General features: G+C 42.6%; 41 protein-coding genes (2 of these 41 running past the window's edge). 19 read left to right on the top strand and 22 right to left on the bottom strand.

Annotation, left to right across the window (positions count from 1 at the left end):
• The 4 genes from AACU32_RS33945 to AACU32_RS33930 form a co-directional block, all read left to right on the top strand.
• On the top strand, positions 1-408 hold the end of the coding sequence (locus tag AACU32_RS33945; protein ID WP_096606481.1) for a DUF2817 domain-containing protein. Its footprint begins 672 nt before the window's first position; the window shows 408 of its 1,080 coding nt (coding positions 673-1,080); its start codon lies off the left edge, out of view; the stop codon is at positions 406-408.
• 166 nt (positions 409-574) lie between these two features.
• Entirely contained in the window at positions 575-1,033 is a 459-nt protein-coding gene (gene rplI, locus AACU32_RS33940) for a 50S ribosomal protein L9 (RefSeq protein WP_096606479.1), read from the top strand.
• A gap of 239 nt (positions 1,034-1,272) precedes the next feature.
• Positions 1,273-3,975 carry a replicative DNA helicase gene (locus tag AACU32_RS33935; RefSeq protein WP_096606477.1) on the top strand — a complete coding sequence of 901 codons (2,703 nt, stop codon included), beginning with the start codon at positions 1,273-1,275 and terminating at the stop codon, positions 3,973-3,975.
• 553 nt (positions 3,976-4,528) lie between these two features.
• Positions 4,529-4,771, top strand: a complete 243-nt coding sequence (locus AACU32_RS33930; RefSeq protein ID WP_339378512.1) for a hypothetical protein — start codon at positions 4,529-4,531, stop codon at positions 4,769-4,771.
• A 329-nt stretch (positions 4,772-5,100) separates the two neighbouring features.
• Here the strand turns inward: AACU32_RS33930 and AACU32_RS33925 are convergent, their stop codons facing one another.
• Positions 5,101-8,541: an NB-ARC domain-containing protein gene (locus AACU32_RS33925; protein WP_096606473.1), complete on the bottom strand. Its 3,441-nt coding sequence runs from the start codon at positions 8,539-8,541 to the stop codon at positions 5,101-5,103.
• Between the two features lie 173 nt (positions 8,542-8,714).
• Positions 8,715-11,195 carry a phosphoenolpyruvate--protein phosphotransferase gene (gene ptsP / locus AACU32_RS33920; RefSeq protein ID WP_096606471.1) on the bottom strand — a complete coding sequence of 827 codons (2,481 nt, stop codon included), beginning with the start codon at positions 11,193-11,195 and terminating at the stop codon, positions 8,715-8,717.
• A 235-nt stretch (positions 11,196-11,430) separates the two neighbouring features.
• On the opposite strand from ptsP, the gene AACU32_RS33915 reads away from it, so the two are divergent.
• The gene (locus AACU32_RS33915) at positions 11,431-15,570 is read left to right on the top strand and encodes a HEAT repeat domain-containing protein (RefSeq protein ID WP_096606469.1); all 4,140 of its coding nucleotides are present in this window, start codon (positions 11,431-11,433) and stop codon (positions 15,568-15,570) included.
• A 7-nt stretch (positions 15,571-15,577) separates the two neighbouring features.
• A complete protein-coding gene (locus AACU32_RS33910; protein ID WP_096606467.1) occupies positions 15,578-16,534 on the top strand; it encodes a hypothetical protein in 957 nt (318 codons plus the stop codon).
• Between the two features lie 118 nt (positions 16,535-16,652).
• On the opposite strand, the gene AACU32_RS33905 is transcribed toward AACU32_RS33910, so the two are convergent.
• Both AACU32_RS33905 and AACU32_RS33900 read right to left on the bottom strand, forming a co-directional pair.
• The gene (locus AACU32_RS33905) at positions 16,653-16,781 is read right to left on the bottom strand and encodes a hypothetical protein (RefSeq protein WP_339378511.1); all 129 of its coding nucleotides are present in this window, start codon (positions 16,779-16,781) and stop codon (positions 16,653-16,655) included.
• Entirely contained in the window at positions 16,782-18,005 is a 1,224-nt protein-coding gene (locus tag AACU32_RS33900; RefSeq protein ID WP_096606465.1) for a serine hydrolase, read from the bottom strand.
• Between the two features lie 296 nt (positions 18,006-18,301).
• Here AACU32_RS33900 and msrB point away from each other — a divergent pair, with 296 nt between their 5' ends.
• Positions 18,302-18,826, top strand: a complete 525-nt coding sequence (gene msrB, locus AACU32_RS33895; protein ID WP_339378510.1) for a peptide-methionine (R)-S-oxide reductase MsrB — start codon at positions 18,302-18,304, stop codon at positions 18,824-18,826.
• Positions 18,827-18,842: 16 nt separating this feature from the next.
• On the opposite strand, the gene AACU32_RS33890 is transcribed toward msrB, so the two are convergent.
• The 8 genes from AACU32_RS33890 to AACU32_RS33855 all read right to left on the bottom strand — a co-directional run bounded on the left by AACU32_RS33890 (position 18,843) and on the right by AACU32_RS33855 (position 27,423).
• On the bottom strand, positions 18,843-19,574 hold the full coding sequence (locus AACU32_RS33890) for a phosphoribosyltransferase (RefSeq protein ID WP_096606461.1): 732 nt from the start codon (positions 19,572-19,574) through the stop codon (positions 18,843-18,845).
• A 680-nt stretch (positions 19,575-20,254) separates the two neighbouring features.
• On the bottom strand, positions 20,255-22,210 hold the full coding sequence (locus AACU32_RS33885; RefSeq protein WP_096606459.1) for a choice-of-anchor Q domain-containing protein: 1,956 nt from the start codon (positions 22,208-22,210) through the stop codon (positions 20,255-20,257).
• Between the two features lie 723 nt (positions 22,211-22,933).
• Positions 22,934-23,827 (bottom strand): ABC transporter ATP-binding protein, encoded by an 894-nt coding sequence (locus tag AACU32_RS33880; protein ID WP_096606457.1) that lies wholly within the window; start codon positions 23,825-23,827, stop codon positions 22,934-22,936.
• Positions 23,828-23,913: 86 nt separating this feature from the next.
• Positions 23,914-24,894: a DUF4351 domain-containing protein gene (locus AACU32_RS33875; protein ID WP_096606455.1), complete on the bottom strand. Its 981-nt coding sequence runs from the start codon at positions 24,892-24,894 to the stop codon at positions 23,914-23,916.
• Between the two features lie 55 nt (positions 24,895-24,949).
• A complete protein-coding gene (locus AACU32_RS33870; RefSeq protein ID WP_096606453.1) occupies positions 24,950-25,723 on the bottom strand; it encodes an ABC transporter permease in 774 nt (257 codons plus the stop codon).
• A gap of 22 nt (positions 25,724-25,745) precedes the next feature.
• Positions 25,746-26,228: a nucleotide exchange factor GrpE gene (locus AACU32_RS33865; RefSeq protein WP_096606451.1), complete on the bottom strand. Its 483-nt coding sequence runs from the start codon at positions 26,226-26,228 to the stop codon at positions 25,746-25,748.
• 136 nt (positions 26,229-26,364) lie between these two features.
• The gene (locus AACU32_RS33860; RefSeq protein ID WP_339378509.1) at positions 26,365-26,577 is read right to left on the bottom strand and encodes a hypothetical protein; all 213 of its coding nucleotides are present in this window, start codon (positions 26,575-26,577) and stop codon (positions 26,365-26,367) included.
• Positions 26,578-26,820: 243 nt separating this feature from the next.
• Entirely contained in the window at positions 26,821-27,423 is a 603-nt protein-coding gene (locus AACU32_RS33855) for a TetR/AcrR family transcriptional regulator (RefSeq protein WP_096606449.1), read from the bottom strand.
• A gap of 304 nt (positions 27,424-27,727) precedes the next feature.
• On the opposite strand from AACU32_RS33855, the gene AACU32_RS33850 reads away from it, so the two are divergent.
• Positions 27,728-29,668 carry an FAD-dependent oxidoreductase gene (locus AACU32_RS33850; protein WP_096606447.1) on the top strand — a complete coding sequence of 647 codons (1,941 nt, stop codon included), beginning with the start codon at positions 27,728-27,730 and terminating at the stop codon, positions 29,666-29,668.
• A gap of 178 nt (positions 29,669-29,846) precedes the next feature.
• Here AACU32_RS33850 and AACU32_RS33845 read toward each other — a convergent pair whose 3' ends face one another.
• A complete protein-coding gene (locus AACU32_RS33845) occupies positions 29,847-30,167 on the bottom strand; it encodes a DMT family transporter (protein ID WP_096606445.1) in 321 nt (106 codons plus the stop codon).
• 256 nt (positions 30,168-30,423) lie between these two features.
• On the opposite strand from AACU32_RS33845, the gene AACU32_RS33840 reads away from it, so the two are divergent.
• The 3 genes from AACU32_RS33840 (at position 30,424) to AACU32_RS33830 (ending at position 32,657) form a co-directional block, all read left to right on the top strand.
• Positions 30,424-30,639, top strand: coding sequence for a hypothetical protein (locus tag AACU32_RS33840; protein WP_339378508.1), 216 nt, complete (start codon positions 30,424-30,426; stop codon positions 30,637-30,639).
• Positions 30,640-30,834: 195 nt separating this feature from the next.
• Positions 30,835-31,422 (top strand): Crp/Fnr family transcriptional regulator, encoded by a 588-nt coding sequence (locus tag AACU32_RS33835; RefSeq protein ID WP_096606443.1) that lies wholly within the window; start codon positions 30,835-30,837, stop codon positions 31,420-31,422.
• Positions 31,423-31,910: 488 nt separating this feature from the next.
• Positions 31,911-32,657 (top strand): DUF561 domain-containing protein, encoded by a 747-nt coding sequence (locus AACU32_RS33830; RefSeq protein ID WP_096606441.1) that lies wholly within the window; start codon positions 31,911-31,913, stop codon positions 32,655-32,657.
• Between the two features lie 168 nt (positions 32,658-32,825).
• Here AACU32_RS33830 and AACU32_RS33825 read toward each other — a convergent pair whose 3' ends face one another.
• A complete protein-coding gene (locus AACU32_RS33825; RefSeq protein WP_096606439.1) occupies positions 32,826-33,971 on the bottom strand; it encodes a DegT/DnrJ/EryC1/StrS family aminotransferase in 1,146 nt (381 codons plus the stop codon).
• A gap of 232 nt (positions 33,972-34,203) precedes the next feature.
• On the opposite strand from AACU32_RS33825, the gene AACU32_RS33820 reads away from it, so the two are divergent.
• The 3 genes from AACU32_RS33820 (at position 34,204) to AACU32_RS33810 (ending at position 39,902) form a co-directional block, all read left to right on the top strand.
• The gene (locus AACU32_RS33820; protein WP_096606437.1) at positions 34,204-34,980 is read left to right on the top strand and encodes an ABC transporter permease; all 777 of its coding nucleotides are present in this window, start codon (positions 34,204-34,206) and stop codon (positions 34,978-34,980) included.
• Between the two features lie 180 nt (positions 34,981-35,160).
• A complete protein-coding gene (locus AACU32_RS33815; RefSeq protein WP_096606435.1) occupies positions 35,161-38,829 on the top strand; it encodes a tetratricopeptide repeat protein in 3,669 nt (1,222 codons plus the stop codon).
• Between the two features lie 635 nt (positions 38,830-39,464).
• On the top strand, positions 39,465-39,902 hold the full coding sequence (locus tag AACU32_RS33810; RefSeq protein WP_096606431.1) for a hypothetical protein: 438 nt from the start codon (positions 39,465-39,467) through the stop codon (positions 39,900-39,902).
• A 216-nt stretch (positions 39,903-40,118) separates the two neighbouring features.
• On the opposite strand, the gene AACU32_RS33805 is transcribed toward AACU32_RS33810, so the two are convergent.
• The 7 genes from AACU32_RS33805 to urtA all read right to left on the bottom strand — a co-directional run bounded on the left by AACU32_RS33805 (position 40,119) and on the right by urtA (position 46,889).
• On the bottom strand, positions 40,119-40,757 hold the full coding sequence (locus AACU32_RS33805) for a histidine phosphatase family protein (RefSeq protein ID WP_096606429.1): 639 nt from the start codon (positions 40,755-40,757) through the stop codon (positions 40,119-40,121).
• A 201-nt stretch (positions 40,758-40,958) separates the two neighbouring features.
• Complete coding sequence (locus tag AACU32_RS33800) at positions 40,959-41,339, bottom strand: hypothetical protein (protein WP_096608300.1); 381 nt, start codon at positions 41,337-41,339, stop codon at positions 40,959-40,961.
• Positions 41,340-41,582: 243 nt separating this feature from the next.
• Positions 41,583-42,281 carry an urea ABC transporter ATP-binding subunit UrtE gene (gene urtE, locus AACU32_RS33795; RefSeq protein WP_096606427.1) on the bottom strand — a complete coding sequence of 233 codons (699 nt, stop codon included), beginning with the start codon at positions 42,279-42,281 and terminating at the stop codon, positions 41,583-41,585.
• A 140-nt stretch (positions 42,282-42,421) separates the two neighbouring features.
• Positions 42,422-43,168, bottom strand: coding sequence for an urea ABC transporter ATP-binding protein UrtD (urtD, locus tag AACU32_RS33790; protein ID WP_096606425.1), 747 nt, complete (start codon positions 43,166-43,168; stop codon positions 42,422-42,424).
• Positions 43,143-44,264 carry an urea ABC transporter permease subunit UrtC gene (gene urtC / locus AACU32_RS33785; protein ID WP_096606423.1) on the bottom strand — a complete coding sequence of 374 codons (1,122 nt, stop codon included), beginning with the start codon at positions 44,262-44,264 and terminating at the stop codon, positions 43,143-43,145. The genes urtD and urtC overlap by 26 nt, the downstream gene beginning before the upstream one ends.
• Positions 44,265-44,294: 30 nt before the next feature.
• Positions 44,295-45,455, bottom strand: a complete 1,161-nt coding sequence (gene urtB, locus AACU32_RS33780) for an urea ABC transporter permease subunit UrtB (protein WP_096606421.1) — start codon at positions 45,453-45,455, stop codon at positions 44,295-44,297.
• A gap of 111 nt (positions 45,456-45,566) precedes the next feature.
• Positions 45,567-46,889 carry an urea ABC transporter substrate-binding protein gene (gene urtA / locus AACU32_RS33775; protein WP_096606419.1) on the bottom strand — a complete coding sequence of 441 codons (1,323 nt, stop codon included), beginning with the start codon at positions 46,887-46,889 and terminating at the stop codon, positions 45,567-45,569.
• Between the two features lie 752 nt (positions 46,890-47,641).
• Between urtA and AACU32_RS33770 the strand changes: the two genes are divergently transcribed.
• From AACU32_RS33770 to AACU32_RS33750, 5 genes are all read left to right on the top strand, one after another.
• The gene (locus AACU32_RS33770) at positions 47,642-49,051 is read left to right on the top strand and encodes a carotenoid oxygenase family protein (RefSeq protein WP_445223203.1); all 1,410 of its coding nucleotides are present in this window, start codon (positions 47,642-47,644) and stop codon (positions 49,049-49,051) included.
• 540 nt (positions 49,052-49,591) lie between these two features.
• Entirely contained in the window at positions 49,592-49,810 is a 219-nt protein-coding gene (locus tag AACU32_RS33765) for an RRXRR domain-containing protein (RefSeq protein WP_096606417.1), read from the top strand.
• 182 nt (positions 49,811-49,992) lie between these two features.
• On the top strand, positions 49,993-50,754 hold the full coding sequence (locus AACU32_RS33760; protein ID WP_096606415.1) for a class II aldolase/adducin family protein: 762 nt from the start codon (positions 49,993-49,995) through the stop codon (positions 50,752-50,754).
• A 113-nt stretch (positions 50,755-50,867) separates the two neighbouring features.
• Positions 50,868-51,656: an SDR family oxidoreductase gene (locus AACU32_RS33755; RefSeq protein ID WP_096606413.1), complete on the top strand. Its 789-nt coding sequence runs from the start codon at positions 50,868-50,870 to the stop codon at positions 51,654-51,656.
• Between the two features lie 1,192 nt (positions 51,657-52,848).
• On the top strand, positions 52,849-56,970 hold the full coding sequence (locus tag AACU32_RS33750; RefSeq protein WP_339378507.1) for a beta strand repeat-containing protein: 4,122 nt from the start codon (positions 52,849-52,851) through the stop codon (positions 56,968-56,970).
• 112 nt (positions 56,971-57,082) lie between these two features.
• Here AACU32_RS33750 and AACU32_RS33745 read toward each other — a convergent pair whose 3' ends face one another.
• Positions 57,083-57,671, bottom strand: partial view of a DUF1838 domain-containing protein gene (locus AACU32_RS33745; RefSeq protein WP_096606409.1) — the 3' portion only. Its footprint extends 218 nt past the window's final position; the window shows 589 of its 807 coding nt (coding positions 219-807); the start codon falls outside the window, past its right edge; its stop codon occupies positions 57,083-57,085.

Below are 57,671 nucleotides of genomic sequence, written 5' to 3'. Positions count from 1 at the left end.
GGATTGGGTAAAAAAGCAACTTATAAACTTTTCATTGATGATCCGCCGGAATCAAAGTCTCACCAGTGGCTAACGGAGAAATTTGGCGCAGATTATGTAGAAGCTGATCAAACCAGGAAGGTGACTTACAAATTTCGCGGGGGGTTGGGGACTTGGTGTCAGGCGAAATTTCCCCAATCTAATTATAGGTATCTGACCGCCGAATTTGGCACTTATCCAGTTATTCAGGTAGTTGAAGCATTGCGAGCAGAAAACCGTGCCCATTTTTTTGCCCCAGCAAATCACCCATCAAAAGAATGGACAAGCCAGCGATTAAAGGAGGTTTTTGTACCTGCAGATAAGAGTTGGCGATCGCGGTGTGTCTCTCAAGGACTGGATTTAGTAGGTCAGGCGATCGCAGCATTTTAAGCCAATACAATATTTTTGGCAAATAGTAGTTGCGATCGCACCCTACCATTCGCTAGGATCTTTAAGCTTTGGGGTATAAGCCAAGCCACTTGGGATACAGCTACACATCTGTGAGCTATCCGGCTGCCACCCAAGTTAATGAGATTCTACAGGAAAACGAAAAACAATGGCGAAACGCGTACAGTTAGTTTTAACTCAGGATGTTAATAAACTGGGTAAATTAGGCGATTTAGTGGATGTAGCACCGGGCTATGCTCGTAATTATTTAATTCCTCAAAAAATGGCAACTCATGCTACTCCTGGTATTCTCAGACAAGTAGAACGCCGTCGCGAACAAGAACGTCAACGGCAATTAGAATTGAGACAACAAGCTTTGGAACAAAAAGCAGCTCTGGAACAAGTTGGCAGCTTGAGAATTGCCAAGCAAGTTGGTGAAAACGAAGCTATTTTCGGTACTGTTACCAGCCAAGATGTTGCTGATGCAATTCAAGCAGCGACAAATCAAGAAATTGATCGTCGTGGTATTACCCTCCCGGATATTAACCACCTTGGTACTTACAAAGCTGACATTAAGCTGCATTCGGAAGTAAGCGCCCAAGTCACTATTGAAGTTGTGGCTAGCTAAGAAAATAATTCGTAGTTCGTAATTCGTAATTCGTAATTTCTATTAATTGAGGATGTGGGTAAGTGAATTTATTAATGGAACAAGAAAAATGTTTTTCCTTGTTTCCAGTTACTAAATTCATCTGCGGACTAATTACGAATTACGAATTAATAATTACGAATTATATAGTTAGTGTGAGACGACAGATTTTAGATTATAAGGGTAGATAGCTCAACCTCGATCGCAATTGAAAATCGCTTATGGCTGAACAACTAAGTTTTCAAGGCGATGGTAGCGATGCCTACGGCAACCCCTCCGGGCAACGCCTCCCACCCCAAAATATTGAGGCGGAAGAAGCGATTTTGGGGGGAATTTTGCTCGATCCAGAAGCGATTACGCGAGTTAGCGATCGCTTAGTTGCCGGAGCTTTTTACATTAGCGCCCACAAAGAAATTTATCAAGCAGCGCTACAACTCCACGCCCAAGGTAAACCGACAGATTTGCTTTCAGTTACTAGTTGGTTGGCTGATAATGATATGCTGAACCGCATTGGCGGGAGAAATAAATTAGCCACCATTGTAGATCGTACAGTTTCAGCCGTAAACATTGACTCTTTAGCAATGTTGGTAATGGATAAATTCCTGCGGCGACAGTTAATTAAAGCTGGGAATGAAATTGTGCATCTTGGATATGAAACTGATAAAGAATTACCAATTGTTTTAGATCAGGCGGAACAGAAAGTTTTTGGTGTCACTCAAGACCGTCCCCAATCAGGTTTAGTTCACATTTCTGATACGCTGATTAATAATTTTCAGGATATTGAAGAGCGAAATCAAGGTATTGCTTTACCGGGAATTCCTTGTGGATTTTATGATTTAGATGCTATTACCAGTGGCTTTCAGCGTTCTGATTTGATTATTGTTGCTGCTAGGCCTGCAATGGGAAAGACAAGCTTTTCGATGAATATTGCCCAATATATTGCCAATTCCGAAAGTATTAGCCGGCATGGTGACATTGTCGAGATGAAGAAATTACCAGTTGCAATTTTCAGTTTAGAAATGTCTAAAGAACAACTGGTGCAACGTCTATTAGCTAGCGAAGCCGGAATTGAAAGCGGTTATCTGCGCAGTGGAAGGCTGAGTCAAGCACAGTGGGAACCTTTAAGCCGTGCTATTGGTATGCTTTCTGAGATGCCAATTTTTATTGATGATACGCCGAATATTACCGTGACGCAAATGCGTAGTCAGGCGCGGCGATTGCAAGCGGAACAAGGTAGGGAACTGGGTTTAATTGTGATAGATTACTTGCAATTAATGGAAGGAGCAGGTGATAACCGGGTACAAGAATTATCGAAAATTACACGTTCTTTGAAAGGTTTAGCGCGGGAATTATCGGTTCCCGTTATTGCTTTATCGCAGTTAAGTCGCGGTGTGGAAGCACGTACTAATAAGCGTCCAATGTTGTCGGATTTGAGAGAATCGGGATGCTTAACTGGCGATAGTTTGGTGAAGTTAGCAGACACTGGCTTACAAGTACCAATTCGTGATTTAGTAGGCAAATCGGGCTTTGCAGTTTTGGCATTAAATGAAGATACAATGCAATTAGAAAAGGCGATTGTTAGTCATGCCTTTTCTACAGGTGTGAAGCCTGTATTTACCTTAACGACTCGATTGGGGCGAAAAATTCGTGCCACAGCTAATCACAAGTTTTTAACTATTAATGGTTGGTGTAGGCTAGATGAACTAAGTCCTAGACAACATTTATGTTTACCCAGGTATCTACCTATTACTGGGAAACAAACCATGACTTATGCTGAGGTTGCATTATTAGGGCATTTAATTGGTGACGGTTGTACATTGCCACGTCATGCCATACAGTACACGACTAGGGAGATAGATTTAGCCGAGAATGTTGCTTTCTTAGCAAAAGAAGTTTTTGGAGATGCAATTATTCCTAGAATTTCACCTGAACGTGGTTGGTATCAAGTTTACTTGTCCGCAGCACAACATCTAACTCATAGTGTGAGAAATCCAGTAGCGAAATGGTTAGAATCGCTTGGTGTTTTTGGGTTAAGATCTTACGAAAAATTTGTACCTCAAGACTTATTCTCACAACCAGAAGAGTTAATAGGTTGTTTTCTTAGACATATTTGGAGTACAGATGGATCTATAAAGTTGGTTGCAGGTAAAAGATTAAGACCGATTGCGTATTATGCAAGCAGTAGCTACAGATTAGCTGTTGATGTACAAACACTTTTATTACGTCTTGGTATTAATGCAACACTCAAGATAGTTCCTCAAGAGGGCAAAGGTAGAAACCAGTATCATGTAAAAATAACTGGTAAACCTGACCTGGAATTATTTATCAAAAAGGTGGGAGCAGTAGGAGAATATAAGCTAAGTTCACTCAAAGAAATTGTTGATTACTTGCAAAACTGCATTCACAATACTAATAGAGATATAATCCCTAAAGATGTTTGGAAAATACACGTTGTACCTGCAATGCAAGCTGTCGGCGTGACAACGAGAGCATTACATTCCGACATTGGCACATCCTATTGTGGCTCTGCGCTTTACAAAGCAAATTTGAGTCGAGAAAGAGCTTTAAAAGTTGCTAACGTTGTTCAATCTAGTGAATTGCTTGCTCTTGCCAAAAGTGATGTTTATTGGGATGAAATAGTTTCAATTGAATATAACGGCGAGGAAGAAGTGTTTGACCTTACTGTTCCTGGCTTGCATAATTTCATTGCCAACAATATCATAGTTCACAATTCAATTGAACAAGATGCGGATTTAGTAATTATGTTGTACCGCGATGATTACTATAATAATGACACTCCCGATCGCGGTATTGCAGAAGTGATAGTGGCTAAACACCGCAACGGGCCTACGGGTACAGTTAAACTTTTATTCGATCCGCAATTCACGAAGTTTAAAAATTTAGCTCGACCGAGTAATTATTAAAATTGCTAAGTAGGTAGACATAATTAAATTTAAGATGTCATTGCGTTCGTGCAGCGTCTGGCAGAGAGGAACGAAGCAATCGCAAAGACTGGGATTGCTTCGTCGTTTCTCCTCGCAATGACAGAACATAGATCTACTTCTTATTCACTATTGGATGCGATCGCGGCTGACATTGTGTGGTTAATAATGTTTACATTCTTACTTTGCTTACCCGATATATCGCCCGCAGGCTGGAAGCCTGGGGCTAACACTACAAAGCCCACCTTCGTGGGCTGAATTTCTTAGCCCACGAAGGTAGGCTTTGTTCGATTAGCCGCACCCGGAGGTGACGGCGGGATTTCGGGATCAGCGCGGGATCTCACCCCTGATTCGCTAACAGCATTCTCCTTTGAGGCTGAAGGTTGAGCCTTTAAGTAGTTAAACAAAATTAATTACACAATGTCATTGCGAATGGAGCGTTAGCGCAGCGTTAGCGACGAAGGAGCGTCAGCGGAATGAAGCAATCGCAAGGGCTGGGATTGCTTCGCTTCGCTCGCAATGACTGTAATTAATTTTGCGTGGTTACTTAAGCTTGAACATTGCACCTTTAAGCCTGAACGTTGCAGCTTTGAGGCTGAAGGTTGAACCTTTAAACCTGAACGTTGCGGCTTTGATGCGGAAAATTGCGGCTTTTATCTTGAACGTTGCAGCTTTGATGCGGAAAATTGCGGCTTTTATCCTCAACGTTGCGGCTTTGAGGCTGAAAGCTATAGAAATGAGCATGAACAATTGTGCTGATATCACGACAGATGAGTGATTTATCAAAATTCATCGTCAGTGGAACGAAACCAAGGGAGTAAATTGCTAGATTAGCACAGTGTTTTGCTTGGAGAATCCCAAAAAATAAATGATTCGCCCAGTAGTAGCAGAGCATGGATAAGATATTTGTCTCACCGAAAGTCTTTGGATGCCGTGCTACTACAATTTGGGTATGTTTTTAATTGGATATTTCTTGGCTGGCAATCACAATTATCTAACCCGACTCGATATTATCCCCATTCTCCACAAGTGGCTACCGATACAACCCCCGCAAACCAACCCATATCCGACTTTCTTAATTACGAATTACGAATTACGAATTACGAATTACTCTTTTGTGCTATGCAAGCGCAAAAAATGCACCCGTCCTGATGCATCCCCAGCAACAACTTTTACTCCGTCAGATGCAATAGCACAGCAATATATTGAACTTTCCCCTGTGAAACTGGCAATTACTTCCCCAGTTTGCCAATTCCAGACTTTGAGGATTCTGTCATCGGAACCAGAAATCGCGTATAAGCCATCAGCACTCAGGGCGATCGCTCTTACCACGTCACTATGATCTTTGAGAGTCCGCATTAGTTCACCAGTTTGCCAATTCCGGACTTTGAGGGTGCTCTCATGGGAAACAGAAATCGCGTATAAGCCATCAGCACTCAGGGCGATCGCATTTACCGCGCGACTATGACCTACTAGAGTCCGCAGTAGTTCACCAGTTTGCCAATTCCAGACTTTGAGGGTGTAGTCATCGGAACCAGAAATCGCGTATAAGCCATCAGCACTCAGGGCGATCGCATTTACCGAGTTACTATGACCTTCGAGGGTACGCAGTTGTTGTCCGGTTTGCCAATCCCAGACTTTGAGGGTGTTGTCATGGGAAGCAGAAATCGCGTATTTGTCATCTGCACTCAGGGCGATCGCATTTACCGAGTCACTATGACCTTCGAGGGTACGCAGTTGTTGTCCGGTTTGCCAATCCCAGACTTTAAGGGTGCTGTCAGAGGAAGCAGAAATCGCGTATTTGTCATCTGCACTCAGGGCGATCGCATTTACCGCGCGACTATGACCTACTAGAGTCCGCAGTTGTTGTCCGGTTTGCCAATTCCAGACTTTGAGGGTGTAGTCATCGGCAGCAGAAATCACGTACTTACCATCTTTTGTGAGGGCGACTGCTTTTACCGGGTAACTATGACCTACTAGGGTACGCAGTTGTTCTCCAGTTTGCCAATCCCAGACTTTGAGGGTTCTGTCACCGGAAGCAGAAATCGCGTATTTGCCATCTGCACTCAGGGCGATCGCTCTTACCAAGTAACTATGACCTACTAGAGTCCGCAGTAGTTCTCCAGTTTGCCAATTCCAGACTTTGAGGGTGCTCTCATGGGAACCAGAAATCGCGTATTTGCCATCTGCACTCAGGGCGATCGCATTTACCGCGCGACTATGACCTACTAGAGTCCGCAGTAGTTCTCCAGTTTGCCAATTCCAGACTTTGAGGGTGCTGTCATGGGAACCAGAAATCGCGTATTTGCCATCAGCACTCAGGGCGATCGCATTTACCGAGTCACTATGACCTTCGAGGGTACGCAGTTGTTGTCCGGTTTGCCAATCCCAGACTTTGAGGGTGCTGTCATGGGAAGCAGAAATCGCGTATAAGCCATCAGCACTCAGGGCGATCGCTCTTACCGAGTCACTATGATCTACTAGAGTCCGCAGTAGTTCACCAGTTTGCCAATTCCAGACTTTGAGGGTGTAGTCATCGGAACCAGAAATCGCGTATAAGCCATCAGCACTCAGGGCGATCGCTCTTACTGAGTAACTATGACCTACTAGAGTCCGCAGTAGTTCTCCAGTTTGCCAATTCCAGACTTTGAGGGTGTAGTCCTCGGCAGCAGAAATCACGTACTTACCATCTCTTGTGAGGGCGACTGCTTTTACCGGGTAACTATGACCTACTAGGGTACGCAGTAGTTCACCAGTTTGCCAATTCCAGACTTTGAGGGTGTTGTCACCGGAACCAGAAATCGCGTATAAGCCATCAGCACTCAGGGAGATCGCATTTACTGAGGAACTATGACCTACCAAGGTACGTACTAAGGGACCGCCAGGAGGAGTTAAACTTGCTATTTGCGGAAGCAAGCCACAAATTTTGCATTGGTGCGCTTGGGTTAACAATCTCTGAATTTCTTCTCTTGCAAAACCCAGCAACCGCCCTAATAATTGCCCCGCCAATTGCTGTTTATCTTGATTTAAAATATGTGCCGACAGTTGCAATGCACCTTGAATTAACTGTAAATTCTCATCCTCCGGCAAAAAATCATAATCTGCTATCAAAGCATTAATATTAATGTTCTCCAACTTCGCTTGTAACCAGCGAAAATCACACAGCAGTTGTTCTAATTCTCTTTCCCTTCCCCCAGCCAGCAAGTGATAGGCTAAATTCTCCCAGATATAGCCGTCATTTTCTAAACTATGCCAACCTTGGGGGTATTTTTCGCTGTAGGCGTTTAAAAGCTGGGCGTGTAATGCTGGTAAATTTGACACTGCACCCCGCAAGTAAAGGTATTGTAAGTCATGCAGTTCTATTTGTCGTTGAGGCGCTTCCCCTGTAGTGCGGAGTAAGGCTTTGCGCGCTAGAGTCGTCAGTAATTTACGAGCATTACGTTCAGTTAATCTGTTGCTATACGTCCAAATTTTGACAATAGCGGCTTCCGGTACAGGTGTATCTTCTGGGAAAACTGCTAGTTGCAAATAGTTTTGTGCTGCTTGTTCTGGCAGTGCTTCAATGCTAATCTTAATTGATTTCAAGATGCTGCCATGAGGATGTTCAAAAAACTCTAAATCAGCTTCCCTTAATGCTTCTAACAAATCTGACCACGGTGTACCATCCCTTACCATTGCACCATTGAGGGATAGCGCCAATGGCAAATACCCACATTGCTTTGCTACCTCTTGTGCTGTTGTCGGTAACTCCTCTAAAGGTTGATTTACCCAATCTGCCAAAAGTGCTAACGCCTGTTGTTCACCTAAAACCCCAAGCTGATATTCTTCCCCTCCCAATCCCGTCACTATCGCTGCATCACGGGTGGTAATTAACATTTGACAGCGTTCCCCCAACACATCAAACGCCGTCGCATCATCCAAACACCAAGTATCATCCAAAATCAGCAAGCAAGTTTTCTCGGCAAACAACTCCCGTAACCGCGCTTTCGCCAATCCCACCTCAGTAAAAGCCGCTTGCAAGTCGCCCAACGCCGAAGCAATATAAGATTGCCAAGTTAAAATTTGGGGCGTTTGTCCAACTGTTATCCAAAATACCCCATCAGGAAACGCCTTTCTAACTTCTTCATCCCGCGCTAAGGCTGTAGCTAAGACTGTTTTACCAATTCCGCCCATTCCTTGCACACCAACGCGGCGACTTTTCCCTGTAATTGCCACAGGTTGTTTTGTTTGTGATAATACTTTCTGTTTTAAGGGTGCAAGTTCTTGTTCACGGGGTAAAAAGTGCGGCGGTAATTCTGGAACGTTGGTAAGATTGCCTGAATTCGTTTTAGAAAGAGCTTGCTCGATTTTATATAATTCCTGCTCCAAGCGTTTGAGTTCTGTTTCCTCAGCTTGGATTTGTTGTTGTAACTTAAACTGAACATCAGGACTATTCTCAATTGCTAAAGCCTGACGCAACCGCTTTAACTTCTCAGTTCTCAGATCCCACTCGGCTTGAAGGTTATCTCGCTGTTGTGCCAATCGCTGTTGTTGGTTGATATTCGTCATTGCCGGGGTTGAGAAGCGCTGGTATTAAGTATACATGGTAGGGAAAGGGGGGAACGGGGAAGAGGGGAAAGGGGGTTTTTCTTTGCGTCTTTGCGTCTACCCTGCGGGAACGACTCCGTCGTATGCGTGAGAAAAAATAAACCGCAGAGGACGCGAAGGACGCAGAGTGGGAGTTATGCGGTGAGTTGTCTGACTTGTTCGGCGGAATCTAGTTGTAATGCGGAAGCGGCGATCGCCTGACTTTGATTTAGACTTGACTGGGCGATCGCTTGTTTTAATATGGGGATGGCTTGGGGATTGACGCTTAATTCATCTAGTCCCAATCCTAATAAAATCTCTGTAGCTGCTGAATCTGCTGCCAGTTCACCACATAATCCTACCCAAATTCCCGCTTCATGACCGGCTTTCACTGTTCGCTGAATCATCCGCAATACAGCAGGATGCAATGCGTCTGTTAAATTGGCGACGCGGGGATTATTGCGATCGCCTGCCATGACATACTGACTTAAGTCGTTGGTGCCAATACTAAAAAAGTCTACCTCTGTTGCTAATTGATCGGCGATCGCTACGGCTGACGGTACTTCGATCATGATGCCGAGTTTGATTTTGGCATCAAAGGAAATATTGGCTTGGCTAAGTTCCCGTTGCACTTCATTTAATATAACTTTAGCTGCCCTTACTTCAGTCACAGTAGCAATCATCGGCAGCATAATTTTAATATTATGTCCGGTACTGGCTCGCAAAATTGCCCGCAGCTGTGTTTTAAATAAATCGGGATGTTCCAAACAGAAGCGAATTCCCCGACAGCCTAAGAAGGGGTTAGTTTCCGGTATGCCTTTAATATAAGGCAGTGGTTTATCACCACCGACATCTAAAGTCCGAATAATTAATGGCTGTTGATCTAAAACTTGGGCGATCGCTTGGTATACTGCTAATTGCTCCTCTTCCGTGGGAGCACTTGTCCTACCTATATACAGGAACTCTGTACGTAGTAGTCCTACTCCTTCAGCACCGCTAGCCAAGGCTACTTGAACATCAGCTATGCTACCGATGTTGGCAAATACATTTACTTGTCTACCATCGCGGGTAATTGCTGGTTGATGTGCTTTGGCTAGTGCTTCTTGTTGAGCTGTTTCCCATGCTTGACGTTTGGCTTCTAATATACTCAAAATATCGGCTTGTGGTTGTACCCAAGCTTTGCCACTCTCTCCATCGAGTGCCATGATTGTCCCATCTTCGAGATACAATATCCCCTCATCTATGCCCAAAACTGCGGGAATTCCTAATGTCCGGGCAATTATTGCACTGTGAGATGTGGCACTACCAGATGTCGTACAAATACCTAAAACTTTACTAGGATCTAAGCCAATGGTGTCTGAGGGTGTTAAGTCACTGGCTACTAAAATACCAGGTTGAGTTAGTTCTAAGGAATTCCCTGATGTGCCTGTTAGCAAGCGCAGTACCCGCTGTCCCACATCCACAACATCCTCAACTCGTTCTTGTAAGTAAGTATCTTCTAATCTGTGGTAGCTAGCAGCGACTTCATCAACAACAGTTTGCCAAGCGGCTTCAGCGTTGAGATGATGTTGATAAATGCGATCGCGTGCCGCTTCTAACAGTACCGGATCTTCTAAAAATAGCAGATGGGCGACAAAAATCGCCGCTTCTGTATCTCCTATTTGAATCGAGGCTTGGGAAAATAAAGTCTGAATTTGCTGTTGGGCGGTGGTAATTGCTGTTTGTAACCGTTGCCACTCTGATTCTACATCTTCTACGTGGTATTCCGGAGCCGCAACCGTCGGCGATTGATAGTGAACTAGAGGTGCGATCGCGACTCCTGGGGAAGCTGGTATTCCTGAAAGTTCGCCAGCCGTAGCTGGACTAACTTCTGCTTCGCCAACTGTTGGTGAATCTAAAGTACCATCATCTTCGCCAAAGTTATTGCTAATTAATACTTCCAAGGCGGCTAACGCTGCATCAGCATCAGCGCCAGTGGCAGTAATTGCTAATTCGTGTCCTTGACGTACCCCTAAAGTTGCGACTTGGTTAATGCTGTCACCCCTAACGGCATCCGTTCCTCTAGTAACATTTCTTACCCTAATTTGCGCTTGAAATTGAGCGGCGGTGGTGACAAATTGCGCCGCCGGTCGGGCGTGTAAACCCAAGCGATTGTTGACAGTGAGACGAATTTCTTTGCTGGGAAATTCAGCATGAGTTATGGGGACAACTGATACAGGGCTGGTGTCTATTCCTAAAAAGGTGAATTTTGCTGCCAAAGATGACTGTGCTTCAGCCATAACTTGCTGAATATTATGACCTGCGGCGACGGCTACCACAGATGCGATCGCACCTTCAACCAGAGGTGCGGGACACAAATGGACTTTGGCCTTTTGTTCCGGTGAGAGGAAATCCAGCGCCATTTCTGCACTCATCACAGCGCTACCCAGATCCATTAACACCAGCACACCATCATCGCTAAAAATAGAAGCGATCGCCTCATAAACCTGTATGGGATCTGTACCCAAGGGATTTTCAGGATCGTCAATCCCAGCTGCGATCGCCAGAGGGACTTTACCCTGAACCATTTGCGCCGCTAGTTCCTGTACACCAAGGGCGAGTTGTTTACTGTGAGAAACAATGACTATTCCGATCACAGCTGTACCTTCAACTATATTGAGAAGCTTTTGCTGAGCCAGTTAACCTTTACATTCTTCCATTTTCTCCCAAGAAAATCAGCCTTGATTTTCAAATTGCAACTTTACTATGGCAAAGTCGTATTCTGTTGCCAATGTGACAGTTGTGGGAATTATGAAGTTAGGCATAAAAACTTTGACTGTAGTTTACCAACAGCCATTTTTATAGTATAAATGTACTATTAACTTGGATTTTATGGTGATGCAACCTCTCCAACCAGTTAGCCTATCAAATTTACAAGCATTTTTGGATACACCAGCGCAGTTATTAGGGCAATCGGTGGAATTGCAATTAGCGATCGCTAGTTTTCCGGATACACCGCGATCGCTCCTAGAAGTTCTAGTTAATAACCCTGATGAGCAGGTAGCAGAAGCCGCCCGCTTACACGTAAATTGGGGAGGAGAAATCACAGAAAATTGGCAACAAGCGATAGATGTTATATTACAACAACGGCAACTAGGACAAAATGATCGCCTCGCTGTAGAATTGCTGAAACTGGGAACTGTACCACCATGCTTTTTTAGCGAATGGGTTCCAGCAGAACGGCTGATTCCGGGGTTGCGTAATCCCCATATGCCGTTAAAGTATCGCTTACAATTACTAGAACGCTTGGCGCTGGAACCGACTTTAGAACCGCGATTGCAAGTTGCAGAATCACCAGAAACACCGTTAGCAGTATTACAGCAGTTGGCAGGTGATTTAGAATTACCTATTAGGTTAGCGGTAAAATTTAATCCTAGTTGTCCACCATCATTAATTGAACTGGTAGAAGGACAACATACTGTTGCATCTGATTGGAATACCGATGCAGAACAGCTAGCGATGTTATCACAAAGTCGTTGGGCTTGGATTCGCTTGGCTGTAGCGCAAAATCCCTCAGCGACAGCAGAAACGCTGAAAGAGTTGGCTAGGGATGGGGTGTACAAAATTCAGTTAGCGGTGGCGAAGAACCCAGAGACACCTGCACCTGTGTTGGCTGTGCTGGCTCAACATCAAGATAAAGCAATACAAGCGATCGTAGCAGATCATAGAAATGCTTCTGAAGAGATATTACATCAACTATTTCCCACTCAGCAGCAACTTTTGCAAAGACGGCAAAATTTACCAACTAGTATTTTAGAAAGATTTTTTAATGAAGAGGCAGCAGATAAAGCAATTTGGCAAAATTCTCAACTGCGGTATTTGTTTTTGAAACAACCGAATACACCAACTAGGATTTTAGCTGAGTTCGCGAATGTTAATTTAGAAGAATTGAGAGCCGAGATACTTACTAAAAGTAATTCTTCACCAATTATCAAAACTTTAGAAACATGGATTCAAGATGAGACAAGATTTTTAGCTGATGTTGCCAAACATCCCCAAGTTTCAGTGGAAATTTTACAACATTTGACACAATATCCTAATCCATATATACAGCTAGCTGTTGCTCAAAATTCCCAAACACCTGAAGCCTTGCAAGATATGCTATTACAACAATTAGCAGTAGGCTCAAATGTAAATATTCGGATTGAATTAGCAAGCAATCCCCAAACTCCTGTGGCAATTTTAGAAAAGCTGGCAGGTGCATCATCTTCGCTCAATACTATGATGGAGATGTTGCGGCAAATTGCCCCTGATGCGACACCATCGCTGCTTAACCGGATCAAAACATTTATCGATAACCGTCAGTCACCAGAATTAATTATTTTCTGGCTGCAACAGGGTGAAGAATTCCGCAACTCTATCTTAAAAGAATGGGATGATTTAGTCGAGTCGCTGAATGAATCAGAGAGGCAAACACTAACATACTTAGCTAGGCAGAAATCATCAATTAAATGGGAAGGTAGATATACAGCCCAAAGACGCGATCGCCCAGGCAGAAAATCAGTACCTAGCGATCCTAAAGCAGCAGCAAATTATCAGCTGCTAGATGGTCTATTGCATTTATTGAATAGCTCGTACAACAGCGATCGCAGTAATCTAGAAGTTGTGGCAGCATTATTAGGTAATCCCTCTACACCAGCAAATTTAAGAGAGCGGTTGTGGCAAGAATGCCAAAAAAATCCTGACGAATTGGGACGCTATTTAGAAGATGCGGAACTGCGTATGGCACTAGCTCTTAATCCCAGCTTACCTGAAGCCGAGCGCAATCAATATTTACAACAATTAATTGCAACAAGCAATGATTTACGCGATAAATTAGCCAGAAATCCCGCTACACCTGAATATCTTCTCAGACGCATTGCAGATGAACGCAAAGAGTATTTATGGAGAAAGTTGGCAGAAAATCCCAGTACTCCTACTGATTTATTAATGCGATTTCTCGATGAAGAAGTTGAGAAGACAGTTTATAGTCAGGAAACTATGTTTGACATAGTTATTGCTAATCCCAGCTTAGCTGTTTTAGAATGCTATCGATTATTGCTAGGTAAAGAAGAAGCTCAAGAAATTACCAACGCTCATCAATTAATGGCGCGTCGTGTTGATAGTCCATATGCATTGGCGCAGGTTCTAGAAAAAGGCGATCAAAAAGCTCGCATAACAGCCGTTCAAAGCAATAAAACCCCGATTTCTGTATTGAAAAAACTAGCAAAAGATCCAGATGAAAATGTGCGTAAAGCTGTCATGGGTAATTCCAATCTACCTTTAAATATGTTGATAGAATTTACTCAAGATGTAAGCGATAAGGTACGTTTGAATTTAGCTTATATATTGCGTAATCGCAGTACAAATCGCTATCGTCCACAAGAGGTTCCTGTAGTACTTCTCGAACGGCTTGCTAGAGACGAAAATAAAGATGTAAGATTAGCAGTTGCAGAAAATCTCCAATGTTCTCAAACTCTCCTTGAGCAACTTGCACAAGATGCAAGTGCAGAAGTCAGAATTAAAGTAGCTAAAAATCCCAATACGCCTGCTTCTGTATTAGAGCAACTTGCACAAGATGCAAATGCAGATGTGAGATTTGCTGTAGCGAGAAATCCCAACACACCTCCTGACATATTAGAGATATTTGACACATCACCGCCTCCAGATGCACCACGTCATGCGCTAGCAGGGCTTAATCAAGTTATTGCTGACAGATATAGAGAACTGTTCTATGATGCTTTTGCGGAAAATCCTCATACTCCTGCTAGTTTGTTAGCTCGAATTGCTCGACAAAAACCCCGCGAAATCGATAAATATGTGGCTAAGGTGGCTAAACATCGCAATACTCCCGCCAGCGCTTTAGAACATCTAGCCAAAACGGGTGATGCAATTACTCGCTCTAATGTTGCGGAAAACCCGAATACACCTGTCTCGGTTTTGGAACAACTGATCACTGATGAGTATAGCCTCGTTCTGTGGGCGATCGCGCGCCGTGCTGATACTCCAACCCAACTCTTAGAAAGACTGCTATTGAGATTTACAGATCCCAATAACCAAGACTACCAACAAATCAGTTACGCAATTAGCGCTCGCCGTGAACTTCCCCCCAACCTGTTAGAACTGCTAATGCAGAGTAACCTGCAACAGGTTTATGAGAGAATAGCTACGCAAGCAAATCTTCCGCCAGCAATCATCGAACGGCTAATGGCGATGTCAAATGAGTCAGTGTTAATTAACTTAGCCCATAATCAAAGCCTGAGTGGCGAATTTTTAACCCGACTAGCTGAAAATCCCAATCCTAATGTTTGTAGTGCGATCGTTAATCATCCCAACATCACTCCTGAGATTTGGATACAACTTGCTAACCATACAGAAGTTAGCGTGCGTCAGGTAATTGCTGGTTATTCCCATACTCCTGTGAATATTCTCGAAATCTTAGCCAGGGATTTAAATAAAGATGTTCGTGCAAAGGTTGCAAAGAATCCCAACTTGCCTGTAAAGATTTTAGAACAATTGGCAGAAGATGAAGACCCATCTGTTCGTGTCGTCACTGCTTCTCATCCCGATCTACATGAAACAATTCTTGTACAACTAGCAAGCGATGAAAAAGTTGAAGTTCGCCGCGCAGTTGCTCAACATCCCAACACCCCTGCTGCTATCAAAGAAACCCTCCGCGATTTGGTTATACAACCCACTACCCGCCAAACTAGTCCCACTTTACGCGCACTCAGCCGCATCTACAACCCCAGCAGCGATGACATCACAACCATACTGGCAGAATATGCGAATTCCGAAAACGCCTTTGTGCGCTTGGTAAGTCTACTCCACCCCCTAACTCCGCCTGAAGTCTTGACACAAGCAGCACAATCTGCGTCTTGGCTGGAACGCTATGCAGTTGCAGATAACCCCGCCACTCCCAGAGAATTACGCCAGCAACTTACTCACGATAGTAATCGAATTGTCAAAGTAGTAGCGATCGCAAATTTGTAAATCATCTATGAACTTAGAAACCGAAAGAATTTTAGGTACTCTGGAAATCCTGACTGAGCAAAACCTCAGATTCCGCCTACCAAATAATGAAACTTCCTCTCTAGTCCCGTTCATTTGGGATGTCAAGGAAAAAGGTGAGTTTAGTTTACTCAATCTTGGGCGTGAAGAAGGATGGATAACTCTCACGGATATTGATGTTGCTGTAAGAAATTGGCAAGCATTAGAACGTCGCGGTTATTTAAATCCAGATGATGATCCAAGTGATTATGAAGATGAGGATGAAGATTTTATCACTCTTGAATTAGCTGATGAAAGGGCAAAGATATATGAGGAATTAGCTGATGCTATCCAAGAAAACCTCCATAATATAGAGGTTTTTAAATTTAGTCGAATTCCTATGTATTCATTTTATGTTGTCTTAGGACAAAACCAAGAAAATAATTGGTTTTGTTTTTCTCAAACTGTTGCCAGAGAAACCAAATTAGAAGACGAAATAAAATGCTCTGATTTACCTGATTTAACAACGCAGCCATCATTGAATGATGGTACTGCTAAATTGAAAGATAAATTTCAGCAAATCATCAATCAATTACCACCGATTAGTATTTATGGTTATTATGGTGGTGGCTATGATTATCGATTCAATCATTATTTAGTCCAAGGAATAGCTAACTCTAAAGAAAAAGCATTGTTAATTGCTTTACCTCTAGCAGGAATGCTTGATATTGCTCGGTTTCATAAATTTGATCCAGAAGCTTTATCTTGGATATGGGACAAAGATGAAATTGCTGAATTTTACCCCAGATATCAAAAAATAAATAAATTTTTAATACAAAATATTTCTGATATCAAGATGATTAGATGTAGCTTTTGGAACCGGGAATGTATATATATTGTTGGTGAAATAAATGCTGGAGATATAGCTGGTATTTATATCGAAAGTGATTTTGATTATAATCCTTAAACCCGCCCACACTGATACCGATTTAATCATTGCATGTTATGGACGGTTGGAAAGTGCGGGGAGACCCCGCCCCGACAAATATATCTATAAAATTGTGACTCTTGAATTCTGAGTTTTGTTAACTAATTTTTAGAGCGATCGCACTCTCTACACTATCAGCTTTTGGGATATCGAAGTTGGACAAACCCCAGCAGGCGATTGGATTGATGTCCGTTCCACCAGTGAATTTGAATATAATCCTTAGCATCTAATCTTTTAAACCTGCGATCGCACTACTATAGAGTGTCATAAACCGAGATTGTTCTAAAGGCGCATCATGATTCCAGGTAGCAGTAACACAATATTGCTTCCCATTCTTAGCTTTTAGCCAAGTTGTTAAATTTAGCACCCCTGATTCCGATCCACCTTTAAATGCTACTCGTTCCCAATCTTCAGCATTGACAACCCCAGGATTGATACTCATTAAAGGTAAATCAGCAACTTGCTTCATCAAAGTACAAAGTTCTTGAGTAGTAAAAAACCACTCAATATCTAAAGCTACTGGTTTTCCAGTAAATTCACTGACGTCAGGTAAGGATTGTTGAGCTAGGGATTGTAAAATTTCGCGTTTTTGCTGTAAATTACTATTGCGATAGGGTTTTAGTAACTCTTGGTTTTTAGCACTTTTAAGCACAAATAACTCACGGGTAGTGAGTAAGGGAACGTTGCGAGGTGTAATAGATTCTATCGCCTGCCGTCCAATGATATTGATTAAGCTATCGGTGGCGGTATTGTCACTTTGGGAAATCATCAAAGCAGCTAATGTCTGCAAAGTTAAAACTGAGCCATCCGGCCAGGTTTGTAAAATCCCAAACGGTAGACTTTTCCATTCTGATTTTAATTCAAAAACATCCCCCCACGATCGCTCACCGGAAGCAATTTGTGATTTCAGAGCTTGGAGAACTGCCAATTTAAACGCCGAACCCACAGCTAGAGGGGTATTTGCATTCAATGCGGCTCGTTCTGATTTGCCTTCGAGAACTAGAAAGCTGACCTGACCCGGTAAAGTTTTAAATTCTGCGATCGCTTCCTCTAAACTCTTGGACTTAGGCACAGGCGGTTGAAACAATAGCATGGCAATTTTACCATTGGCATCCAGCGCAATTTGCGTGGGCACAGAACCCCGCGCAAACACAGATATGTAATTTTTTCCTTGCGCTTCTACTTTCTGATAATCTCCGAGTTCTTGTTTTAAACTAGAAATTATTTGTTGTATCTGGAAGATAGGCACATGAGCCAAAAACTCAGAACTAAACCAATCAGCTTGTACTGGTTCGGTAGTTAAGAGTCTTTCTAAAGCAGCTTTCGGCATAACAGATTTTTTGGGTAATTGTACTTTGACAATTGGTAATAACGGTTGCTTTGCTTGTTCGGTAAATACGCCATTTGGGGCGGGTAAACTGGCTGTTAATAATACAGTTTCTAATAACATATATATACAACTAAAGCTGTGTGTATGCTTGAATTCTAGTTCACGCTGTCATTGGTTATTGGTCATTGGTTAAAAAAGTCTCAAATGTGGACTTTGCACTACTGACTCTGGACTATGGACTGTTGACAACCCTAACCTTTATCTCTTGTCCCAGTTGCGTAAGTCCTATAATTCTTAGAGGATTTTCATCTTGCTATCAGGGCTAATTCAGCGCGATCGCTCATAATGGCTACCAAGTTAAAAATCTTCACCCATAAGGGAGACAAGGAAGACAACTGACAAATGACCAATGACAAATGACCAATGACCAATGCTCAATGACACACCACACTCGGCGATATTTTTTAGAAGCTAGTACAGTAATACTTGGAACAGCATTTTTATCACAATATTTCACCAGGAAATCAGAAGTTATGACAGCTGCAAAAAATGAATTTGAAATCACCAAAACTGAAGAAGAATGGCGCAAAGCATTGACACCAGAACAGTTTCATGTATTGCGGAAGCATGGCACTGAACGCGCTGGTACTAGTCCTCTGGATAAGCAATATGGTCAAGGAACATATATATGTGCTGGGTGTGATTTACCGCTATTTACCTCAGACACTAAATTCAACAGTGGTACAGGCTGGCCGAGTTTTTACGCCCCGATTGAAGGTGCGATCGCCACAACGGTAGATAAGTCGTTTTTTATGACGAGGGTTGAAGTCCATTGTCATCGTTGTGGTGGACATCTAGGTCATGTCTTTAACGACGGCCCTGCACCTACTGGTAAGCGCTACTGCATGAATGGTGTGGCTTTAAAGTTTGTTGCTAGCTAAGCAATCACTCAAATCCCTAATTAAGACCATCAGCTGCAAACAGCTGATGGTGCGTCTTTGTATCAGTCACAATTCCTGATTCAGCAACCCCCAAAGTAGTGATTAGCTGTGACTGCTTAGCAAGTAGATGGCGCACTTCATCATCGGTAGTTTGGGAGAAATCTTCATACCAGACTCCTACTGCATACATCCGCTCTGGAATTTTTAGACACACTACCTCGTCTACGAGTTCACTGAGTTGTTCACAAATTTCTGGGGGTGCGACTGGAACTGCAACAACAATCCGGTAGGGCTGTTGCTGTTTTAATAAAGTAATAGCAGCACGCATAGTTGAGCCAGTAGCAATACCGTCATCAACTAAGATAATAGTGTGATTTGTGACATTTAACGGCGGGCGATCACCACGATAAGCGCGATCGCGGCGCTGCAATTCCTGCGATTCATCAGCTGTTACTTGGTTAATTGTCTGCTTAGAGATAGCTAACGAACTGATGACATCGGAATTCAAGACGCGAATACCTCCCGATGTGATAGCACCCATTGCTAATTCTTGATGACCTGGTACGCCAATTTTTCTGACTAAACAAATATCTAATGGTGCATCTAGCGCTTTTGCCACTTCATATGCGACTGGTACACCACCACGAGGCAAACCTAAAACCAACAAATCTTTACAGTCAGCATAGGCTGTCAGTTCTCGGGCTAAAAACTTACCAGCTTCAGTGCGGGTACGGAACTTGATAGACATAATTTTACCTCCATCAGGTGAGAGCGACGCATCGCTTAATTCTGTGGAACATACAGAAGGCCGCCGGATCTACTCTCTTTGCTTGATTGCGTAGCCATAGCCGTTAGCAATCAGGCTGCCAATTTTTCTGGTAATTACTGCGCAGTAATTGTAATTATCTATCAAATTCTGGAAATATATATCCTGCTGTAGGCTGTTAAATACTACCTGAATTACCAGTACCCTATTTGCCGATTACACACAGAGAAACTTGTGAGTATTTACGACACCTTGCTGATGACTTTGAAAAGAAAGTTAATGAATGCTCTCAACTTTATTTTCTCTATTTATTCTTATATTACAAGAACTAGTTCAAGGTAGCTTGAAAATGGGGTCTAGGGACTAGGGAGACGCAGAGAATATGATTTTCCTGCCCTCGTTGTGTGATTTATTACATGAACGTCTAGCTTAAAAATAGGGGTTAGGGACTAGGGGAACCAGGGTTAGAGAAGAGAGATTTTCATGTTTGGTTGTGGGTTTTTCCCATGAGGGGCTAACTTGAAAATGAGGTATGAGGTAAAACCGTTCACTAAGCTGGGATGCGATATGTCGTAGGGGCACGGCACCAGTAAGATTATTGTATATACCAGAAGATTTTTGGTGCCGTGCCCCTACAATCCGTGTTAACTCCAAGCCGATAACTAAAGCAGGAAATTTTTCTCAGTCAGATTACTGCTGGCGAAGTTTTGAATTGTCAAAAATGGCTGAAATTGATTAGGAGTGAGGTTACCATTAGAGTTAATGCTAACAACTGTATTAGAACCAACCTGCTGTTTTTTGATATAAGCCTGGAATGGATTAGAACTAACAAAGTTAGCACCATCAATAATTTTGCGCAGGTCAATCACATCTTTGCTACCTTCAAAATATTTGATTTGATCGCCTTTGTCTGAAACCCTTTCATAGACAAAGCGATCCTTACCTCCTACACCACACAAGAAATCGGCTCCTTGACCACCGATCAACACATCGTCCCCTTCACCACCGTTCATCATATCGACGCTATTACCGCCTCTAAGGGTGTCGTTACCATCACCGCCCATGATGATGTTGTTATTAGAAGTGCCTGTGATGCTGTCGTTATTTCTACTACCACGTATGAGATTTGGCCCAGACATGCTTGTGTTAGCAGCAGCACCTGATATCTGAACAGAGGATATCTCGAAAGCGCCAACATCTGGTTTGCCATCTCGCTCCATCCCTCGTGCGTCAATTGTCGGGATACCACTACCTGTCCTACCACTATTGATGGCGGGGCTACCTGCTAAAAGAGGATGCACTAAATCACCACCAATTGTTTGTAATGCACCTAGAAGCGGATCGACTATCCGACTACCCGCTACAACTCTGCCAGCGCGTGAGGAAGCGGAAAATTCTATGTTCCCCCCTCCATCCTGTAATTGATACCCAACTTGTGCTTCTCTGGGACTACCTGATGTATTGTTCGCCACGATTGAGTTGGTGAGCTTTACAGGTGCTGTCGGACTACCAATCCAAACGGCTCCACAAGCTCGTCCAGCAGAGTTATTGACGATGGTGGAATTAATAATATTGACGGGGGCAGATTTGTCGGTATTGATAAACATTGCCCCACCAGTATCTTTAATCACCGTATTCCCAGAAAAGGTGCTATTGATGATATTCTTCTCGTTGCCACCATCTAACCATAAAGCACCGCCTTGTTTCTCGGCTGTGTTATTGGCAAAGGTGACGTTGCGAATTGTCAGAGCGCCATTACCTCGCAACGCACCCCCGCGAGCAATTCCTTTATCGCTCAAATTAGCTTTGTTCCCAACAACGATACTGTTTTCCAACAGAATCTTGTCTTGTCCGTAACCATAGAGAAAGAGCGCGCCGCCTTCGCCTTTGGTTTGATTTCCTTCAAATCGACTACCACGAATGGTGATTAAAGCGCCGACAGTTGAACCAGGTCCGATTGGGTTAGCGCCATCGCAAAATATTCCGCCGCCACCTTCGCCTACTGAACTGTTATTGCGGAAGACTGAGTTTTCTACAGTCAAACCACTTAGTAAAGTATAAATTGCTCCGCCATTGACTCCCTTATTGTTGGTAAATTGGCAATCTTTGACATTCAGGACACCGGAACCATAGGTGGCGATCGCTCCACCGCTATGTCCAGACTTGGCTAAAGTTCCATCGTTGTAGTCAAAGCTGCTGTTGTTTACCGTACCTTTACCACCAAAGCCAATATAGATGGCTCCCGCTACCCCACCACGATTGTTGGTGAATCGACAGTTTTCAACTTTTATACTGCCATAGTCAACGACTTGGATACCACCACCTTTTTCAGTGGTCTGACCATCAGCAATAGTCAGGTTACGAACCGTCGCATCAACATGTCTTCCAACTTGAAATACTCTAGTCGAGCTATTACCACTAATCTTTAAGTTTGCTGCTCCTGCGCCATCAATTGTCAGATTATTCTGAATATTAATTTGCCCACTTGTGAGTTTAATCACTTTATTGGCAAGGATAGGGGCAAATTTGATAGTATCTCCGTTTTTTGCAGAGGCGATCGCATTCCGCAAAGAACCAACGCCGCTATCAGCAGCTGTAGTCACGTTAAAAATAGTCATGCTTTGAATTCCCTTGAATAAATAATGTTTTCAGATCGACTTTTTGTATGGAATCACCACTGTTGTGATTCACCAGCAGTCGAGATGATGGGATTCAGAGCACCCTGCTGTGATGATTTTGCAAAAATTAAATTTGTTACTCAGGAATAACTGGTAATATCAGCCAAATTTCCCAAAATTTATCATTAAACACCAATTTTCCTCGTTTCTACAGATGCAACAATCTATTGCCGTTTTGATTCAGTTGAATCAACAGCTTGAGGTTAATGAACACTTTATAACTTCAGCCAATCTTTGTTCGCCATGACAAGTTCACTTAGATTATAGTTAAAAATGTAACTTAATCTATTTTTTCTGCCCGGACGAATTTACTTAGACAGATGTTACACAATTTGTCATCTTTATGCAACCTTTATAAAAAAATTATTTTAAATTTGATTTATTTACATAGATAATGATAAGAGATTACGAACAAACTCAAGCATAGCTTTGTAAAAAGGTATACTGTTAGTTAAAAACCTTTATTATAAAAATTCATCATGTAAAAATTTCTGATTTGGTTAAAAATCACTGCTGTGTTCGCTAGCTAGTGTTTAAGCGGATCTTGACAGAGAGTTGCGACTTATTAAAGTTGAGTAGCAATCAAAGATAGTAATGGCGGCTAAAGACGATAAACTAGAAAAATCGTCTAAAAAATCCTGTTTTTGGGAATAGTCGAGATTGCTAATTGTACTGCATCAATTCCAGATAAATATGCTCTAAACGTACAGGCTGACGGGCGATTGAATTTATACCTATGCCCTCAAACCGGGCAATAATTTCCTTTAATTCCATAGGCTCTGGTAACCAAAACGCTAAATCGCTACCATAACGCCTATGAGTAAAACCATATTCTTTGGCTCTGGCGATCGCTTGTTCTTCAGACTCAGTTTGCACTAATATGATTTCTTGGGCGGGAATTAATCTCTGTAATTGTGCTAAACTACCCTCAGCTAATATCTGACCATTTTTTAAAATACCAATGCGATGACAAAGGCGTTCAGCTTCCTCTAATAAATGAGTCGTGAGTAAAACTGTAATTCCTTGATTTTTGAGTTGACGAATCAATTCCCAAATTTCATATCTCGCCTCAATATCTAACCCAGTTGTAGGCTCATCAAGAATCACTAGCTGTGGCTGATGTACTAAAGCTACTGCAATATTTAACCGTCTTTGCATCCCACCACTAAGAGTTTCTACCGGATGTTTTGCTCTATCTAATAAGTTTACAGCTACTAGAGTTTCTGTGATGATTTTCTGGCGTTTTTTGCGGTTTAAGCCATAAAGTTTGGCAAAAAACTGGAGATTTTCTTCACAGGATAGAGTTTTATAGAGTATATTTTCTTGTGGTGCAACACCAATTATTTTTTTCGTAGATTCTGAAACTGGTTGAGCATTGATTTTAATATCACCACTGTCACTTTTGAGGAGATGACAAATAATATTAATTGTAGTTGTTTTACCTGAGCCATTTGCACCGATTAAACCATAAACTTCTCCGGGTTTAATCTGTAAGTTCAAATCTTGCAGGACTTGTCTTTTACCATAGAATTTATTTAAATTTTCAACGGTTAGCATTTTCTTGATGATGCATCCTTTATTTTCGCGCAAATTACAGATGTGCAAACATGGCTGGGGATGTATGCGTGATAATCAAACTTTTGTCAAAACGATGTTTGATTTGCTTGTAGCCAGTTGAGCAAATCAGCAATCGCACTAAAATCTAATAAAGCCTCTCCTAATGTTTCCAGTTGTTCTAGCGAAAGACTTTGAATCCGTTGTTGAACTTCTTGAGGTAACTCTCCCACCCGTTTTTGTAGTTGTCTGATGACAAGTGTTTGCTCACCCTCCTGTTTTCCTTCCTGTTTTCCTTCTTCCTTTCCGCGCTCGTAGCCAATGCGTTCACCTGTGGTAATGTAACTCATACTACGTTCCTGCTCAAATTGTTTAAACTCTTGCCAAAATTCTGCTTCTAACTCTTTTGGTAAAATCATAACCCAATCGATAAATCGATAAAGGTTACGGATATCCCTTTCTTGCAAGCCTTGTTCGTACAATCGCCTAATTAAGCTAAATTTCCAATTTTTCCGTTCTCCTGGCTGTTTATTGGTTTGCTGCGTCTTTAAATGTGCCATTACTACTGTCGCAAAAGGATTATCGCTCCTCTCTAATTCTATCCACCGATTTTGATAATCCAGCAGTTTGACAGTGCCAAATCGAAAATGCAAACCACAATCAGGATAATTATAACTATATTCATTTGGTCGCCAAGTCGAGTCAGCATCGCACAAAATTGCTAGGCTAATGGCTGGTTTGGCAAATTTGTCAAAAATTCGCAGGTTGTAAGTAAACATCCTTTGAGCAAAATTGTCTTCCGATTTTGCTTGGATTTCGACATGAATCAATAGCCAAATTTCATCTCCTTGAATTTGCCAGACTTTGACTAATTTATCTGCGTATCTTCTACCAAGTTCGGCTTCGCGGGCGATTTGCTGAAATTCCTTATCCAAAAATTCGTAAGGACGTTCCCAGTTAATTAGTGCTGCTGTTTGTGGAAAGAAAAACTGCATTGCTTGGGGGAAGTATGCTTCTAAGATTTCTTTCCACGGCGAATCATTATCGGCTCTTTGAAGTTCCTCGCTCATGAGTTGATAGACCTATTTTTATTCTATTAGCATTTTCTTGTTAATTTCATTACTTTTACAATCTCCTTTCTACTATTAACATGCGTCGATAAGATAGCCATCCACATCCAAGCATGACTACAGCAAAAACCAATAAAAATCCAAAATGTGATGCAATTTCATTAATTCCTGCACCTTTAGCGGCAACTCCTACAAAAGCTTCATTCATGTGATAAATGGGGTTATATTGAGCAAGATTAATTAAGGTTGGAGGGAAAAGGGCAGCAGGTAAAAATGCTCCGCCAAGAATTAATAAAGGCACACCAAAAGCGGCTACTAAAGCGTTGACATCTTCAATGCGACGAGCCAATTGTGTGCCTAAAATAAAACCTAAGCCAACATAAGCAATGATAGTCATTAAGATAATTATCAATCCTAACAAAATCGAGCCTTTAAAAGTAGCTCCCCAAAATGCAGCAATAGCATAAATTAAAACTGTTTGTCCGAGAGCAATGCAACTATGAGCGAGAAAAATTCCCAAAAAATAGGAAATACCACTTAAGGGAGAAAGAAACAAGCGTTTGAGGGTTTGCTGTTCTCTTTCTGCAACTACAGTGGCGACACTTCCACCCAAACAACTAAAAAACATTGCTGCGCCTACTAAAGTTGAGGGTGCAGCATATTCAAAAGCAGTATTTATCGGTAATTTTGCCCGTTCTGCTAAGATAAATCCGCTGAGAATTAACACTGAAACCGGAAAAATACTCCAAAAAATTAAGCTGCGTCTGCGGCGCAATAGTTCAATTAAAATGCGCTGAGTGACAGCGATAATTTCCCGCCAATATTTCATTTGTGTTATCCATCCAGTATGGTTATTCTTCAGTTTTTGAGACTATTACCTCAACAGGTCGTAAAATTTTATCACCTATACTAAATCCACGGCGAATAATTTTTGTAATCGTCTGATTTTCTAAATCGTTACGGACTTCTATGTCAACGACTTTACAATAACGAAAATCTGGCTGAGCATCTTGAAAATCTATAAGTTGAACTTCTCGCTTTTGGAGTATATTGAGAAGTTGATTTTCAATGCTAGCAATAGATTCTAGTAAATGCTGTCCAGATGGATGTAAAGACTCTAGGTTTTCGCTCATGTAATTGTGCAAAAACTCTAAGGCATCAAACAATTCTATTAATTCTAAACAAAGTTCTTCCGATTCTGCATTTGTTTGCTGTTGTTGTTCGCGGAGAGTTTCTTTTAGCCTAAATTTTACTTTTAAAAGTGAGCTAATTTCTTGTAAAAGATGCTCCCGTTGTTCGCTACTTAATCTAAAATTCTCATTTCTTTTTATCATAATCTAAAAAAATATTAATGTTAATCCAATTATATGAGCGTTTTCAGATAATCCTTAGATATCAGCGATTGCTTGTGGTAATTCATCAAATTAATCGAAAATTCTTTGGTTTGTTTCTGCTGATAATTAGTCAATACTAGATTTTTTTAAGATATAATGCTGACAACACAATCCCTAAAAATAAACAGGCTAGAGCAATCGCTATTGCTAATAATATGGGAATACCTCTGCGCTCTGTTGGTAGTTCCATAAGTATACGCACAGACTCCAGGTCAGTTTCGCAATTAGGACAAATATCACTCTCAATATCGGTGCGATCGCACACCGGACAAGTCAGATTAGTTTTCAATTGCTTAATCCTGTATTAATAGTTGCTTGCTGTTTATAGTTGTTAATCTAACCAATTATTCAGCAAAACCTCTTACCATCCAGAACTTCAGGGAAATAATTACGTTTTCCGCATTAGCCCGTAAGTAAGCTTGTTAAGCAACTACTAGCTTATCGAAAATCAGACATTAAGGGATTGCTGACAGTCAACCGTCAACAGTCAACCGTCAACGACTTTAACGAAATAATTGATTTTTTGGAGTCCCTAATCTTGTTTCAATCCCACCCATAAAACAGAAATCATTTCATTGACGATCGCTTCCTTCGGTACATCATCAACAAAAGTACTGGCGAGGGGAAGACTCTCAATTACAGACAGAAAGAATCCAGCTAGCAGTTGGGGACGCACATCACGAATTTCACCGCGCTGTTGTGCTTGGGCAAATACTTGACAAATAGGTTCAAATATGCAGCGTGAAGAACAAGCGGATAGTCTAGCAGTATTTTCCGCATCCAATAAAGGCATATCTGTATGTACCATACTTAAAAAGTGGATGGGAGGCACAGAAAGGAACCATGCAGCAATTGCATAAAGTTGCGATCGCAGATCATCGCCATTTTGCGCAATTGCTTGCTGTATACCAAGGCGATGACGCTCAAACAGGCGTTCGTGTACGGCGACAAACAGCTGCTCTTTACTGGGAAAATGATAATACAAAGAAGCCTGACGAATTCCTACGGCATCAGCAATCTCCCTCATAGTCACTGTATTATAGCCACTGCTGCGGAATAGCTCTTCTGCTTGCTCAAGAATCCGTTCTCTACCACCAGATGAGACATGTTTTGGAGAGTTGCGATCGTCTGGCACTCTCAAACCTACCTAACGCTTAGTAGTCAACTTTCAAATATTATATTACACTGTCAAATAATCTGCTCATTTGTGAACCCAACTCTACAGATTTATCGTCTGTGGTGTCCATAAACTTATCTAGGAAACTTGAGGACACATTATTTACAAAAACAACAGCTAGCACTTAATAGTTTGTCCCGTTTTCCCTCAAACCATCACTGAGGATTAACGCTGAAATGGGAAAAATACTCCGAAAAAAAGGCTAACTCATAGCCATGATTTCACGCCAGTAATTCATCATCAAGAGTTAATTCTGTAACCAATGAGCCAATTATCGAATTCACCAGAATCATCTACTATTTCCCGCCGCACACTGCTTAAGTGGTTCGGTATTGGTAGTATCGCTGGAGTAACCGGATACTCTCGTTTCAGTAAGCCACAACCAACGGTTTTTCAAAGAGAAACCCTACAACTACCAAGAGTGTTGAGTCAAGATAAAACTGTAGTAGTTATTGGGGCTGGATTAGCGGGTTTAGCTTGTGCATATGAATTGAGTCAGCGGGGATTTGCTGTGACACTTTTAGAAAAGTCCCCTCAATTAGGTGGTAAAATTGCCAGTTGGCAAATTGAAGCGGTAGGTGAAACCTTTATGATGGAACATGGGTTTCATGGCTTTTTTCCTCAGTACTATAACTTGAATGGTTTAGTTAGTGAATTGGGGATAAATGAGCATTTTAAATCATTAAATTTTTATGCAGTTGTGTACCGCGATCGCAAATATCAACCAGAGGTATTTCGCCCTAGTCGTTCCGCCTTTCCTTGGAATATTATAGATTTAGCGATCGCCTCTCCCAATCGCTTCCAATGGGGGATTAATTTAATTAACTTAAAACACTTACAAGTCTTTCAAGCCATTACCGGATTTCAGAGAGAAAGAAATTATCAACGCTTCGATAGTATTTCTGTCGCTGATTGGGTAGACAAGGAATTTCCGCGAGGTTTATACGACTTATATTTTCTCCCTTTTGCGAAATCCAGTTTGAATGCACCAGACATGATGAGTGTGGGAGAATTGATGCAATTCTTCCACTTTTATTTTTTTGGCAATCCAGAAGGACTTGCTTTTAATGGTACTAAAGATGATATGGGGACGAGTTTAGTCCAACCAATCGCCAAAGCAATTTTGAGTAATGGCGGTAAAATTATTACAGATGCAACAGTGAGCGAAATTATTGCAGCCCAAAATGAGATTGATTCACTCAAATATTTTGTTGGTAGTAATAAAAACAATGTACCTTTTTGGGTAAAACGTAACTCAGTTGTTACAGATAAAGAAATTGAATATTTTGGTGCGGCTGATGAAGTCTTTGCTGCCACAAAAGGAAGTCAAGAAGCAATTTCTCTTACCTGCACCCATCAAGGTTGTACTGTCAAAAAAGCCGATGATGGCAAATTTCATTGTCCTTGTCATGGTGCAGTATTTGCTGCTGATGGGAAGGTTTTAAAAGGGCCAGCACAAAGAGATTTAACTAAGTTTAAAATTGCCCAACGTCAAGATAAAGAAGTACAGCTAGTAGCAGCCAATCAAGAATCATCATCACCACAGACAATCACAGCCGATTATTACGTATTTGCAACCGATGTACCGGGAGTACAGCAATTATTTAAGCAGATGAACGGTGAGGTTAATCAAAAAGTGCGATCGCAAGTTGCGGCTTTAAGTATTGCAGACCCTTTTGCTGTGTGTCGCTTCTGGTTTGACCGTGATTTTCTGTGGGAACAAAGTAATTTTACTTCTTTATCTGGCTACCAGTTAACTGATAGCATTACCCTCTATCATCGCATTCAAGAACAATTCATTGATTGGGCAAAACGCACAGGTGGTAGCGTAGTAGAATTACACGCTTACTGCTATAAAGAAAAAGAATTCCCCACCCAAGAAGCTTTGTTGACGAAATTTGAGCAAGAACTTTATGAAATTGTGCCCGAATTAAAGCAAGCAAAGGTATTACATCGGGAATTAGTAAATCAACATAACTTTTCTGGATACCCACCAAATAGTTACGCAGAACGCCCAGAAACTAGCACCATTATTCCTAACTTAATTTTTGCTGGCGATTGGGTAAAAATGCCTTTCCCTTGTGGATTAATGGAAAGGGCTGTAAGTAGTGGCTTATTAGCCGCCAATGAGATTTTATCCCGTGAGGGTTTGCAGAAGCGATCGCTTTTCTCAGTGAATCCAGAAGGGTTGTTACAAATTTAAGTAGTTGCGCACAATTAAATTCTTTTCGGGAGATAGGGAACTCTTAACAGGGAAGAGAGAAATAATGTGTGTAATTAATTCTGCTTAGATAATTCAAACCTCTCTCCAAACCTCTATCCTGCGAGGACAGAGGTTTGAATTGACAAATGACAAATGACCAATGACAAATGACAAAAGGTTATTTACCTGAGTTTAAACCAGTTACGCCAATGACAATCAAGAAGATAGAGATCAGTTTCACAGTAGTGATAGATTCACGAAAGCAAAAAATACCAATGAGTGCAATCAGCGTAGTTCCTAAGCCAGCCCAAAAAGAATAAGCAACACTAACTTCAATTGTTTTCAGAGAAAGTGTCAAAAAAGTTAAACAAAGTCCATAAAATATAAATATTAATACTGTGGGAAATACTTGAGTAAATCCTTGTGACAACTTCATACAAGTTGTACCTAAAACCTCAAAGATTACCGCAGCAACTAAGTAAATCCAACTAATGAGCATTTTGATTATAGATAATTGAGTTTTCAATTTTCTACAATCGAGCAATAAAAATCAATAAGTAAAAATATTTTAACAACCAGATACCCGATTTCTTGCAGGAATTACGGATCTGATACCAATTTTTTATGAGAGACTACCGCCGGAAATTCTCCTGATACCGCTATTCGGTCACACCAAGGGTCATGCGGGTATCGCCGTCCAAACATCTGAAGGCTGGCTTCTACACGCAGGTGATGCTTACTTTTACCGAGATGAGATGAATTCTGAACAGCCAGATTGTACGCCTGGCCTGCGTGCTTACCAATGGCTGATGGAGGTAGACCGCAAGGCGCGACTGGAGAATCAAGCAAAATTGCGATCGCTACGCAACAATTACAATAATGACGTGCGCCTATTTTGCAGCCACGATGCGATCGAGTTCAAAACCTTCGCTGAAGAAAATAATTTGCGATCGTATAGCACGCCTAAATAAAGGTTTGTTGACTGTTGACTTTTGTACGGGCGGGTTCACAGATATCCTTGTGGATCAACAATGATCTAAATAAACCCGCCCCTACTGTTGACGCTCAACAGATTTCAAGCCTTAGCCATAGAAATACCGTAGACTCAGAGAACCCAATATATATATACTACAGTTAGTTTATCGATTAAGAGTATTATACAGCTAATGGCTCTATACTCAGTTGTTACTAGTAAAGTGAGTAGAAATACTAAGCAGATTTTTACTCGCAGGTCGTTCTTACCAGAGCATCAAAGCCTTCTGTGGCAGATTGAATCAGGCTTTGTTCGGACTTATACATATTTAGAAGATGGCACGACTGTGGCTTTAGGATTGTGGGGGCCAGACGACATCGTTGGGAGCAGTTTATCTAGGCTACAACCATATCAAATGGAGTGCTTGACTAAAGTCGAGGCGAGAATCTTACCTTTAGAGGAATGGGAGCAACCGACACAGACTTTGTTGCATCACATTCAACAAGCTGAAGAATTGATGGTGATTCGTAGCTACAAAAAGGTAGATACCATGTTGCTCAAATTATTGGCATGGTTATCGAAAAAGTTTGGTTCACAAGTAGAGAAAGGACGTTTAATCGATATGCGTCTAACTCATGAAGACTTGGCAGAAATCTTAGGTTCAACTCGCGTTACCATCACTCGGATTTTGGGACAGTTTGAGCAGGAGGGCATGATTGATCGTCTATCCCTACATCGCATTGTGTTACGAGAAGAAGATATTTGGTATTACGAAATTTAAACTGTTGACCGTTGACTGTTGACTGTTGACTGTTGTACGGGCGGGTTCACAGATATCCTCGTGGATCAACAATGATCTAAATAAACCCGCCCCTACAGACTGTTGACTGTTGACTGTTGACTGTTGACAAATGACCAATGAGCAATGACAACTCAGTAACGGTAGAATATACCTAATTTTCATAGCTTCAAACGAAGTTTTACCAACCTCGCTCTCAAAGAGACGAGGATTGACTAAACCAGTTTAGTCAACGTGAGAGGCGAATACCGCATTGAGACACAGTTTGGTACACACTTCCGAATACTTCCCTAGTTCGGACTATCTGTAAACCTAATTGGTTAGGTGCTGTTAGACAGGACATCTTAACTGTGTTGCGGGAAGGGACTTAAACGAGTTTACTGGATCTCGGCCTTATCGGCATTCAAAATCCAGCACTTAAAGAAAGTAAAGCCGTCTTCAAAGGACGGGGTTTCAAACCCAAATATCTGATGACAATGCATTCTTCTCTTCAACGTGCTTTTGCTAACCGCTGTGTCCTGAAAGCGATCGCCGGTTTAAATAACTTTGATAGCGATCGCGTCGCTGCTACTATCAAAGCTGCCGATTTGGGTGGTGCTACTTTTGTTGATATCGCTGCCGATGCGACTTTAGTACAATTAGCTAAAAGTTTGACCAATCTGCCAATCTGTGTATCAGCAGTAGAGCCAGAAAAATTTGTGCAAGCTGTGGCGGCTGGTGCAGATTTGATTGAAATCGGAAATTTCGATTCCTTCTATGCTCAAGGACGGAAATTTGAGGCTCTTGAAGTTTTAGCACTAACTCACCAAACTCGCGCTTTGTTGCCAGAAATCACCCTATCTGTGACAGTTCCCCACATTCTGGAACTAGATCAACAGGTACAACTAGCAGAAGAACTAGTAAAAGCTGGCGCTGATATTATCCAAACCGAAGGCGGTACTAGCAGCAACCCAGCCCACCCCGGAACTTTAGGCTTAATTGAAAAAGCTGCTCCCACCTTGGCAGCAGCTTTTGAGATTTCCCGTGTAGTTTCAGTACCAGTATTGTGTGCTTCCGGCATTTCTAGCGTGACAGCCCCACTAGCGATCGCCGCTGGTGCTGCTGGTGTGGGTGTCGGTTCGGCAATTAACCAACTCAACAGCGAAGTAGCGATGATTGCCGCTGTTCGTAGCATTGTCGAAGCTTTGGCAACTGCCAATAGCCGCGCGATCGCTTAGTAGGTAATTGGGGCATGGGGCATGGGGCATTGGGCATTGGGCATTGGGCTAGAAGTGAGCTTCAGTCCAAGAGAGGCAGAGGGGCAGAGGGAGAGTCTTTGTATAGGTTTCCTCCTCTGCACTAGAGCTTCCTTGTCCCCCTTGTCCCCCTTGTCCCCCCTGCCTCCCTTACCCTAAACAATCCTTCAGAGCATAAATCACCTGGTCTTGCTGTTCTTGTGCCAGTTCTGGGAACATGGGTAAAGATATCACCTCATGACAGATTTGCTCTGCTACTGGTAAGGAACCTGGTTGATAACCCAGATTTTGGTAAATTGGTTGCAAATGTAAGGGCAATGGATAGTAAACCATTGAACTCACGCCCTGTTCTTGCAATTGCTGGCGGATTGAGTCGCGGTATTGAGCGGTAGCACCGTTTCGCCCTGCACCAGAGATGCGAATTGTGTATTGATTCCAGACACTAACGCCGCCAGCTAATTCTTGCGGAGTAATGATACCGGGAACTTGGCTGAGGAATTGGTGATAATAAGCTGCGATCGCTCTTCGTTGTTCATTCCAATTATCGAGATGACGCAGCTTAATCTCCAGAATCGCTGCTTGAATGGCATCTAAGCGGCTATTAACACCGATTTCCTCATGGATGTAGCGCACCTTGCTCCCATGATCCCGTAGTACCCGCAGTTTGCTAGCAATTTCTGGGTCATTAGTAGTAATTGCGCCACCATCGCCGCAGCCACCAAGATTTTTCGTTGGGTAAAAACTAAAACAGCCAATGTGCCCAATACTGCCGACTTTTTGCTCACCCCAGCTTGCGCCTGTGGATTGGGCACAATCTTCAATGACTGCTAAATTGTGAGACTGAGCGATCGCCATCAGCGCCGTCATGTCTACAGGTTGCCCAAACAGGTGAACTGGGATAATAGCTTTAGTTTGAGGTGTAATTGCCGCAGCTACTTGCTGTAAATCGAGATTAAAAGTATCATCAATATCGACAAAAATCGGTTTAGCACCGACAGCACTAATTACCTCAGCCGTAGCAATAAAAGTAAAAGTACTTGTAATAACTTCATCACCAGGGCCAATATTCAAAGCGCGTAGCGAGAGAAACAGTGCATCAGTACCGGAATTACAAGCTACGCATTCAGTTACATTATGATAAGCGGCAAACTTTTTTTCAAAACCTTCTACTAAAGGCCCGCCAATATAACGACCAGAAGCGAGAACCTCTAACACAGCGGCACTCACCTCTGCTTCCAGAGTCGAATATTGCTGTTTAATATCAAAAGCAGGAACAGAATTTACACTTTGGATCATGAGTTTTTATTGATCTGGAAATACAAAAGATGCACTTCAACGCTCAATTGTTGCTGATTGTCAATAGTCATTGGGCATTGGGCATTGGGCATTGGGCATTTCTTATTTATCTTCCTTGTCCTCCTTGTCACGCCACTTGCTTCAAGCCGGGAAACCCGTCCAACGCAGTGGCTCCCCCTTGTCCCCCTTCTCTCCCTATACCCTAGCCCCTAGCCCCTGGAGGTAATTACCAATGCAAGATGTAATCAAGTTAGATTTGGCTGATTTAGCGATCGCAATTGGCTTAATGGCGATCGCAGTTGGTTTATCTGCTTGGGAAAAATTAGGACTAGAGTTTAATTTCCTCGTCGCTACCGGGAGAACTATTCTGCAACTGGTTGTGTTGGGATACGTTTTAGACTTCATCTTTGCTGTAAACAATGTTTGGGCAGTGTTGGCGATTGTAGTAATTATGCTGACGATTACGGCGATTGTCTCACGAAATCGCATCAGCCAAAAACTGCCCCGGTTATTACCTTGGGTGTGGGGGTCAATTTTTGTCAGTACAGCATTGACAGTGCTTTATAGCATTTTTTTGATTATTCAACCAGAGAGATGGTACGAACCCAGGTATCTGATTCCCTTAGCTGGGGTAGTTTTAGGTAATGCCATGAATGCAGCTGCGATCGCTGGCGAACGGCTGGTAAATACCATCAATTCATCACATTTAGAAATTGAAACTCATTTAAGCTTAGGCGCAACTCCAGAGCAAGCCATTAGCCAATATCGCAAAGAAGCCATTCGCGCCGGCGTACTTCCCACCTTAAATCAAATGATGCTCATTGGTATGGTTGCGCTCCCAGGAATCACCACCGGACAGTTACTAGCTGGAGCCACACCCCCCGATGCTGTCTCCTACGAAATATTACTGATGTTCATGGTTGCTTTTGCTAACTTGCTGACCACAATTTTAATTACACGCGGATTGTGTCGTCAGTTCTTTAACTCCACTGCGCAGTTAATTAGGTGAAAAAACGAACCCCAGACTCCTACGGAGAAGCAAGCTACGCGCAGCGTCTCGCAGAGAAGACGCGAAGTATTTGTAAGGTGGCTGTTCCCTATTTCCACAAATCTTACGGAATCAGCCACAATCTGCGTGAATTACTGGAATAAGCTAGCATCAAATAAACCAGTAAGCAGCGCAGCAGACATGGCAAAAAATTGGTTGCGGATTACACATCAAGGTGAAACAATTCAGCTTTCTTGGCAACGGGGATATGAAAGCCCGCGCCTTGCTCCTGAAGTCAGATTCCAGCAACCTTTTGATGAAGATAATTTAACTGATTTGCGCTGGTATTTAGAAGAATATCTCCGATTTCCTTACGGTATTTTCCCTGATAATGCTGCAAAGATTGAACAAAAGTTACAGCATTGGGGACAAGAGTTATTTGAGCTAGTATTTCGCAGCACTGAGAAAGCCAGAGAGTTTTTTCAGGAAGCGACAAGGGAAGGGCTGGATAACTGCGAACTGGGTATCATTTCCGATAACGCTACGGTGTTAAATTTACCTTGGGAATTGTTGTATTCTCCCGACTATCAATTTCTCGCCCCTTCATTGGCGGGGATGTATCGCAGTCTCAGCAGTCAAGGCGTTAGGGCACAGTTGCCAGCAATGCCCGATGACCAACTCAATATATTATTAGTTATTGCCCGTCCTTATGATGAGCAAGACGTAAATTTTAAAACCATTGCTCGTCCTTTGTTGGCGGCGTTGCAACCGATACGCCAGCGAGTTAATTTAAAGGTGTTGCGTCCCCCTAGTTTGCAAGCCTTTGAGGCGGAATTGCAAGCAAATAAGGGTTTTTATCATATCGTCCATTTTGATGGACATGGGAATTTTGACAACCAGACACAGGGCGTTTTAATTTTTGAGGATGAACAGGGAAAGGAGCAAACTGTCAGCGCCAGGGAAATTGCCCAATATTTGACTGATTGTCGCGTGCCGATTTTTGTGTTGAACGCTTGCAAATCGGGACGAGTAGGGGAAGAAGCCTTTTCCTCAGTGGCGGGACAGTTGGTGAAATTGGGGGCGAAAGGTGTGGTGGCGATGGCGTATTCCGTCCAAGCCGAAGGAGCAAAACACTTTATTGGGCGATTGTATGGCGAATTGGTGCGGGGTGGAAGTATCGCCACCGCCGTGGCTGTAGGGCGAAAGTCGATGTCAATTGAGAAACTGCGTCCCAGCCCTAAAGGAAATTTACCGTTACAAGATTGGCTTGTCCCGGTTTTATATCAACAGGAACCTTATACCCCCTTTGTTCCCAAGCAGCAAGCGCCGAGTTTTTTAGACTTGATGGCGCAAGCAGATCCCCCCCAGCCCCCCTTAGCAAGGGGGGTGAAAATGGAAGGTTTACCTGATGAAAGCGCCTATGGTTTTATTGGGCGAGATTATGAGATTTTGCGGTTAGAGAGAGCATTTCGGCAAAATCATGTAGTGTTAGTTCAGGGAATGGGCGGCGTTGGGAAGACAGAGTTAGTCGGTGGGTTTGCGCGGTGGTTAGATGATACCCAAGGACGCACAGGCGGTATTTTCTTCACTTCCTTTGAACAAGGGGCGGGGTTGAGTCAGGTAATTAACCAAATTGGGCGGGCGTTGGGCGGTGAGAGATTTTCCCAATTGATGAGCGAACAGCAACAAGCGGTGGTGCGACAATATTTGCAAACCAATCCTTGTTTATTGATTTGGGATAACTTTGAACCCGTCAACGGTTTCCCGACGGGGAATGAACCGTTAGTGAGTGGGGAAGAAAGAAATCAGCTGAAGCGGTTTGTGAAAGAATTGCGGGGTGGGAAATCTTGGGTATTAATTACCAGTCGCCGTGAAGAACCTTGGCTAGATTGTGGGTATAGTTTAATCAACTTGCGGGGGTTGTCGTCAGCGGATGCAGCAGAATTAGCCGCGAAGATTCTGCAAACCGTGGGTGTGGAGAGAAAGAACCTACCAGCCGAGTATTTAGAGTTGTTGAAATTGCTGGGAGGACATCCCCTGTCATTGCGGGTGGTGTTACCGCATTTAAAGACGCAGACACCAACTCAGTTAATTGAGGCTTTGCGGCGGGGGTTGGATACTTTTCAGGGAGTGGAGGACGAAGGTAGGGATAAGTCGCTTACGGTATCGTTGGATTATTCCTTTGCGAAGTTGTCAGAAAAGGCGCGGCGACACTTACCGTTTTTGGCGTTGTTTTCGGAACGGGTGAATGTTGATTGGCTGAGTGGTTTTTCAGCAAGTCCTGATAATGAATTTGGACAAGCATATCGGGCGGTGTTTGGGGAGAACCTGCAAAAAGCTGATTGGTTGCAGCTACTTAATGAAGCCGCCACCGCAGGTATTGTTGAATATTTTGGTAATGAGACTATCTACAAAATTCACCCTGCATTACCTTGGTATTTGCGCCAGCAGTTAAACACCATAGCGTCATTGCGAGTGGAACGCAGTGGAACGAAGCAATCTCATGATCCCGAACAATCTGGCGATTGCTTCGCTTCGCTCGCAATGACAGATGAGGAGGTGATTAACGAACTGGAAAAAAAGTTGCTTATTGTCTACGCTTTTCAGGGAGATTTTTACTATAAGCAATTTATTAGCAACGCAGAACTAGCAACTTTTCTGCTGCAAGTGGAAGAACCAAATCTGTTGCAAAATCTACGTCTAGCCGAACAGCAACAAGAATGGAATTATGCACAAGTAATTCTACATGCCTTGGGAGAGGTGTATCAGCGCATCGGGCGCAAACCCGAATTTAAGTCACTGCAACAACGGGCGCTGAAGCAAATTGGTATGCAATTGGCAGATGCGAAAGCAAAGGGTAAGAATGCTGTTAATTTCTGGATGTATTTGCGGGGTATTGAAGCTAATGAGGCACTGCGAAGTGCTGATTTGGCAAGTGCGAGTAAAATATATCAAGAAATTCTCGATGAATTAATAGCTTTAAATGACTCCTCGGTGAATGACAAAATTGCTGTTCCTTATCATCAACTGGGCATAATCGCCCAACGGCAAAGGCAGTTTGATGTGGCAATTGATTACTACCTCAAGGCGCTGAAGATAAAAGAAGATGCTGGGGATTTTTACTCTGCTGCTGGTGAATATCACCAACTGGGCAATGTCGCCTATGAGCAGAGGCAGTTCCTTACAGCTATTGATTACTACCACAAAGCGCTGAAGATATTTGAAGATGCCAGGGATTTGTACAATGCTGCTCGTGAATATCACACACTGGGCAATATCGCTTTTGAGCAACTGCATTTTGATGAGGCTGTTGGTTACTACTACAAGGCACTGAAGATATTGGAAGATGCCGGGGATTTGTACAGTGCGGCAAGTATCTATCACAACCTTGGCACAGTAGCCAAAGAGCAGACGCAGTTTGAACTGGCGATTCATTACTACCACAAGGCGCTGAAGATATTTGAAGATGCTGAGGATTTGTACACTGCTGCCACTGTCTATGGACAACTGGGCATGGTAGCCGAAGAGCAAAGGCAGTTTGATGTGGCAATTAACTATTATCAAAAAGCTTGGGAAGTTTATCAGCAGTTTCAGGATTGGTATAACGCTTCATTAACGCTGGGTAAATGGGGTAGAGCTTTAGAAGCTCAACAAAATTACGCTGAGGCTTTGCCAATTTACATTGGTGCTTTAGGCATTGAACTAAAGCATAATCAAGATTTGATTGCTTATTATATCTATACTTTAGCCCGTATGCTCCAGCAGTTAGGCGAAAGCCAGTTTCAAGTTATTTGGCGCGAGGCGACGGGTGAAGAGTGCGCGGGTGAGATGCGTGAGGCAATTTGGCAAGCGCGGGATGGGCTAGGTTGATTCAGATCCCCGACTTCTTGAAGGATACATCTGGTGAAACAGAGTTAATACTCCTCGCTTATCCCGCAATATCGCCGTCACCCTAGAAGGGTGCGGCTAATCGAACAAAGCCCACCTACCCTTCGGGAACGTCTTCGACGAACGTGGGCTAAGAAATCCAGCCTGCGAAGGCAGGCTTTGTAGCGATAGCCCCAGGCTTCCAGCCTGCGGGCGTTATTTCGGGTATGCGAGAGAACAGTGTATAACAGTATTGATCGGTCATACCCACAATGGGTATCTCGCAGCACCTCAAATAAGTTTTGCTGAAGCATTACAAGCGATCGCATAAGTTTTTCCCAAAAACTTGTAAAATTAAGCCTTAACATCGTCTGATCAACCATGACTATCGTCTGATCAATCATGACTATCGTCTGATCAACGATGACTATCGTCTGATCAACCGTCACTATCGTCTGATCAATCATGACTATCGTCTGATCAACGATGACTATCGTCTGATCAATCGTCACTATTCGTCTGATCAACGATGACTATCGTCTGATCAACGGTCACTATCGTCTCATTCAGGCTTAATGTTTCACAGTTGGTGATAACTTAATCCTCAGCCTTTCAATTATCCCGCATCAGAATCTAGCATGACTCAATTAACCCCAGCGGAAATCCAAGAAATTCAGCACATTCTCCAAGGCGATACCGCAACACAATCAGCGCTGACTACTCTGCAACAAAATAAAGGTGACTTGGAAGCGAGTTTTGATGCACTTTGGCAAGAGAAGTTCGGTAAAACCGATTATGGCAAGGGTAAATCACTGTTACAGCTAACTCTCGAAGAAATTCGCGCGGAAATTTGCGGGGATGATGGTTTACGGGGCAAAATTACAGAATACACCAAAAATCCTGGTAGTGCTGCTTTGCTTAACAGTGTTATTGGTTCATTGGTGACTGTTGCAGCAGTAAATGGCATCCCGATTGACGGGGCGATCGCGACTATTGTAATCTTATATATTGTCAAAATTGGTATAAACGTTTTCTGTAAATATACTGCCCCAGAAAACGAAGAACAGAAGAATTGAGCCAAGATTTAAAGATATTTTGAGAAAATATTATTGTACATATCATAATTATGCCCTTCTCCTTCGGAGACGCTAGCGCGAACGACTTCGCTCAGGGCACAGTGTCGCTCAGGGCACAGTATCGCTTAGGGCACAGTGTCGCTTAGGGCAATCATAATTATGCCCTTCGACTTCGCTCAGCCAACAGCAACTTGTATATTATTTTACGTAAATTGCCTAAGTTCCTGGTAAATTACGCAAGCTTTCATCTAAATGAGTCCGGTCTGCCATAGAACGCAACAGGGGGCCGTGAGAGGTGAATTCTACAACACTCACAGAAGCAACTGGGCAGCCGATACGATAGCGGAAGCGTCCCACATCAATACCCAACAGACTGCACAGAATAATTCTGATAGTTGCTTTGTGAGAAACTACTAAAACATTGCCACTACTGTAAAGGTGCTTGATTTCTTCAATTACCTGCATTGCCCGATAAGCGATGGTAATTGCCAGTTCTCCACCTGTTGGTGGATACCATCCAGGGTCGGCTGACCAACGCAGATAATCATCATGAAATTCTTGGCTGATGACTTCTGGTGGTTTTCCTTCCCACTTACCATAATTAATTTCCCTTAAACCATCTCGCAGTTCTGGTTGTATATCTAGCGCTGCACATAGCGGTGCTGCTGTCAATACAGTTCGCCGCATCGGACTAGAATAAACTGCTTTCCAAGGTGTAGAACTGTAAGCAGTTGCAAAAGCTTCAGCCATTGCTAAACCTTCAGGCGTGAGTTCTGAGTCTATCGAACCGCAAAAGGCATTATTGCGACTGCATTCTGTTTGTCCGTGACGAAGGAAATAAAGAGTTAAGCTCAAAATATTGTCTCTCTTTTGTCAATTGGGCTTCTCTGCGAGACGCTGCGCGTAGCTTGCTTCCCGTAGGGTACGACTTCGCTCAGCCTACCAGGCATTGGGCATTGGGCAATAGTTATTTGTCCCCCTTGTCCTCCTTGTCCCTCCGAAGTTCTGATCGGAGGAAGCCTCCGCTCAGACTTCTCTCCTTGTCCCCTTGTCTCCTCATCCCCCCGATCCCGTCGCCTGGGGTATTTGCTGTTGAATACGAGTTTTGAGTTCAGCCATGAGATTATCTCCACTGCGTCGCGCTTCCCAGGGGCCATAGTGGCGCGCCCCGATGTTCCACTGTCCCTGGATATAGTCTTCATTTTCTGAGAGAGTGCCAATGTATTTAATGGGGGCGGGGGAGGTGATTAAATAGCGTTTGGTAAAACTAATACTACGTCCATTTACTTCGCCGCTAATTTGGGCTTCGCCTAAGTAGTTGTCATCCAAAATAGAGCCACTAAGAGCATTGCCACTTTGAACGAATACTGCTTCAAAGCGGCTAGGGACTCCTTGTTGCCAATAGGTTCCTAGCCAAGTACCATTTAGGTCAGCCATGAGATTTTTCCCGTACTTATATTCCATTTAACGGTATTCTCATGTCAGAGAACGTAAATATTACAACTTTGAAAACTAATGCGGCGATCGCAATTTTCCGTATACTGAAAAGTTTAGCGATACCTGCGACTGGGAGCAGAGGATGCAGAGGGGGTAGAGGAGAAATAACTAATAACTCTTCTTACCCAATGACTGTTGAGTGTTGACGGTTGACAACTGACAACTGACAACTGACTAATAAAATTAAACTGCCAAAAATCGTTGAATCACATCCTGACTAAGTTCATCGGTGGAACCTGAGGCAACAATAGCACCTTTTTGCATGGCGTAATAATAATCAGCTTGGCGGACAAAGTGTAAGTGTTGTTCTACAAGTAAAACAGAAATGCCTGTGGTTTCAATGATGCGGCGGACTGCGGCTTCAATTTCCAGGATGATTGAGGGTTGAATCCCTTCTGTTGGTTCATCCAATACGAGTAATTGGGGCTGTCCCATTAAAGCACGAGCGATCGCTAGTTGTTGTTGTTGTCCACCACTTAAATCACCACCCATCCTTGACAACATGGTTTTCAACACCGGAAATAAGCTAAAAATCTCCTCATTAATTTCAGCTTTTTTCACTGGTTTCTGCCTAGCTTCTAATCCCAATAACAGATTTTCTTTAACCGTCAAACGCGGGATAATTTCTCGTCCCTGGGGAACATAACCAATTCCCATTTTTGCTCTTTGGTCTGGTGATTTAGAGTTGATTAAATTCCCATTGAAGTTAATTGAACCACTGCGAGGTTTAAGTAATCCCATAATTGTTTTGAGTAGGGTTGTTTTCCCTACCCCATTGCGTCCAATTAGGCAAATCATCTGCCCATTTGGAACATTCAAATCTACATTGCGCAGAATATGGCTTTCACCATAGTAAACGTTAAGATTAGATATATTTAGCATTTGTCATTTGTCATTTGTCATTTGTCATTTGTGAACAGTCAACAGTCAACAGTCTGTAGGGGCGGGTTTATTTAGATCATTGTTGATCCACGAGGATATCTGTGAACCCGCCCGTACAACAGTCAACAGTCAACATTTCTCTACTCTTGCTGTTCTCCCAAATAAACCTCAATCACCCTGGGGTCATTTTGGACTTCTTCAAAATTGCCTTCACAGAGTACCGTACCTTCATGTAGTACTGTGACTTTTTTGGCGATTTGTCGCACAAATTCCATATCATGTTCAATCACTAAAATTGAATGACTCTGGGCTAATGTTAAAAGTAGTTCGCCGATGTTATATGTTTCTTCATCGGTTAAACCGGCGACTGGTTCATCAACTAGTAATAAGTCTGGGGATTGTCCGACTAACATGCCAATTTCTAAGCGTTGCTTTTCGCCGTGGGATAATAAAGCTGCTGGGATGTCTGCTTTCGGAGTTAAGCCAATGGTTTCTAATAATCCTTGAATATTTTTATATTCACTGGAATGAGAACGCCCCAACAATGTGGAAAAAACATTCTTATTGCGGTTACTGGTAATTTCTAAATTTTCCCTTGGTGTTAAGTTGAGATAAACTCTAGGTGTTTGAAATTTCCGCCCAATTCCTCGCCGCGCTATTTGGTGTTCTGGTAAAGAACGGAGGTTTTTACCTTTAAATAAAACTCTCCCTATAGTTGGTTGTACTTTCCCAGTGATGACATCAAGGAATGTGGTTTTCCCCGCACCGTTAGGGCCAATTACTACTCGTAATTCACCCACATCCATATGAAAATTTAGGTTTTTTAGAGCTTTAAAACCGTCAAAACTGACCGTGACGTTTTCAGTTTCCAAGATTTTGGCGTTCATGTTGCACTTCTGGGTCTTCTTCTAAACTGGGATATGTAGAAATTTCTTGAGGGCGTTTGAAAAGAGCAATTTTTCGACTACGGAACCATCCTACTAGTCCGTCAGGTAGGACTGTGACGACTATTAAAAAGAGTGCGCCTTGGAAAAATAGCCAAATTTCGGCAAATTGTTCGCTTAAAAAAGCACGGGCATAATTAACTAATACAGTTCCCACAATTGCGCCGATTAATGTAGCCCTTCCTCCCACAGCTACCCAAATCACCATTTCAATGGAAAAAGCAATATCCATTGCTCTGGGGGAGACAGAACCACTTTGTAGGGTGTAAAATGCTCCTGCTATGCCTGCGATCGCACCGGAAACTGCAAACACTAATGTTTTAAAATGTGCAGGGTCATAACCAGAAAATCTCACCCGGCTTTCATCATCGCGAATGGCGATTAACAATCTACCAAAACGTCCACTGGTTAACCAGCGACAAATCCCATAGGTAGCGGCGAGAAATAAGACTGTGAGTGTGTAGAAAATAAATTTTGTTTTCGGATCGCTGACTGTTGCACCAAATAATGTTGTGAAATCTATCAGTCCATTTGTACCATTAAAAAATTGTTGTTGACCGTTAAAAAAGTTGAAGAATACAATAATTGCAGCTTGGGTCAAAATGGAAAAATAGACTCCTTTAATGCGATTGCGGAATACTAAATATCCCAGCAATCCCGCCAGCAAGCCGGGAATTATCACTACAGCCACTACGGCGATGGGGAAAGAATAAAAAGGACGCCAAAACCAAGGAAGTTCCGTGACACCATATAATCCCATGAAATCAGGTAACTCCCCTGTTGGGATTTGCAGTTTCAGGTACATAGCGATCGCATATCCACCCAAACCAAAGAAAATACCATGTCCCAAACTGAGTAAACCAGTATAACCCCAAATCAAATCAATACCTAAAGCCACAATCGCCAGTGACAAAAATCGCCCCAACAAATTCAAGCGAAACTCTGACAGCACCACTGGCATAATCACAATGAGGAGAAGTGCGATCGCCACTACTACCCCAACCTCAATTAATATTAACCTGCGCCTATTTTGCTTCATCCTCTGCACCCCCTCCTTGTCTGCTTCAGCTTAAACATCAACAGTTCTACCCTTTTGCGGAAACATCCCCGCAGGCTTCCACTGTAAAAATACAATAATCAGCAAAAATACCATCACCTTAGCCATACTTGTGGTTGCAAAAAACGTCAAGAAATCTGCTAAAGGCTTAACAGGAGACAACAACAAAGCTAAAGTTCCAGAACCAATTAAAAAGTTAGCTGTGCCAATTCCCAAAGCAGCGACAATAGTACCTAATAAATTACCCACACCACCGACAACCACCACCATAAATGTGTCGATAATGTAATTTTGTCCAGTATTCGGTCCGACAGAACCTAATAAACTAATTGCACACCCAGCCACACCAGCTAAACCGGAACCCAAAGCAAAAGTAATTGCATCAACTTTTTGCGTGGGGATACCTAAACAAGCACTCATACTGCGGTTTTGTGTAACCGCCCTAATTTTTAATCCCCAGCTAGAACGCTGTAAAAAGAAATAAATTCCGCCAACACAAATTATTGTCAAAGCAATAATAAATAATCTGGCGAATGGTAACTGTACACCAGCTAAAGATATACCAGTTTGTAACCACTTAGGCGCAGTTACATCTACATTTTGTGCGCCGAACCAAGGTTGAGTAACTGCTAGCTTATAAGTTTGACTCAATAAATTCCCTGTAGTCATTGTCACGCCCAAAGATAGCAAGAAAATCACCCCCACAACCCAGTTACGAACTCTCTCTAAATTAGTGCGGGAATTTAAAAACCATAATCCCCCAAAAAACAACACAGAAAACAATATCAAGCCAATAAATAATACCCAATTTACACTCCGCACAAACTGCTGAAAAATCAAACTGACTCCCCAAGTTGCTAGCAGAGTTTCTAGTGGTCTTCCATAGAGGTAACGAATCACACCTCTTTCGAGAATTAAGCCGATAAATGCTGTGAAAATGAAAGCGATGATTAAAGCCAAAAATATATAAATTTCAAACCAAAACCCGCCTAATTGCTTACAGCCATTTTGCACAACAAATGTTGTATAAGCTCCAAACATCATCAATTCACCATGCGCCATATTAATCACACCCATCAAGCCAAAGATAATGGCTAATCCCAAGGCTGCAATTAATAACACAGCACCGATGCTAATCCCATTAAACAAAGCATCTAAAAAACCTGTTAACATTTTTCTCCATCAGCTATCAGCTTGTTTTTTAGTAATGAGTCACTAGTCAATAGTCCAAAGTCAAAATCTTAACTAATGACCAATGACCAATGACTAATGACTAATGACTAACTACGCCTTTTTGTACTTACCACCTTTAGCTGGATCTGACCAATCACAAGCATATCCCTTAGTTTCTTTCACAAATTGATTCCAAGGAACTGGCTCAACTGGCGCAGGTGTAGCATAGACAATATTAAACAAACCATCATCTCTAACTTGACCAATCCGCACAACTTTGGAGATGTGATGATTAGCATTTACTGTCACTTTTCCTTCAGGTGCATCTATGGTTTGACCATAGGCCGCAGCCCGCACTTTAGCTAAATCAGGAGTACCCGCTTTTTCTACTGCTTGCTTCCATAAATAAACGGCGATATATGCGGCTTCCATCGGGTCATTTGTTACCCGGTCAGCACCATATTCTTTTTTAAACGCTTCGACAAATTTCTTATTAGCAGGAGTGTCTACTGTTTGGAAGTAATTCCAAGCAGCGTAGTGACCTTTGAGATATTCAACACCAATAGCTTTAACTTCTTCTTCGGCGATACTTACCGACATCGAAGGATATTTATCTGGTGTTAATCCCGCACCTTTCAACTGTTTGAAGAAAGCCACGTTGCTATCACCATTTAAGGTGTTATAAATTACCCCACCGTTAGGCAAAGTTTGCTTAATTTTTGTGATTATTGGTGTTACTTCTGTATTACCCAAGGGTAAATAATCTTCACCAACTGTTTTTCCACCAAGAGCTTCTAATTGTGCTTTTATAATCGTGTTAGCGGTGCGAGGGAAAACATAGTCTGAGCCGACTAAAAAGAATTCTTTGCCTTTATTTTTTAACAACCAATCAACAGAAGGTTCAATTTGTTGATTTGGCGCTGCACCTGTGTAAAAAATGTTTTTAGAACACTCTTGACCTTCATACTGCACAGGATACCACAGCATATGGTCTTTACTTTCAAAGACTGGTTTAACATTTTTGCGGCTAGCTGAAGTCCAACAACCAAAAACTACAGCTACTTTATCTTGATCAATCAACTTGGTGGCTTTTTCTCTAAATGTATCCCAGTTAGAAGCACCGTCTTCTACAATGGCTTCAATTTGTTTTCCTAACACCCCACCATTGGCGTTAATTTCTTTGATGGCTAATTTTTCAGCATCAACAACGCTTTTTTCACTAATAGACATTGTGCCACTTAGTGAGTGCAGAATACCTATTTTGATTTTGTCGCCAGCAGCAGCCACAGGAGAAGCGCTTGGGTTGTTTGCACTGCTTGGAGAAGGGCTATTTGTAGTGCTTGGAGAATTATTAGCGCAAGCTTTCAAAAAGATGCTAGTCCCAATAGTTGCAGAGCCGTAAATCAAAAACCTACGTCGGTTCAGTCTACTCATATATTTGTGAATTTTCCTCTCAATGAATCAGCTAGCTCTGAGAAAGTTAACTAGCTCAAGCTTTAAACTGTGATATTAGTTTGATATTTAACCATTAAATTGTGATTCTTGATACTAAATTTTAGTTTCTTTAATAAAAAAACATTTATTGCGCTTTGCTTATCAAAAGTTAATTGTCCTCATCTCTATTACCACTGACTACTGACAACTAACAAAAACTCCAATCTGTCAGTGGAGTTTTTTATTTTATTAAGTACGATAGGAAATACGTAAGCAATATTTTTTAAAATAATTCGTAATTCGTAGTTAAAGACTGTTTGAGACGGGGATTTATAGCCCGTCTCAAACTTGCTCCACGTATAGACGAACGGTGTTTCACCAAAAATTACGAATTACGAATTACGAATTAGTAATTAGTTAAATAGCGATATCACTCAAAATATCACATATCCGCACAGAAAACTCAAAGCAAAAAACAGCAGCCAAGCAATATGTTCCGCGTACTTGTTGTTTGAAAAGATGCTGTACGTAAGTTGTCTTGGTTGCACAGGTAAAGGCGCACTTTTAAGGTAATATCAGGCATCCAATCATTAGTAAGCACAGTATATAACACTGCTGATATTGATAGCAATGCTGATATTAAACGTGGCACTAGTACTGAATTTAACTATATTAGTTGAAGTAAGAGGGCATGGGGAATAAGCGATCGCTAAAATATATGGGTCACATTGCCGCGATCGCATTTGCTACTTATGACAAATAGCACAATTCCTAGCACAGCAGTTAATCCATATCTGAATGGTAATTTTGCACCAGTGCGCCCAGAAATCACTACAGATACCTTGCAAGTTGTCGGTGAATTACCGCCAGAGTTATCGGGGATGTTTGTCCGCAATGGCCCTAATCCCCAATGGACACCCATAGGTAAGTATCATTGGTTTGATGGCGATGGAATGTTGCATGGTGTGCAGATTAGCGAAGGTAAAGCGACTTATCGCAATCGCTATGTGCAAACCAGGGGATGGAAAATGGAACATGAAGCCGGAAAGGCTATCTGGAGTGGACTTTTAGAACCACCACAAATGGACAACCCCCACGGTGCTTACAAAAATACTGGTAATACAGCGTTAATTTGGCATGGTGGTCAGATGTTGGCGCTCAATGAAGGCGGCGCACCTCACGCCATCACCCTGCCTGAGTTAGGCACAATTGGTGAATATACTTATAATGACAAGCTGGTTTCTGCTTTTACAGCACATCCCAAAGTAGACCCAGTTACAGGCGAGATGATGTTTTTTGGTTACTCATTCGCGCCGCCATATCTGCAATACAGTATAGTTTCCGCAGTCGGTGAGTTGTTGCAAACAGTGCCAATTGAGTTGCCGATGCCCGTGATGATGCACGATTTTGCCATCACCAAAAACTATACTATTTTCATGGATTTACCTTTAACTTTCAGCGCTGAACGGCTGCATCGCGGTGAATCTTTATTAATGTTTGAGAGCGATCGCCCTAGTCGCTTTGGTATTGTCCCCCGTTATGGTAATAACAGTAATATCCGTTGGTTTGAAAGTTCGCCTTGTTACGTCTTTCATGTCTACAACGCTTATGAAGCAGGCGACGAAGTAGTACTAATCGCCTGTCGGATGAATTCTACAACTGTCTTAGAGGTTGAAGATACTCCAGCAGACCCAGATGCCAATATTCCTCGCCTGCATCAGTGGCGATTTAACCTGAGAACAGGAACAGTGAGTGAACAGAGATTAGATGATGTCGCTGCGGAATTTCCTCGCGTCAACGAAAACTTTTTGGGACTGCCAACGCGATATGGCTATGCTGGTAAGATGGCGAATAGTCCCTTACCTTTATTTGAGGGTGTAATTAAATACGAACTCAACAGCGGTAAATCGCAAACCCATGAATTTGGACAAGGACGCTATGGCGGCGAAGCTGTATTTGCGCCGCGTCCTGGTGCAATTACTGAGGATGATGGCTGGCTAATTACGTTTGTCCATGATGAAGCTTCAGATACATCCGAATTAGTGGTAGTCAATGCCCAAGATCTCACCAGTCAACCTGTAGCGCGGGTCATGATTCCCCAACGAGTACCTTATGGTTTTCACGGTACTTGGGTTTCTGAGGCACAGTTGAAAGCGTCATAGGGGTATTGGGCATGGGGCATTGGGGAGCCAGTGCCGTGGGCGGGTTTCCCGACTTGAGGCAACTGGCGTCATTGGGCATTGGGCATTTGTCCCCTTGTCCTCCCTTACCCCCTGCCTTTCTTCAGCAAAAATTGCTCAACAAAACTTAGCAATTTTGGTAAGTTTGCAAAAAACCGTTACATATCTACAAAACTTAATATTTAGTTAGTAACAGCAGACTCTACTATATGTAAAACAGGCGATCGCCTGATAAATAAGTACTTAGAAATGATATCCAGGGTGTGGAATAACGATCATTCTGGGAATAATAACCTTGTGATTAGTCAGAAATTAGGTAGCAAAATTTAATTTGGATGACTAGGACATGGGAGTAAATACTATACTGTTTTGAAGATTGCATCTTTTAGAAGATGCGATCGCCTACAGTCATGAGTAAATTACTAACATTAAAAGCAAAAGTACAACGGTAGCACCAACAATAGATGGTTGTTGCTGAGTTAATGAACACCTAATAACTATTGCCTTGCTAATGTATCCATAATGACTAAAGTTTTTATTCTTGATGCCAACAAACAACAGTTATCCCCAATTCATCTTAGCTATGCCAGAAAGCTTTTGTCACAAGGACAAGCTACTGTATTCCGGAGATATCCATTCACCATTATCTTGAAAGAATACCTAAATTATTCCCGGCTGGAGCAACTAGGCTTAAAAATTGACTCTGATGCTAATCAAACAAATAGCCTCAAGCCTAAATAAATCTTTGCCTTCACAATAGTACAAAAGCCTAAATAAACATTTTTTGATTTTCACCAACAGGCAGAAAATCTGTATTAATGCCGATCGCTATGCAAAGCGTGGAATTTATAGATGTTGAGTTCCAACATCTCTTAACCATAGCCAAAAGACTAATGCTTGCTTGAAAGCTTAAACAAAATAATATGCGTAAATTAGATAAACCCCAACCTCCCGTATTCGAGCGAGTTGAAGATGAACGCTTACATCGCAAACAACGCCTAGCTGCAGCCTTGCGCCTGTTTGCTAAGCAGGGATTTAACGACAGTAAATATGGTCATATTACAGTTCGCGATCCAGAGTTAACAAACCATTTTTGGCTCAACCCTCTGGGGATAGATTTTCGAGAAATCCGAGTTTCTGACTTGATATTGGTAAATAAAGATGGTGATGTTGTTAAAGGCAATCAACCAGTAAATCGAGACATCTTTGCTATTCATTCCTATATTTATCAAGCTAGACCCGATGCGATCGCCACAGTTTATACCCACTCCATTTATGGTAAAGCTTGGTCTAGCTTAGGTCGTCCCCTTGACCCCCTCAATCAAGATTCTTGTGCTTTCTACGAAGATCATAGTGTTTTTCATGACTACACAGGTGACTTGCTAGATATAGCCGAAACTAAACGAATTGCGGAAATTTTGGGATATCATAAAGCTGTAATTCTGCGTAATCACGGAATGCTCACCATCGGTCATTCCGTAGATGAAGCTACTTGGTGGTTCATTAACTTAGAACGCTCAAGCCAAGCACAACTTTTAGCTGAAGCAGCGGGAAAACCTAAGATCATTGGGCATGATACCGCGCGGTTAACAAAAACTCAAGTAGGTTCACATTTCAATGGCTGGTGCTGCTTTCAGCCACTTTATCACAGGATTGTGCGCGAACAACCAGATTTACTTGAGTGAGGCAGGCGGGGGAAAAGGAAAAAGGGAAAAGGTTTTTAGCCCCTTTTCCCAGCCCAAACCCAGCTATTTTGGCTTGGCACAATACTAGTGCTTGATTACACAAGGCAGAAATTATGGATTTGCAACTTAATGGCAAAATAGTTTTAGTGACAGCCGCTAGCAAAGGTTTAGGTAAAGCCACAGCAAGGCAATTTGCCCGCGAGGGTGCAAAAGTGGCTATTTGTGCCCGCAGTGAAGTAGTTGACAAAACTGCTGCTCAAATCGCTGATGAAACAGGTACACAAGTGCTAGCTGTACGTGCAGATGTGACTCAACCAGCAGAAATTGAGCGGGTAATTAATGCCACAGTAGAGAAATTTGGCGGCTTAGATATCCTAGTTACTAATGCAGGGGGGCCACCTGCCGGCACATTTGACGATATTGATGTATCAACTTGGGAAAGCGCAATTAATCTCAATTTGCTTAGTGCGGTTAATTTGCTCAAATCTGCCTTACCTTACTTACGCCAATCTAGCGCGGCGGCAATTCTGACTATTACCTCAACTTCCACCAAACAACCAGTTCAAAATCTAGTTTTATCTAATTCAATTCGTCTAGCGGTGATTGGTTTAACTAAAACACTCAGCCAAGAATTAGGTAAGGATAAAATTCGCGTTAACAGCATCTTACCAGGCTGGACATATACAGAGCGAGTAGAAGAATTAATCAACGCCCGGATTGCCAAAAATGGCAAAACCAAAGAAGCAGAAATTGCGGATATCAATGCAAATAACCCCTTAAGTCGGATGGGTACTCCAGAGGAGTTTGCCAACGTAGCTGTATTTCTTTGTTCACCCGCCGCCTCATTTGTAAATGGAGTGATGCTGCAAGTTGATGGTGGTAGCAACCAAGGAATATTTTGATTGCTAAAAGTAATAGGCAAAAAACCTCATTTTTGTCTTGAAGAATCGGGACTAAAAACCAGGGACTAGAAAAGAGGATTTTATATCCTTGTTTGTGGTATTTTGCCCTGATTGAATGAATTGAAATATTGATTGTTAAGTAGCTCAACATAAATAAATATAATATGTTTTGTCATTGCGTTCGCGAAGCGTCTCGAAGAGAGGAGGAACGACGTAGACACGTTAGCGAAGCGGTAGCGACGAAGGAGCGTCAGTGGCTTCCCGTAGGGTAGCAATCCCAGTATGCAGCGATTGCTTCGTTCCTCTCTGCGAGACGCTGCGCGCTAAGCGTAAAGCCTACGGCATAGCTTCTCTACGAGACGCTTCGCGAACGCTTAGGGCGCAGCCTCTCCGATAGGAGAAGCTATGCCGTCCCTTGCGCGTCTCCGCTAGGAGAAGGCTTTACGCAATGACATCTTACATTTAATTATGTTGATCTACTTAATAGTCTCCTCTGCTTTCTCTACTTCTCTTTCCCCTTTCATACACCACCCATAAGAACAGCATGAGATCAAAGTCAAACTAACAGACAGATAACAATATTTGTATACTTAATTTCTTCTTAAAGTAGTATATTCACTGAAAATTTATATATAAATAGCTATTCTTCATAAAAAATCAATAAAATTCTGTGTATACTTCATAAAGTGTTATTTTGACCAACAAATCTAAAAATATTAACTATAAAGCCTCATATTTTTATATCAACTCTGGGATTTTCGCTCAAACTAAATTTGCTATCAGTTTTTGATAACAAAATAAACTTTTTGGCAATATTAAATATTGATTAGGTACTGAATTGATCAGAAAAATAAAATTAATTTATTAATATATTCTTGATATTTTTCAATCAACTTGCATTGCCAAAATATCTATGTAATATAGGGATCAAAACAGAGCTAAATGTGAATAATTTATAAATTAAATTTATCAGTTTGTGAGCGAAAATATTCGCACTAAAGATATGTCACAAAATCTGGTCAAAAAATTTATGTTGCAGAAAAGTGCTGATTTACGAAAAGATGCTGAATGCAAATGATTCAGTATCTATGCTCAATCAACAAAAATTCAATCAGAGCATCTTGGTAAGCACAACCAAATTTATCTGATTGAGCAATAAAATCTGGCAAACAATTTACAATCTTATTCAACTATGGCAACCTTTACCGGCAATGATTCTGATAATACCCTGCCTCCAAGTGGAGCAAATAATAGTGGCGACGACATTTTTTATCCAGGGCGTGGTAGAGATACTGTTAACGGTGGCACTGGCAATGACGTGTTGGTCGTCAACTATTCCAGCAACACTTACGCAGGTGGTAATCGAACTCCGGGAATTACCAGTTATGTCTATAACAATGGTTCGGGGTACTTCTATGCCTACGAAAATGATGCGGGTGACTATGACCAGGTCAACTTTCAACAAATTGAACGTCTCAATGTCACAGGTACGAACTTTGCTGACAAACTCAATGGTGGTCTTGGCGATGATACCTTCAATGGCGGCGCGGGTAATGACAGCATCAATGGCGACGCGGGTAATGACAGCATCAATGGTGGAGATGGGGATGACACAATTACTGGCGGTGTAGGTGCAAATATCGTCAATGGCGGCGCGGGAATTGATGTCTTAACCGATGCCAACTTCGCTGCTGCCACAACAGGTCTAAGTTTTAACGATAACGGTTCTGCCCAAGCAACGGTGACCCTCAGCGATGGTACAAGTGCCAGCGGCATTGAGTACTTCGATGGCTTAATCACTGGTAGTGGAAATGACACAATTAGCTTCAGCCAAGACCGGGATAACAACATCAACACTGGTGCGGGAGACGACATCATTAATGCTGGGCGCGGCAAAGATACTGTTAACGGTGGCATTGGCAATGACGTGTTGGTCGTCAACTATTCCAGCAACACTTACGCAGGTGGTAATCGGACTCCGGGAATTACCAGTTATGTCTATAACAATGGTTCAGGGTACTTCTATGCCTACGAAAATGATGCGGGTGACTATGACCAGGTCAACTTTCAACAAATTGAACGTCTCAATGTCACAGGTACGAACTTTGCTGACAAACTCAATGGTGGTCTTGGCGATGATACCTTCAATGGCGGCGCGGGTAATGACAGCATCAATGGCGACGCGGGTAATGACAGCATCAATGGTGGAGATGGGGATGACACAATTACCGGCGGTGTAGGTGCAAATATCGTCAATGGCGGCGCGGGAATTGATGTCTTAACCGATGCCAACTTCGCTGCTGCCACAACAGGTCTAAGTTTTAACGATAACGGTTCTGCCCAAGCAACGGTGACCCTCAGCGATGGTACAAGTGCCAGCGGCATTGAGTACTTCGATGGCTTAATCACTGGTAGTGGAAATGACACAATTAGCTTCAGCAAAGACCGGGATAACAACATCAACACTGGTGCGGGAAACGACATCATTAATGCTGGGCGCGGCAAAGATACTGTTAACGGTGGCATTGGCAATGACGTGTTGGTCGTCAACTATTCCAGCAACACTTACGCAGGTGGTAATCGGACTCCGGGAATTACCAGTTATGTCTATAACAATGGTTCGGGGTACTTCTATGCCTACGAAAATGATGCGGGTGACTATGACCAGGTCAACTTTCAACAAATTGAACGTCTCAATGTCACAGGTACGAACTTTGCTGACAAACTCAATGGTGGTCTTGGCGATGATACCTTCAATGGCGGCGCGGGTAATGACAGCATCAATGGCGACGCGGGTAATGACAGCATCAATGGTGGAGATGGGGATGACACAATTACTGGCGGTGTAGGTGCAAATATCGTCAATGGCGGCGCGGGAATTGATGTCTTAACCGATGCCAACTTCGCTGCTGCCACAACAGGTCTAAGTTTTAACGATAACGGTTCTGCCCAAGCAACGGTGACCCTCAGCGATGGTACAAGTGCCAGCGGCATTGAGTACTTCGATGGCTTAATCACTGGTAGTGGAAATGACACAATTAGCTTCAGCCAAGACCGGGATAACAACATCAACACTGGTGCGGGAGACGACATCATTAATGCTGGGCGCGGCAAAGATACTGTTAACGGTGGTATTGGCAATGACGTGTTGGTCGTCAACTATTCCAGCAACACTTACGCAGGTGGTAATCGGACTCCGGGAATTACCAGTTATGTCTATAACAATGGTTCGGGGTACTTCTATGCCTACGAAAATGATGCGGGTGACTATGACCAGGTCAACTTTCAACAAATTGAACGTCTCAATGTCACAGGTACGAACTTTGCTGACAAACTTAATGGTGGTCTTGGCGATGATACCTTCAATGGCGGCGCGGGTAATGACAGCATCAATGGCGACGCGGGTAATGACAGCATCAATGGTGGAGATGGCAATGACACGATTACCGGCGGTGTAGGTGCAAATATCGTCAATGGCGGCGCGGGAATTGATGTCTTAACCGATGCCAACTTCGCTGCTGCCACAACAGGTCTAAGTTTTAACGATAACGGTTCTGCCCAAGCAACGGTGACCCTCAGCGATGGTACAAGTGCCAGCGGCATTGAGTACTTCGATGGCTTAATCACTGGTAGTGGAAATGACACAATTAGCTTCAGCCAAGACCGGGATAACAACATCAACACTGGTGCGGGAGACGACATCATTAATGCTGGGCGCGGCAAAGATACTGTTAACGGTGGCATTGGCAATGACGTGTTGGTCGTCAACTATTCCAGCAACACTTACGCAGGTGGTAATCGGACTCCGGGAATTACCAGTTATGTCTATAACAATGGTTCGGGGTACTTCTATGCCTACGAAAATGATGCGGGTGACTATGACCAGGTCAACTTTCAACAAATTGAACGTCTCAATGTCACAGGTACGAACTTCGCTGACAACCTCAATGGTGGTCTTGGCGACGATACCCTCAATGGCGGCGCGGGTAATGACAGCATCAATGGCGGTGCGGGTAATGACATTATCACAAAAGGGGCTGGAGCAGATAAGGCTGATGGTGGAACTGGTATAGACACCTTAGTCGATGCTGATTTATCAGCAGACACTGTAGGGCGAGTTCTGGTAATTAACGGTACTACCCTAGCCACTATCGTTTCTGGGAGTAACACTTATCAGGGATTTGAGTTCTTCCGCAACATAACTGCTGGTAGTGGCAATGACAATATCAGCTTTACTACCTCTATAGCAGATAACAACAATGTTAAAGGCGGTGCAGGTAACGACACTATTGATGGTGGTGCAGGCAACGATACTATTGATGGTGGCGCAGGTAACGACATTCTCAGGGGTGGTATTGGCAATGACAGCCTCAGCGGTGGTACTGGCAATGACAACCTCAGTGGTGGCACTGGTAACGATACCTATGTAGTAGACAGTGCAGGGGATGTCATTAATGAAACATCTACTCTGTCTACGGAGATTGACACGGTCAACTCCTCAATTACTTATACTCTTGGTGCCAATTTAGAAAACCTGATTTTAACAGGCACAGCAGCCATTAATGGTACGGGAAACAGCCTCAACAATACCCTGACTGGGAATGCTGGCAATAATACCCTGACTGGTAATAGTGGCAATGATATCCTCAATGGCGGTAGTGGTAACGATACCCTAATTGGGGGCACTGGTAACGATACTTATGTTGTAAACAATTCTGGAGATGTCATTAATGAAACATCTACTTTGTCTACAGAGATTGACACGGTCAATTCTTCAATTACTTATACTCTTGGTGCCAATTTAGAGAACCTGATTTTAACAGGCACAGCAGCCATTAATGGTACGGGAAACAGCCTCAACAATACCCTGACTGGTAATAGTGGCAATAATACCCTGACTGGTAATAGTGGCAATGACATCCTCATTGGTGGGAGTGGTAACGATACCCTCATTGGCGGTACTGGTAACGATATCCTCACAGGCGGTACTGGCGCTGATAGATTCCATTTCGATGCACGCACTGAAGGAATTGATACCATTAAAGACTTTTCCTCTGGTAGTGGTGACATTATCCAGATTTCCGCTGCTGGTTTTGGTGGTGGTTTAGCTGTAGGTACGTTATCGTCGGCTCTATTTATCTCTGGTGCAGGAATATCGGCACCAACAAATGGTTCTCAACGGTTTATTTACAACAGTACCAATGGTTATTTGTTCTTTGATGCTGATGGTAATGGAAGTTCTTCTGCAACCACGCAAATAGCAATTCTGTCTGGAGCAACTGCACTTAGCAATAGCAATATTGTTGTTGTCTAAGGAATTAAATTAGCATCGTGGAGGCAAAAGCGATCGCTTATCTGTCTAACCAGATGCACTCCTGACTGACACCCAGCCTTTGAGCAAATCACGAGGCTGGGTTATTTTATCTCTACAATTCTTCTGCGGCTGGTATGGGAAAGATTTCCCCAGCTAAGTAAGCGTCAAAATGCTCTTGGAAGTATAGCCAAGAAGTCATATCTTCACCTTCAAGATACGATTTGGGGGCATTTCTGTATAAAGGAATGCGTGTATTAATTTCATCTTGAAATAACTGGGGTAAATCAGTAAAATTATGGACTTTACTGCCAAAAGCACTATAGATCAGCTGACCAGGGCGATCGCCCATTTTCATCCAAGGTAGCCACTGACCAATCCGATCCCAACTCAGTTTAAGTTGGGAAACTTCAGCCAGTTCTGAGTTGAATAAATCTGCGGTGGGTACAGTCAGTTTAAATAATTCTGCGGCTTGATAAATTTCTTGTGGGCTGTATTGGGCAAATTTGGGGTTTGTCGCTAAAGGATTGGGGTAAGTAGGAAAGATATCAAACACAAAAGTTGTATTCTCACCTTCCACTTGGGCGGGAAACTTACCCTTAAATTCACCTTGTACGGGATTATTAGCTACATGCATTACGGTCACTGTCTCCCCAGTCCAAGGATTTTCCCATTTAGTCAATTTCTCACCTGTCTCTGGGTTA

The organism is Calothrix sp. NIES-2100, from assembly GCF_963875285.1.
Lineage (GTDB): Bacteria > Cyanobacteriota > Cyanobacteriia > Cyanobacteriales > Nostocaceae > Aulosira.
Note: the sequence above shows the minus strand (reverse complement) of the source record. Positions and strands in the feature narration are given on the sequence as shown.

Bases quoted from the DNA above. Each gene is read 5' to 3' on its own strand.
- AACU32_RS33925 (WP_096606473.1), bottom strand. From the start codon at position 8,541: ATGACGAATATCAACCAACAACAGCGATTGGCACAACAGCGAGATAAC.
- AACU32_RS33900 (WP_096606465.1), bottom strand. From the start codon at position 18,005: ATGTTATTAGAAACTGTATTATTAACAGCCAGTTTACCCGCCCCAAAT.
- urtC (WP_096606423.1), bottom strand. From the start codon at position 44,264: ATGAAGCAAAATAGGCGCAGGTTAATATTAATTGAGGTTGGGGTAGTA.
- AACU32_RS33845 (WP_096606445.1), bottom strand. From the start codon at position 30,167: ATGCTCATTAGTTGGATTTACTTAGTTGCTGCGGTAATCTTTGAGGTT.
- AACU32_RS33910 (WP_096606467.1), top strand. From the start codon at position 15,578: ATGAACTTAGAAACCGAAAGAATTTTAGGTACTCTGGAAATCCTGACT.
- AACU32_RS33870 (WP_096606453.1), bottom strand. From the start codon at position 25,723: ATGAAATATTGGCGGGAAATTATCGCTGTCACTCAGCGCATTTTAATT.
- urtD (WP_096606425.1), bottom strand. From the start codon at position 43,168: ATGAACGCCAAAATCTTGGAAACTGAAAACGTCACGGTCAGTTTTGAC.
- AACU32_RS33765 (WP_096606417.1), top strand. From the start codon at position 49,592: ATGACTAAAGTTTTTATTCTTGATGCCAACAAACAACAGTTATCCCCA.
- AACU32_RS33850 (WP_096606447.1), top strand. From the start codon at position 27,728: ATGAGCCAATTATCGAATTCACCAGAATCATCTACTATTTCCCGCCGC.
- AACU32_RS33880 (WP_096606457.1), bottom strand. From the start codon at position 23,827: ATGCTAACCGTTGAAAATTTAAATAAATTCTATGGTAAAAGACAAGTC.
- AACU32_RS33800 (WP_096608300.1), bottom strand. From the start codon at position 41,339: ATGGCTGACCTAAATGGTACTTGGCTAGGAACCTATTGGCAACAAGGA.
- AACU32_RS33905 (WP_339378511.1), bottom strand. From the start codon at position 16,781: ATGCTAAGGATTATATTCAAATTCACTGGTGGAACGGACATCAATCCA.
- AACU32_RS33840 (WP_339378508.1), top strand. From the start codon at position 30,424: ATGAATTCTGAACAGCCAGATTGTACGCCTGGCCTGCGTGCTTACCAA.
- AACU32_RS33935 (WP_096606477.1), top strand. From the start codon at position 1,273: ATGGCTGAACAACTAAGTTTTCAAGGCGATGGTAGCGATGCCTACGGC.
- AACU32_RS33760 (WP_096606415.1), top strand. From the start codon at position 49,993: ATGCGTAAATTAGATAAACCCCAACCTCCCGTATTCGAGCGAGTTGAA.
- AACU32_RS33815 (WP_096606435.1), top strand. From the start codon at position 35,161: ATGGCAAAAAATTGGTTGCGGATTACACATCAAGGTGAAACAATTCAG.
- AACU32_RS33825 (WP_096606439.1), bottom strand. From the start codon at position 33,971: ATGATCCAAAGTGTAAATTCTGTTCCTGCTTTTGATATTAAACAGCAA.
- AACU32_RS33755 (WP_096606413.1), top strand. From the start codon at position 50,868: ATGGATTTGCAACTTAATGGCAAAATAGTTTTAGTGACAGCCGCTAGC.
- AACU32_RS33810 (WP_096606431.1), top strand. From the start codon at position 39,465: ATGACTCAATTAACCCCAGCGGAAATCCAAGAAATTCAGCACATTCTC.
- AACU32_RS33830 (WP_096606441.1), top strand. From the start codon at position 31,911: ATGACAATGCATTCTTCTCTTCAACGTGCTTTTGCTAACCGCTGTGTC.
- AACU32_RS33885 (WP_096606459.1), bottom strand. From the start codon at position 22,210: ATGACTATTTTTAACGTGACTACAGCTGCTGATAGCGGCGTTGGTTCT.
- urtE (WP_096606427.1), bottom strand. From the start codon at position 42,281: ATGCTAAATATATCTAATCTTAACGTTTACTATGGTGAAAGCCATATT.
- AACU32_RS33915 (WP_096606469.1), top strand. From the start codon at position 11,431: ATGGTGATGCAACCTCTCCAACCAGTTAGCCTATCAAATTTACAAGCA.
- AACU32_RS33875 (WP_096606455.1), bottom strand. From the start codon at position 24,894: ATGAGCGAGGAACTTCAAAGAGCCGATAATGATTCGCCGTGGAAAGAA.
- AACU32_RS33750 (WP_339378507.1), top strand. From the start codon at position 52,849: ATGGCAACCTTTACCGGCAATGATTCTGATAATACCCTGCCTCCAAGT.
- rplI (WP_096606479.1), top strand. From the start codon at position 575: ATGGCGAAACGCGTACAGTTAGTTTTAACTCAGGATGTTAATAAACTG.
- AACU32_RS33865 (WP_096606451.1), bottom strand. From the start codon at position 26,228: ATGATAAAAAGAAATGAGAATTTTAGATTAAGTAGCGAACAACGGGAG.
- AACU32_RS33890 (WP_096606461.1), bottom strand. From the start codon at position 19,574: ATGTCTATCAAGTTCCGTACCCGCACTGAAGCTGGTAAGTTTTTAGCC.
- urtB (WP_096606421.1), bottom strand. From the start codon at position 45,455: ATGTTAACAGGTTTTTTAGATGCTTTGTTTAATGGGATTAGCATCGGT.
- AACU32_RS33770 (WP_445223203.1), top strand. From the start codon at position 47,642: ATGACAAATAGCACAATTCCTAGCACAGCAGTTAATCCATATCTGAAT.
- urtA (WP_096606419.1), bottom strand. From the start codon at position 46,889: ATGAGTAGACTGAACCGACGTAGGTTTTTGATTTACGGCTCTGCAACT.
- msrB (WP_339378510.1), top strand. From the start codon at position 18,302: ATGACCAATGACCAATGCTCAATGACACACCACACTCGGCGATATTTT.
- AACU32_RS33820 (WP_096606437.1), top strand. From the start codon at position 34,204: ATGCAAGATGTAATCAAGTTAGATTTGGCTGATTTAGCGATCGCAATT.
- AACU32_RS33835 (WP_096606443.1), top strand. From the start codon at position 30,835: ATGGCTCTATACTCAGTTGTTACTAGTAAAGTGAGTAGAAATACTAAG.